55 protein-coding genes and 1 pseudogene (2 of these 56 only partly in view) are annotated in these 57,671 nt (G+C 52.6%); 45 read left to right on the top strand and 11 right to left on the bottom strand.

The annotated features are described in order from the left end of the window. Window positions 1-468: the 3' portion of a StfH/YfcO family fimbrial adhesin gene (locus HUZ68_RS15700; RefSeq protein ID WP_001362315.1), read on the top strand. 375 nt of this gene lie to the left of the window's left edge; only the last 468 of its 843 coding nucleotides appear in the window; its start codon lies off the left edge, out of view; the stop codon is at window positions 466-468. Between the two features lie 167 nt (window positions 469-635). Here the strand turns inward: HUZ68_RS15700 and smrB are convergent, their stop codons facing one another. Further along, on the bottom strand, window positions 636-1,187 hold the full coding sequence (smrB, locus tag HUZ68_RS15695; protein WP_000730806.1) for an endonuclease SmrB: 552 nt from the start codon (window positions 1,185-1,187) through the stop codon (window positions 636-638). A gap of 165 nt (window positions 1,188-1,352) precedes the next feature. Between smrB and prmB the strand changes: the two genes are divergently transcribed. Genes prmB through HUZ68_RS15665 form a run of 6 tightly spaced genes read left to right on the top strand, consistent with a single transcriptional unit; the run spans window position 1,353 to window position 5,902 of the window. Continuing rightward, window positions 1,353-2,285, top strand: coding sequence for a 50S ribosomal protein L3 N(5)-glutamine methyltransferase (gene prmB / locus HUZ68_RS15690; protein ID WP_001309606.1), 933 nt, complete (start codon window positions 1,353-1,355; stop codon window positions 2,283-2,285). 34 nt (window positions 2,286-2,319) lie between these two features. Then, window positions 2,320-3,405, top strand: a complete 1,086-nt coding sequence (aroC, locus tag HUZ68_RS15685; protein ID WP_001333535.1) for a chorismate synthase — start codon at window positions 2,320-2,322, stop codon at window positions 3,403-3,405. 3 nt (window positions 3,406-3,408) lie between these two features. Next, on the top strand, window positions 3,409-4,233 hold the full coding sequence (gene mepA / locus HUZ68_RS15680; RefSeq protein ID WP_112924913.1) for a penicillin-insensitive murein endopeptidase: 825 nt from the start codon (window positions 3,409-3,411) through the stop codon (window positions 4,231-4,233). Next, window positions 4,233-5,042, top strand: a complete 810-nt coding sequence (locus HUZ68_RS15675; RefSeq protein ID WP_000447356.1) for a sulfite exporter TauE/SafE family protein — start codon at window positions 4,233-4,235, stop codon at window positions 5,040-5,042. Before mepA ends, HUZ68_RS15675 begins: the two co-directional genes overlap by 1 nt. Continuing rightward, a complete protein-coding gene (epmC, locus tag HUZ68_RS15670) occupies window positions 5,042-5,590 on the top strand; it encodes an elongation factor P hydroxylase (RefSeq protein WP_021577755.1) in 549 nt (182 codons plus the stop codon). The genes HUZ68_RS15675 and epmC overlap by 1 nt, the downstream gene beginning before the upstream one ends. A gap of 33 nt (window positions 5,591-5,623) precedes the next feature. Then, window positions 5,624-5,902 carry a YfcL family protein gene (locus tag HUZ68_RS15665; protein WP_000559764.1) on the top strand — a complete coding sequence of 93 codons (279 nt, stop codon included), beginning with the start codon at window positions 5,624-5,626 and terminating at the stop codon, window positions 5,900-5,902. Between the two features lie 120 nt (window positions 5,903-6,022). Here HUZ68_RS15665 and mnmC read toward each other — a convergent pair whose 3' ends face one another. Then, a complete protein-coding gene (gene mnmC, locus HUZ68_RS15660) occupies window positions 6,023-8,029 on the bottom strand; it encodes a bifunctional tRNA (5-methylaminomethyl-2-thiouridine)(34)-methyltransferase MnmC2/FAD-dependent 5-carboxymethylaminomethyl-2-thiouridine(34) oxidoreductase MnmC1 (RefSeq protein ID WP_112924915.1) in 2,007 nt (668 codons plus the stop codon). Between the two features lie 158 nt (window positions 8,030-8,187). Here mnmC and fabB point away from each other — a divergent pair, with 158 nt between their 5' ends. Both fabB and HUZ68_RS15650 read left to right on the top strand, forming a co-directional pair. Further along, entirely contained in the window at window positions 8,188-9,408 is a 1,221-nt protein-coding gene (gene fabB, locus HUZ68_RS15655) for a beta-ketoacyl-ACP synthase I (protein ID WP_000817183.1), read from the top strand. Between the two features lie 274 nt (window positions 9,409-9,682). Beyond that, window positions 9,683-10,861, top strand: coding sequence for an MFS transporter (locus tag HUZ68_RS15650; protein ID WP_088129317.1), 1,179 nt, complete (start codon window positions 9,683-9,685; stop codon window positions 10,859-10,861). Here HUZ68_RS15650 and flk read toward each other — a convergent pair. Further along, window positions 10,858-11,853, bottom strand: a complete 996-nt coding sequence (gene flk / locus HUZ68_RS15645; protein WP_239593921.1) for a flagella biosynthesis regulator Flk — start codon at window positions 11,851-11,853, stop codon at window positions 10,858-10,860. The two genes, HUZ68_RS15650 and flk, sit on opposite strands and share 4 nt — an antisense overlap. 98 nt (window positions 11,854-11,951) lie before the next feature. On the opposite strand from flk, the gene pdxB reads away from it, so the two are divergent. The 16 genes from pdxB to rpnB all read left to right on the top strand — a co-directional run bounded on the left by pdxB (window position 11,952) and on the right by rpnB (window position 27,348). Continuing rightward, a complete protein-coding gene (gene pdxB, locus HUZ68_RS15640; RefSeq protein WP_112924918.1) occupies window positions 11,952-13,088 on the top strand; it encodes a 4-phosphoerythronate dehydrogenase PdxB in 1,137 nt (378 codons plus the stop codon). 65 nt (window positions 13,089-13,153) lie between these two features. Next, window positions 13,154-14,167 (top strand): aspartate-semialdehyde dehydrogenase, encoded by a 1,014-nt coding sequence (locus tag HUZ68_RS15635; protein ID WP_001289167.1) that lies wholly within the window; start codon window positions 13,154-13,156, stop codon window positions 14,165-14,167. Further along, the gene (gene truA / locus HUZ68_RS15630; RefSeq protein WP_001283590.1) at window positions 14,167-14,979 is read left to right on the top strand and encodes a tRNA pseudouridine(38-40) synthase TruA; all 813 of its coding nucleotides are present in this window, start codon (window positions 14,167-14,169) and stop codon (window positions 14,977-14,979) included. Before HUZ68_RS15635 ends, truA begins: the two co-directional genes overlap by 1 nt. Before the next feature lie 82 nt (window positions 14,980-15,061). Further along, window positions 15,062-15,721 carry a DedA family protein gene (locus HUZ68_RS15625; RefSeq protein WP_000364335.1) on the top strand — a complete coding sequence of 220 codons (660 nt, stop codon included), beginning with the start codon at window positions 15,062-15,064 and terminating at the stop codon, window positions 15,719-15,721. Between the two features lie 155 nt (window positions 15,722-15,876). Further along, window positions 15,877-16,791: an acetyl-CoA carboxylase, carboxyltransferase subunit beta gene (accD, locus tag HUZ68_RS15620; protein ID WP_000118404.1), complete on the top strand. Its 915-nt coding sequence runs from the start codon at window positions 15,877-15,879 to the stop codon at window positions 16,789-16,791. A gap of 69 nt (window positions 16,792-16,860) precedes the next feature. After that, a complete protein-coding gene (folC, locus tag HUZ68_RS15615) occupies window positions 16,861-18,129 on the top strand; it encodes a bifunctional tetrahydrofolate synthase/dihydrofolate synthase (protein WP_000584579.1) in 1,269 nt (422 codons plus the stop codon). After that, on the top strand, window positions 18,119-18,781 hold the full coding sequence (gene dedD / locus HUZ68_RS15610) for a cell division protein DedD (RefSeq protein WP_000157015.1): 663 nt from the start codon (window positions 18,119-18,121) through the stop codon (window positions 18,779-18,781). Before folC ends, dedD begins: the two co-directional genes overlap by 11 nt. Window positions 18,782-19,222: 441 nt before the next feature. Next, a complete protein-coding gene (gene cvpA, locus HUZ68_RS15605) occupies window positions 19,223-19,711 on the top strand; it encodes a colicin V production protein (RefSeq protein WP_000262113.1) in 489 nt (162 codons plus the stop codon). Between the two features lie 36 nt (window positions 19,712-19,747). Beyond that, window positions 19,748-21,265 carry an amidophosphoribosyltransferase gene (purF, locus tag HUZ68_RS15600; RefSeq protein WP_000334220.1) on the top strand — a complete coding sequence of 506 codons (1,518 nt, stop codon included), beginning with the start codon at window positions 19,748-19,750 and terminating at the stop codon, window positions 21,263-21,265. A gap of 94 nt (window positions 21,266-21,359) precedes the next feature. After that, window positions 21,360-21,929 carry a flavin prenyltransferase UbiX gene (ubiX, locus tag HUZ68_RS15595; RefSeq protein ID WP_112924920.1) on the top strand — a complete coding sequence of 190 codons (570 nt, stop codon included), beginning with the start codon at window positions 21,360-21,362 and terminating at the stop codon, window positions 21,927-21,929. Between the two features lie 264 nt (window positions 21,930-22,193). After that, window positions 22,194-22,976: a lysine/arginine/ornithine ABC transporter substrate-binding protein ArgT gene (gene argT / locus HUZ68_RS15590; RefSeq protein WP_000748264.1), complete on the top strand. Its 783-nt coding sequence runs from the start codon at window positions 22,194-22,196 to the stop codon at window positions 22,974-22,976. 220 nt (window positions 22,977-23,196) lie between these two features. After that, the gene (hisJ, locus tag HUZ68_RS15585; RefSeq protein WP_000737621.1) at window positions 23,197-23,979 is read left to right on the top strand and encodes a histidine ABC transporter substrate-binding protein HisJ; all 783 of its coding nucleotides are present in this window, start codon (window positions 23,197-23,199) and stop codon (window positions 23,977-23,979) included. An 89-nt stretch (window positions 23,980-24,068) separates the two neighbouring features. Then, window positions 24,069-24,755 (top strand): histidine ABC transporter permease HisQ, encoded by a 687-nt coding sequence (gene hisQ / locus HUZ68_RS15580; RefSeq protein ID WP_000965518.1) that lies wholly within the window; start codon window positions 24,069-24,071, stop codon window positions 24,753-24,755. After that, a complete protein-coding gene (locus tag HUZ68_RS15575) occupies window positions 24,752-25,468 on the top strand; it encodes an ABC transporter permease (protein ID WP_000569958.1) in 717 nt (238 codons plus the stop codon). Before hisQ ends, HUZ68_RS15575 begins: the two co-directional genes overlap by 4 nt. A gap of 7 nt (window positions 25,469-25,475) precedes the next feature. After that, window positions 25,476-26,249, top strand: a complete 774-nt coding sequence (gene hisP / locus HUZ68_RS15570) for a histidine ABC transporter ATP-binding protein HisP (RefSeq protein WP_001293612.1) — start codon at window positions 25,476-25,478, stop codon at window positions 26,247-26,249. 196 nt (window positions 26,250-26,445) lie between these two features. After that, window positions 26,446-27,348, top strand: coding sequence for a recombination-promoting nuclease RpnB (gene rpnB, locus HUZ68_RS15565; RefSeq protein WP_000156142.1), 903 nt, complete (start codon window positions 26,446-26,448; stop codon window positions 27,346-27,348). Window positions 27,349-27,395: 47 nt separating this feature from the next. Here the strand turns inward: rpnB and HUZ68_RS15560 are convergent, their stop codons facing one another. The 3 genes and pseudogenes from HUZ68_RS15560 to yfcG form a co-directional block, all read right to left on the bottom strand. Then, window positions 27,396-28,289, bottom strand: a complete 894-nt coding sequence (locus tag HUZ68_RS15560) for a TIGR01777 family oxidoreductase (RefSeq protein ID WP_001028312.1) — start codon at window positions 28,287-28,289, stop codon at window positions 27,396-27,398. A gap of 20 nt (window positions 28,290-28,309) precedes the next feature. Then, window positions 28,310-28,672, bottom strand: a complete 363-nt coding sequence (gene folX / locus HUZ68_RS15555; RefSeq protein ID WP_000068457.1) for a dihydroneopterin triphosphate 2'-epimerase — start codon at window positions 28,670-28,672, stop codon at window positions 28,310-28,312. Between the two features lie 56 nt (window positions 28,673-28,728). Beyond that, window positions 28,729-29,376: pseudogene (gene yfcG / locus HUZ68_RS15550) on the bottom strand (GSH-dependent disulfide bond oxidoreductase). 135 nt (window positions 29,377-29,511) lie between these two features. Here yfcG and yfcF point away from each other — a divergent pair. The 3 genes from yfcF to yfcD are packed head-to-tail and all read left to right on the top strand — an operon-like array spanning window position 29,512 to window position 31,363. Continuing rightward, the gene (gene yfcF / locus HUZ68_RS15545) at window positions 29,512-30,156 is read left to right on the top strand and encodes a glutathione transferase (protein ID WP_033815400.1); all 645 of its coding nucleotides are present in this window, start codon (window positions 29,512-29,514) and stop codon (window positions 30,154-30,156) included. Between the two features lie 55 nt (window positions 30,157-30,211). After that, window positions 30,212-30,763 (top strand): phosphodiesterase, encoded by a 552-nt coding sequence (yfcE, locus tag HUZ68_RS15540; protein WP_000772452.1) that lies wholly within the window; start codon window positions 30,212-30,214, stop codon window positions 30,761-30,763. Between the two features lie 57 nt (window positions 30,764-30,820). Then, window positions 30,821-31,363, top strand: a complete 543-nt coding sequence (gene yfcD / locus HUZ68_RS15535; protein ID WP_000437935.1) for an NUDIX hydrolase YfcD — start codon at window positions 30,821-30,823, stop codon at window positions 31,361-31,363. A 32-nt stretch (window positions 31,364-31,395) separates the two neighbouring features. Here the strand turns inward: yfcD and yfcC are convergent, their stop codons facing one another. The 3 genes from yfcC to ackA all read right to left on the bottom strand — a co-directional run bounded on the left by yfcC (window position 31,396) and on the right by ackA (window position 36,527). Then, on the bottom strand, window positions 31,396-32,916 hold the full coding sequence (gene yfcC, locus HUZ68_RS15530; protein WP_001274493.1) for a putative basic amino acid antiporter YfcC: 1,521 nt from the start codon (window positions 32,914-32,916) through the stop codon (window positions 31,396-31,398). Window positions 32,917-33,105: 189 nt separating this feature from the next. Then, window positions 33,106-35,250, bottom strand: a complete 2,145-nt coding sequence (gene pta, locus HUZ68_RS15525; protein WP_000086716.1) for a phosphate acetyltransferase — start codon at window positions 35,248-35,250, stop codon at window positions 33,106-33,108. Between the two features lie 74 nt (window positions 35,251-35,324). Beyond that, window positions 35,325-36,527, bottom strand: a complete 1,203-nt coding sequence (ackA, locus tag HUZ68_RS15520; protein ID WP_000095707.1) for an acetate kinase — start codon at window positions 36,525-36,527, stop codon at window positions 35,325-35,327. 337 nt (window positions 36,528-36,864) lie between these two features. Between ackA and yfbV the strand changes: the two genes are divergently transcribed. From yfbV to HUZ68_RS15500, 4 genes are all read left to right on the top strand, one after another. Beyond that, complete coding sequence (gene yfbV, locus HUZ68_RS15515) at window positions 36,865-37,320, top strand: terminus macrodomain insulation protein YfbV (RefSeq protein WP_000106627.1); 456 nt, start codon at window positions 36,865-36,867, stop codon at window positions 37,318-37,320. Window positions 37,321-37,402: 82 nt separating this feature from the next. Next, complete coding sequence (locus HUZ68_RS15510; protein ID WP_000426124.1) at window positions 37,403-37,897, top strand: YfbU family protein; 495 nt, start codon at window positions 37,403-37,405, stop codon at window positions 37,895-37,897. Window positions 37,898-37,907: 10 nt separating this feature from the next. Beyond that, entirely contained in the window at window positions 37,908-38,558 is a 651-nt protein-coding gene (gene hxpA, locus HUZ68_RS15505) for a hexitol phosphatase HxpA (RefSeq protein WP_001203399.1), read from the top strand. Window positions 38,559-38,644: 86 nt separating this feature from the next. Further along, entirely contained in the window at window positions 38,645-40,477 is a 1,833-nt protein-coding gene (locus HUZ68_RS15500; protein WP_021533053.1) for an SLC13 family permease, read from the top strand. 58 nt (window positions 40,478-40,535) lie between these two features. Here the strand turns inward: HUZ68_RS15500 and yfbR are convergent, their stop codons facing one another. Continuing rightward, window positions 40,536-41,135 (bottom strand): 5'-deoxynucleotidase, encoded by a 600-nt coding sequence (yfbR, locus tag HUZ68_RS15495; protein ID WP_033815401.1) that lies wholly within the window; start codon window positions 41,133-41,135, stop codon window positions 40,536-40,538. Between the two features lie 83 nt (window positions 41,136-41,218). Further along, a complete protein-coding gene (gene alaA / locus HUZ68_RS15490) occupies window positions 41,219-42,436 on the bottom strand; it encodes an alanine transaminase AlaA (protein ID WP_000074527.1) in 1,218 nt (405 codons plus the stop codon). 919 nt (window positions 42,437-43,355) lie between these two features. On the opposite strand from alaA, the gene lrhA reads away from it, so the two are divergent. The 13 genes from lrhA to nuoM all read left to right on the top strand — a co-directional run. After that, a complete protein-coding gene (gene lrhA / locus HUZ68_RS15485; RefSeq protein ID WP_000622286.1) occupies window positions 43,356-44,294 on the top strand; it encodes a transcriptional regulator LrhA in 939 nt (312 codons plus the stop codon). A 629-nt stretch (window positions 44,295-44,923) separates the two neighbouring features. Next, window positions 44,924-45,367 carry an NADH-quinone oxidoreductase subunit NuoA gene (gene nuoA, locus HUZ68_RS15480; RefSeq protein WP_000062997.1) on the top strand — a complete coding sequence of 148 codons (444 nt, stop codon included), beginning with the start codon at window positions 44,924-44,926 and terminating at the stop codon, window positions 45,365-45,367. A gap of 15 nt (window positions 45,368-45,382) precedes the next feature. Further along, on the top strand, window positions 45,383-46,045 hold the full coding sequence (nuoB, locus tag HUZ68_RS15475; protein WP_000386733.1) for an NADH-quinone oxidoreductase subunit NuoB: 663 nt from the start codon (window positions 45,383-45,385) through the stop codon (window positions 46,043-46,045). A gap of 93 nt (window positions 46,046-46,138) precedes the next feature. Continuing rightward, window positions 46,139-47,941 (top strand): NADH-quinone oxidoreductase subunit C/D, encoded by a 1,803-nt coding sequence (gene nuoC, locus HUZ68_RS15470; RefSeq protein ID WP_000247878.1) that lies wholly within the window; start codon window positions 46,139-46,141, stop codon window positions 47,939-47,941. Window positions 47,942-47,943: 2 nt separating this feature from the next. Continuing rightward, window positions 47,944-48,444, top strand: coding sequence for an NADH-quinone oxidoreductase subunit NuoE (nuoE, locus tag HUZ68_RS15465; protein ID WP_000545042.1), 501 nt, complete (start codon window positions 47,944-47,946; stop codon window positions 48,442-48,444). Then, window positions 48,441-49,778: an NADH-quinone oxidoreductase subunit NuoF gene (gene nuoF, locus HUZ68_RS15460; RefSeq protein ID WP_000789502.1), complete on the top strand. Its 1,338-nt coding sequence runs from the start codon at window positions 48,441-48,443 to the stop codon at window positions 49,776-49,778. Before nuoE ends, nuoF begins: the two co-directional genes overlap by 4 nt. Window positions 49,779-49,830: 52 nt before the next feature. Beyond that, window positions 49,831-52,557 (top strand): NADH-quinone oxidoreductase subunit NuoG, encoded by a 2,727-nt coding sequence (nuoG, locus tag HUZ68_RS15455; protein WP_001296257.1) that lies wholly within the window; start codon window positions 49,831-49,833, stop codon window positions 52,555-52,557. Further along, complete coding sequence (gene nuoH, locus HUZ68_RS15450; RefSeq protein WP_000118507.1) at window positions 52,554-53,531, top strand: NADH-quinone oxidoreductase subunit NuoH; 978 nt, start codon at window positions 52,554-52,556, stop codon at window positions 53,529-53,531. The genes nuoG and nuoH overlap by 4 nt, the downstream gene beginning before the upstream one ends. A gap of 14 nt (window positions 53,532-53,545) precedes the next feature. Next, a complete protein-coding gene (gene nuoI / locus HUZ68_RS15445) occupies window positions 53,546-54,088 on the top strand; it encodes an NADH-quinone oxidoreductase subunit NuoI (RefSeq protein ID WP_000172749.1) in 543 nt (180 codons plus the stop codon). 11 nt (window positions 54,089-54,099) lie between these two features. After that, entirely contained in the window at window positions 54,100-54,654 is a 555-nt protein-coding gene (nuoJ, locus tag HUZ68_RS15440; protein WP_000393511.1) for an NADH-quinone oxidoreductase subunit J, read from the top strand. Continuing rightward, window positions 54,651-54,953 carry an NADH-quinone oxidoreductase subunit NuoK gene (gene nuoK, locus HUZ68_RS15435; protein ID WP_000612644.1) on the top strand — a complete coding sequence of 101 codons (303 nt, stop codon included), beginning with the start codon at window positions 54,651-54,653 and terminating at the stop codon, window positions 54,951-54,953. Before nuoJ ends, nuoK begins: the two co-directional genes overlap by 4 nt. Further along, the gene (gene nuoL, locus HUZ68_RS15430; RefSeq protein WP_001056618.1) at window positions 54,950-56,791 is read left to right on the top strand and encodes an NADH-quinone oxidoreductase subunit L; all 1,842 of its coding nucleotides are present in this window, start codon (window positions 54,950-54,952) and stop codon (window positions 56,789-56,791) included. Before nuoK ends, nuoL begins: the two co-directional genes overlap by 4 nt. Window positions 56,792-56,954: 163 nt before the next feature. Next, a protein-coding gene (gene nuoM / locus HUZ68_RS15425) for an NADH-quinone oxidoreductase subunit M (protein WP_000926441.1) crosses the window boundary here: on the top strand, window positions 56,955-57,671 show its 5' portion. Its footprint extends 813 nt past the window's final position; 717 of the gene's 1,530 nt are visible here — the first part of the coding sequence; it begins with the start codon at window positions 56,955-56,957; its stop codon lies off the right edge, out of view.

Below are 57,671 nucleotides of genomic sequence, written 5' to 3'. Positions count from 1 at the left end.
GATGTGCAGGGGTGTCCGTGGTTAGTGTCAAGCCAGATTACTACCACGGACAAGGGGAATGTAGGGGCTACCTATGTCGGCCCTAAAGTCCATAACTCCGTCTGTCCGTCAATTCCGCTGACGACATATGATGTTTCCTGGGATGAGAATACGGTGAAGCATAAAAAAACATTAAATCTGCAATCCACAGGGGGGATCATTGAGGCAACCCTGTCGACCTATTTAATGGAAAGTCAGAAGTTGTGTGATGGTAGCCTGTTTGACGAGCGCGGGGCTAATTGCCGTTTTGTTTCGCAGATGATCACCTTTACCGCATCAGGCTGCGATGATGCCAAAGTGACGGTGACGCCGGTTCCGCATCCGATTACTGACAGGCAACTGCATGATATTGTGGTGCGCGTAGATACCAGCGCATTGCAGCCTATTGATTCAACGTGTCGCTTTCAGTATGTGTTGAATATGTTCTAGCACGCCGCATCCGGCGGTTGTGTGCTGATGCCTGATGCGACGCTGACGCGTCTTATCAGGCCTACAAATGAATGACAACGTATTGAATTTGCACACTTTGTAGGCCGGATAAGGCGTTCACGCCACATCCGGCATTCGGTGCCAGTGCCACATCCGGCACTTAATATTCACGGCAACTCTGGCGGCAACCACTCTTCCACTTCAATCAACACCAGCAACGCTGCATCTCCGCCGTACTCTTTCGGTGCCTGGTGAAATGCCATTACATGCGGATGTTGCGCCAGCCACAGCGGCGTTTGCTGTTTCAAAATATGCTTCCCGTGCCCGTGCATTACGCATGCGCAAAACACATGTTCACGACGGCAGGCGGCAATCAACGCGCCCAGTTCCTGCTTGGCCTGCAGCTGCGTCAGACCGTGTAAATCCAAAAACAATTCCGGCGAATAATCACCGCGTCGCAACTTCTTCGCCTCAAAATGACTCACATCCGGGCGAACATATTTAACCGGACCTTCGGTATTTAATAACGGCTGAAACTCATCGGAGAAATAATGGCTGGCATCAGCCTGCTCCTGGATCAAGCGTTTCACCGGCACTTCGCTGATTTTCTTACGCTGCGGTCGGTGGACAATCGTGTCCTGCTTAATCTTGCGAGTCCCCGCCATCAACTGGCGAAACAGAGCCTGGTCCTCCTCGCTAAGTGTTGTTTTCTTTTTCATTTATCTGTCTCTATTTCTAATTTTCCTACAGTTTACCCGACTCGTAGCGCAATCGATCGTTTTAAACGTATTTTTCCTCACTCACCGCGCGTGAATGCTGATTTATCGTCATCTTCATGGCAAACTAGCCGCCGAAATTATTGCGATCATGCCCTGGAGGAATACGTGGATAAAATTTTCGTTGATGAAGCAGTAAATGAGCTGCAAACCATTCAGGACATGTTGCGCTGGTCGGTAAGCCGCTTCAGCGCGGCAAATATCTGGTACGGTCACGGCACCGATAACCCGTGGGATGAAGCCGTGCAGCTGGTATTGCCGTCGCTCTACCTGCCGCTGGATATTCCGGAAGATATGCGCACCGCGCGTCTGACCTCCAGCGAAAAACACCGTATTGTTGAACGCGTGATCCGCCGCGTCAACGAACGCATTCCGGTTGCTTACCTGACCAACAAAGCGTGGTTCTGCGGCCATGAATTTTACGTCGATGAACGTGTGCTGGTGCCGCGCTCGCCGATTGGTGAACTGATCAACAATAAATTTGCCGGACTTATCAGCAAGCAACCGCAGCATATTTTAGATATGTGTACCGGTAGCGGCTGCATCGCCATTGCCTGTGCTTATGCCTTCCCGGATGCGGAAGTCGACGCGGTGGATATCTCTCCCGACGCGCTGGCGGTTGCCGAACAGAACATCGAAGAACACGGTCTGATCCACAACGTCATTCCGATTCGTTCCGATCTGTTCCGTGATTTGCCGAAAGTGCAGTACGACCTGATCGTCACTAACCCGCCGTATGTCGATGCGGAAGATATGTCCGACCTGCCAAACGAATACCGTCACGAGCCGGAACTGGGCCTGGCATCTGGCACTGACGGCCTGAAACTGACGCGTCGCATTCTCGGTAACGCGGCAGATTACCTTGCTGATGATGGTGTGCTGATTTGTGAAGTCGGCAACAGCATGGTACATCTTATGGAACAATATCCGGATGTTCCGTTCACCTGGCTGGAGTTTGATAACGGCGGCGATGGTGTGTTTATGCTCACCAAAGAGCAGCTGCTGGCGGCCCGTGAACATTTCGCGATTTATAAAGATTAAGTAAACACGCAAACACAACAATAACGGAGCCGTGATGGCTGGAAACACAATTGGACAACTCTTTCGCGTAACCACCTTCGGCGAATCGCACGGGCTGGCGCTCGGCTGCATCGTCGATGGTGTTCCGCCGGGCATTCCGCTGACGGAAGCGGACCTGCAACATGACCTTGATCGTCGTCGCCCTGGGACATCGCGCTATACCACCCAGCGTCGTGAGCCAGATCAGGTCAAAATTCTCTCCGGTGTTTTTGAAGGTGTTACTACCGGCACCAGCATTGGTTTGTTGATCGAAAATACCGATCAGCGTTCTCAGGATTATAGTGCGATTAAGGACGTTTTCCGTCCTGGCCATGCCGATTACACCTACGAACAAAAATACGGTCTGCGCGATTATCGCGGCGGTGGACGTTCTTCCGCCCGCGAAACCGCCATGCGCGTGGCGGCAGGGGCGATTGCCAAAAAATATCTCGCCGAGAAATTTGGTATTGAAATCCGCGGCTGCCTGACCCAGATGGGCGACATTCCGCTGGATATCAAAGACTGGTCGCAGGTCGAGCAAAATCCGTTTTTTTGCCCGGACCCCGACAAAATCGACGCGTTAGACGAGTTGATGCGTGCGCTGAAAAAAGAGGGCGATTCCATCGGCGCGAAAGTCACCGTTGTAGCCAGTGGTGTCCCCGCCGGACTTGGCGAGCCGGTCTTTGACCGCCTGGATGCCGACATCGCCCATGCGCTGATGAGCATCAACGCGGTGAAAGGCGTGGAAATTGGCGACGGTTTTGACGTAGTGGCGCTGCGCGGCAGCCAGAATCGCGACGAAATCACCAAAGACGGTTTCCAGAGCAACCATGCGGGCGGCATTCTTGGCGGTATCAGCAGCGGGCAGCAAATCATTGCCCATATGGCGCTGAAACCGACCTCCAGCATTACCGTGCCGGGGCGCACCATTAACCGCTTTGGCGAAGAAGTTGAGATGATCACCAAAGGCCGTCACGATCCTTGTGTCGGGATCCGCGCCGTGCCGATCGCAGAAGCGATGCTGGCGATCGTATTAATGGATCACCTGTTACGGCAGCGGGCGCAAAATGCCGATGTGAAGACTGATATTCCACGCTGGTAAAAAATGAACAAAACCGCGATTGCGCTGCTGGCCCTGCTTGCCAGTAGCGCCAGCCTGGCAGCGACGCCGTGGCAAAAAATAACCCAACCTGTGCCGGGTAGCGCACAATCGATAGGCAGTTTTTCTAATGGCTGTATCGTCGGCGCTGACACGCTGCCGATACAGTCCGAACATTATCAGGTCATGCGTACCGATCAGCGTCGCTATTTCGGTCACCCGGACCTGGTGGTGTTTATCCAGCGTCTGAGTAGCCAGGTGAGCAATCTGGGCATGGGTACGGTGCTGATTGGCGATATGGGGATGCCCGCTGGTGGGCGCTTCAACGGCGGTCATGCCAGCCACCAGACCGGACTGGATGTCGATATCTTTCTGCAACTGCCGAAAACTCGCTGGACCTCCGCGCAGCTCTTGCGCCCGCAAGCACTGGACTTAGTTTCCCGCGACGGTAAACACGTTGTCTCCACGCTGTGGAAGCCAGAAATTTTCAGCTTGATCAAACTCGCCGCCCAGGACAAAGACGTCACGCGCATTTTTGTTAATCCGGCGATTAAACAACAACTTTGCCTTGATGCGGGCACCGATCGCGACTGGTTGCGCAAAGTGCGACCCTGGTTCCAGCATCGCGCGCATATGCATGTACGATTACGTTGCCCTGCCGATAGTCTGGAGTGTGAAGATCAACCTTTACCGCCACCAGGCGATGGTTGCGGGGCAGAACTGCAAAGCTGGTTTGAACCTCCAAAACCGGGAACAACAAAGCCTGAGAAGAAGACACCGCCTCCGTTGCCGCCTTCCTGCCAGGCGCTACTGGATGAGCACGTGATCTGATGGAAACGTTTAATAGCCTGTTTATGGTTTCCCCGCTGTTGCTGGGAGTTCTCTTTTTTGTCGCCATGCTGGCGGGATTTATCGACTCGATTGCCGGTGGCGGTGGGTTACTCACCATTCCGGCATTGATGGCAGCGGGGATGTCTCCCGCTAATGCGCTGGCAACCAATAAACTGCAAGCCTGCGGCGGCTCTATTTCCGCCACTATCTACTTTATTCGCCGCAAAGTGGTTAGTTTAAGCGATCAGAAACTCAATATCGCCATGACCTTTATCGGCTCAATGAGCGGCGCACTGCTGGTGCAATACGTTCAGGCTGATGTCTTACGGCAGATTTTGCCCATTCTGGTGATTTGTATCGGCCTCTATTTCTTGCTGATGCCAAAGCTGGGTGAAGAAGATCGCCAGCGCCGGATGTACGGTTTACCCTTCGCGTTAATTGCCGGTGGCTGCGTCGGTTTTTACGACGGATTCTTTGGTCCGGCAGCCGGATCGTTTTACGCGCTGGCCTTTGTTACGCTGTGCGGATTCAACCTCGCCAAAGCCACGGCTCACGCCAAATTACTCAACGCAACGTCAAACATCGGCGGTTTACTGCTGTTTATTCTCGGCGGCAAAGTGATTTGGGCGACGGGCTTTGTGATGCTGGTGGGGCAGTTCCTCGGCGCGCGCATGGGTTCAAGACTGGTGTTGAGCAAAGGACAAAAACTGATCCGCCCGATGATCGTTATCGTCTCGGCGGTGATGAGTGCCAAATTACTTTATGATAGCCACGGACAGGAGATCCTCCACTGGTTGGGGATGAACTAATGAACAGTACACACCACTATGAGCAGTTGATTGAAATTTTTAATAGCTGCTTTGCCGATGATTTTAATACCCGTCTGATTAAAGGCGACGACGAACCGATCTATCTTCCTGCTGATGCGGAAGTACCGTATAACCGAATCGTCTTTGCTCATGGCTTTTATGCCAGCGCAATTCATGAGATTTCGCACTGGTGTATTGCCGGAAAAGCGCGCCGTGAGCTGGTTGATTTCGGCTACTGGTATTGCCCGGACGGACGCGATGCCCGAACGCAAAGCCAGTTTGAAGATGTTGAAGTGAAGCCGCAGGCGCTCGACTGGTTGTTCTGCGTGGCGGCTGGATATCCGTTTAACGTCAGTTGCGACAATCTGGAAGGCGACTTCGAACCGGACCGCGTGGTGTTTCAACGGCGAGTACATGCGCAGGTGATGGATTATCTAACAAATGGCATTCCGGAACGCCCGGCACGTTTCATTAAAGCACTACAAAATTATTATCACACGCCGGAAATTACGGCGGAACAGTTCCCGTGGCCGGAAGCGCTCAACTGAAGCCAGCGCCACGTTTTACAATGAGGAAAGAAGATGATCGCGGAGTTTGAATCACGCATTCTGGCATTAATCGACGGTATGGTTGACCATGCCAGTGATGATGAGTTGTTTGCCAGTGGGTATTTGCGTGGCCACCTGACATTAGCCATCGCAGAACTGGAAAGTGGTGATGACCACTCCGCTCAGGCGGTGCATACGACCGTTAGCCAGAGTCTGGAAAAAGCCATTGGTGCTGGTGAATTGTCGCCGCGTGACCAGGCGCTGGTGACCGATATGTGGGAAAACCTGTTTCAGCAGGCATCACAGCAGTAAGTTGCGGCGTCTGGAGCACCATGCCTGATGCGACGCTTATCGCGTCTTATCAGGCCTACACGTCACACGTAGGTCGGATAAGGCGTTCACGCCGCATCCGACAAACAATGCCAAAGCTGGTTACCCAGCCTTAACTGCTTTACCCTTCAACAATTTCCGCACCCATAACCGATTCGGATTTAACGCCGCCAGCGTACTGGCATCCATCGGAATCGGTTCGTCGCTCATCTGCGCCGCCAGAATCTCGGCACACAGCGGGGCAGAACACAAACCACGCGAACCCAAAGCAGCAAGCATAAAGAGATCGTCATAAACCGGCGCGCTTACCGCCTTATCTTTCTGCTCCGCCAGCGACGCATATTCCACGAGTGTTGCCTCATAATCGGGAACATTACCTACCATTGGCAGATGATCGCGGGTGGCACAACGCACACCGCAGCGCGCCTCTTTCTCACTGACATCAACCTCTTTTGCCCACTGTGCCTGCGGGAAACAATCAATCAACCGCTGGCGATTCTGCTGCTGATCTTCATCACTGTACGCCGTATCTTCGCTGCCGCGATGATAACTAGCACCAATACAATGATGCTGATTCGCCGGATTTTGTGGCGTGAGATAACCGTCATAGCACAGCACCTGCTTCAGTTTTGCCAGTTCCGGCGTTGTCGGAATGTGGCTGACCTGACCAGCAACTGAATACACCGGGAGAGTCGACGTTTGGCTGAAACGGCTGATTTGATGCCCGTTCGCCAGTACCACTACGCTGTGTGTTGCTTGCTGATCTCCTGCAAAATTCAACAACCAACAGTCATCCTTACGGGATAAATCCTGTAACTGATATTGATAATAAATCTGCAAACCCTGCTGTTGCGCCAGTTCCAGCACATTACGGGTCAGTTCTGCTGGGCACAGCCAACCACCTTGCGGATAAGTAATGCCGCTGCAATTTGTCGCAACGCCCGTAATTTGTTCAACCGCATTTGCCTCAACGGCTACAGCCAGTTCTTCGGGTAAATCCATTGACAGCATCTGTGCGATTTTATGCTGGCTTTTCTCATCCCAGCCTAACTGCGTGACGCCGCACCAGTCATGATCAAATTTAACGGGTAATTGGTCGTAAAACCGACGAGCAAAAGTAAACGCATTAGAGAAAAAGCGGTTTAGCGCCTCATCGTGTTTGCTTAATAACGGATACAACGCCCCCTGGCGATTGCCGGAAGCACCCAGCGCGGGGGCTTCATCCGCACAATAAAGCGTTACTTGCCAGCCGCGCCGTAATAACGCCAGCGACAACAAGGCGCTGGCAATACCACCGCCGATAATCGCTACTTCCCGTTTGCTGCTGCCCGTACGATTAAACCACGGCGTGGAGCAGGGGAGTGGTAATGTCTGTTCCATCACCCCACAAAGCATTTCCCGTTTGCGCCCAAAGCCCTTACGTTTTTGCATCGTGAATCCGGCGTCCTGCAAACCGCGGCGGACAAAACCGGCAGACGTAAATGTCGCCAGCGTGCCGCCTGGACGCGCCAACCTTGCCATGGCATTAAACAGATTTTGCGTCCACATATCCGGGTTTTTCGCTGGCGCAAAGCCGTCCAGAAACCAGGCATCTACTTTTTGATTTAGAGAATCGTCCAGTTGGCTGGTCAGTTCATTAATATCGCCAAACCATAAATCCAGCGTCACGCGGCCTTCATCGAGTAATAAACGATGGCAACCGGGCAAGGGCATTGGCCACTGCGCCTGAAGTTGTTCTGCCCACGGAGCCAGTTCCGGCCAGTGTTGATGCGCTAAGGCTAAATCCGCACGGGTGAGGGGAAATTTCTCAAAACTAATGAAATGTAAGCGTTGTAATTGCGCTTGCGGATGCGCTTCGCGAAACTGATCAAATGCCTGCCATAGCGTCAGGAAGTTTAATCCGGTGCCGAAGCCGCTCTCTGCTACCACAAACAGAGGATGTGGATGCTCAGGAAAGCGTGCCTCTAATTGGTTACCTCCGAGAAAAACATAACGCGTCTCTTCCAGCCCGTTATCGTTGGAAAAATAGACATCGTCAAAATCTCGGGAAACAGGTGTACCCTCAGCATTAAATTCGAGGTTGGCAGGTTGTATGGAGTAGTGTTTCACGTAAGTTACTCGTCTTACAGGCGGTGGCTCGATCTTAGCGATGTGTGTAAGGCTGCGCAAATTTCTCTATTAATTGGCTGATCGGACTTGTTCGGCGTACAAGTGTACGCTATTGTGCATTCGAAACTTACTCTATGTGCGACTTACAGAGGTATTGAATGAAACGTGCAGTGATTACTGGCCTGGGCATTGTTTCCAGCATCGGTAATAACCAGCAGGAAGTCCTGGCATCTCTGCGTGAAGGACGTTCAGGGATCACTTTCTCTCAGGAGCTGAAGGATTCCGGCATGCGTAGCCACGTCTGGGGCAACGTAAAACTGGATACCACTGGCCTCATTGACCGCAAAGTTGTGCGCTTTATGAGCGACGCATCCATTTATGCATTCCTTTCTATGGAGCAGGCAATCGCTGATGCGGGCCTCTCCCCGGAAGCTTACCAGAATAACCCGCGCGTTGGCCTGATTGCAGGTTCCGGCGGCGGCTCCCCGCGTTTCCAGGTGTTCGGCGCTGACGCAATGCGCGGTCCGCGCGGCCTGAAAGCGGTTGGCCCATATGTGGTCACCAAAGCGATGGCATCCGGCGTTTCTGCCTGTCTCGCCACGCCGTTTAAAATTCATGGCGTTAACTACTCCATCAGCTCCGCGTGTGCGACTTCCGCACACTGTATCGGTAACGCAGTAGAGCAGATCCAACTGGGCAAACAGGACATCGTGTTTGCTGGCGGCGGCGAAGAGCTGTGCTGGGAAATGGCTTGCGAATTCGACGCAATGGGTGCGCTGTCTACTAAATACAACGACACCCCGGAAAAAGCCTCCCGTACTTACGACGCTCACCGTGACGGTTTCGTTATCGCTGGCGGCGGCGGTATGGTGGTGGTTGAAGAGCTGGAACACGCGCTGGCGCGTGGTGCTCACATCTATGCTGAAATCGTTGGCTACGGCGCAACGTCTGATGGCGCAGACATGGTTGCTCCGTCTGGCGAAGGCGCAGTACGTTGTATGCAGATGGCGATGCATGGCGTTGATACCCCAATCGATTACCTGAACTCCCACGGCACTTCGACTCCGGTTGGCGACGTGAAAGAGCTGGCAGCTATCCGTGAAGTGTTCGGCGATAAGAGCCCGGCGATTTCTGCAACCAAAGCCATGACCGGTCACTCTCTGGGCGCTGCTGGCGTACAGGAAGCTATCTACTCTCTGTTGATGCTGGAACACGGCTTTATCGCCCCGAGCATCAACATTGAAGAGCTGGACGAGCAGGCTGCGGGTCTGAACATCGTGACCGAAACGACCGATCGCGAACTGACCACTGTTATGTCTAACAGCTTCGGCTTCGGCGGCACCAACGCCACGCTGGTAATGCGCAAGCTGAAAGATTAATTCGCAGTAGGCCGGAGTAGGTCGGATAAGACGCGCCAGCGTCGCATCCGACGTTACGCGCCAATGCGGCCTCCGGCACTAACGCCAAAGGGAACCTGATGGTTCCCTTTTTCACATCATTGACAATCGCCGCCTGTACCAGGCAAACTTCCCGCTTTGTCGATTTCCTTCTGAAAAGACGTACGCGTTAATTCCTGCCAACGCACCGTAACCCTGAAACCAGAGAGATGAGACGGGGATACTCCTCGCCTTGCGCTGCATTCTGGAGTAATGCATGACTGCTGTAAGCCAAACCGAAACACGATCTTCTGCCAATTTTTCGCTCTTCCGCATCGCTTTTGCGGTTTTTCTCACCTACATGACCGTAGGGTTGCCGTTGCCGGTTATCCCGCTGTTTGTTCATCATGAATTGGGCTATGGCAATACCATGGTCGGCATTGCCGTCGGGATTCAGTTTCTGGCTACGGTGCTGACGCGTGGTTACGCCGGGCGACTGGCCGATCAATATGGCGCAAAACGTTCGGCGCTTCAGGGGATGTTAGCTTGTGGTCTGGCTGGTGGCGCGTTGCTGCTGGCGGCGATTTTGCCTGTCTCCGCACCGTTCAAATTTGCCCTGTTGGTCATCGGGCGTTTGATTCTTGGGTTTGGTGAAAGCCAGTTACTGACAGGCGCTCTGACCTGGGGGTTAGGCATCGTAGGGCCAAAACACTCTGGCAAAGTGATGTCATGGAATGGAATGGCGATTTACGGTGCCCTCGCTGTTGGTGCTCCGCTTGGCCTGTTGATTCATAGCCATTACGGTTTTGCCGCACTGGCGATCACCACAATGGCATTACCCTTACTGGCGTGGGCCTGTAACGGCACAGTGCGCAAAGTACCGGCCCTGGCGGGAGAACGTCCATCTCTGTGGAGCGTTGTCGGGCTTATCTGGAAACCAGGGTTAGGGCTGGCACTACAAGGCGTTGGTTTTGCGGTTATCGGGACTTTCGTTTCGCTCTACTTTGCCAGCAAAGGATGGGCGATGGCGGGCTTTACTCTTACCGCGTTTGGCGGCGCATTTGTCGTGATGCGCGTCATGTTTGGCTGGATGCCGGACCGTTTTGGCGGCGTGAAAGTGGCGATTGTCTCTCTGCTTGTAGAAACGGTGGGCTTGTTGCTGCTCTGGCAAGCCCCGGGTGCGTGGGTCGCATTAGCGGGCGCGGCGTTAACCGGAGCCGGATGTTCGCTTATCTTTCCTGCGCTGGGCGTGGAGGTGGTTAAACGTGTCCCCTCACAAGTTCGCGGCACCGCACTGGGCGGTTACGCCGCGTTTCAGGATATCGCCCTCGGCGTCTCCGGGCCGCTGGCGGGAATGCTGGCGACCACGTTTGGTTACTCTTCGGTATTTCTTGCCGGGGCGATCTCTGCGGTGCTGGGAATTATTGTCACGATACTGTCATTTCGTCGGGGTTAACGAACCAGCCAGACCAGCATCAGGATAATCGCGACTAACAGTATCCACAGCGCGGGACGCGTTGCCATATTTTGCAACGTGTCCATCATCGGTGGAAAAGGATTAAGCAGCGGTTGCATATCACGCGGATCAATCCCTTTAACCCGCCGTTGATAAAGCTGATTAAGAATATCCTCGGCCTGGGCAGAAGAAAGCGATGATTGCGCAGAAAGGCCATATTTTTGCTGGATATATGCCGATAACGCCGCCAGTTCACTGGCATCTAAAGGTTGTTTTAGCGTCATCTGTAGTGATTCCAGCGTCGGCGTATTTTGCTGGCTTAGCGTCTGAAGCGCCTGCAGCCAGGTCACCAGATGGTTAAACAGTTTCGCTGGAATTAACTCGCCATCTTTCACCCCGGAAAGTTCCAGCATCGATTGCCAGATCTGTTTGCTGGGTTCCCCCGTTGCCGCCGCAAGTTTGGTCACCAGCTGTTTGAGCGCATTGTGCTCCGCCGGTAATAGAGGACGATCGGTCGCCTCGCGCTGCTGCGGTTGCGGAATAACCATCTTCCCTTCCTGCAACAGGGTTAGAATGGTTTTTAATTGCTCCGGTGAGAGCTGATTCAGCGGCGTCTGACCAAAGTTATGACGGATATAATCCGTGACCGCCTGACGATTATTCCCCAGACGTAAATACTCCCCTAATTGCGCTAAAAGCTGGCGGGCAGAATGGCTTTTTTGCGCGGCCAGCAGACGTTGCGCCAGATTATGCTCAGCGGCAGGGAAGTGACGCGAAAGCAGCGGTGAATCTCCCGACAGACCAATATCGTGCCTGATACCCGCCCACAGTTCTGCTCTTTGCTGTTGCGTCAGTGAGGTCACTTTCGTCATTAAGCTTTCCAGCGAAGTACGTTGCTGACTGGATAAAGGCTGATTGCCCGCGCCAGACGGCAGGTTATCTCCCTGACCTGGTGGTTGCCCAGGAGGAGGGCCGGAAATAGGTTGTATCATTACGTATCCTTATACCTGAAATCTTCGCAAGTATGCCTGGCCGCGAGATTATGGCACACTTGTCCGGTTAACTCTCGTCTCATACAGGTAACACAAACGTGAAAATCCTTGTTGATGAAAATATGCCTTATGCCCGCGACTTATTTAGCCGTTTGGGTGAGGTGACCGCGGTTCCCGGGCGTCCAATCCCCGTCGCTCAACTGGCAGACGCGGATGCGCTGATGGTGCGTTCGGTCACGAAAGTGAATGAATCTTTGCTGGCAGGAAAACCCATTAAATTTGTTGGCACTGCCACTGCGGGGACCGACCATGTCGATGAAGCATGGTTGAAGCAGGCGGGAATTGGTTTTTCCGCTGCACCTGGCTGTAATGCGATTGCGGTGGTGGAATATGTTTTCTCCTCCCTGCTGATGCTTGCCGAACGCGATGGATTTTCACTGCACGAGCGTACCGTGGGGATCGTGGGCGTTGGTAACGTTGGTCGGCGTTTACAGGCACGACTGGAAGCGTTAGGGATTAAAACCTTACTTTGCGATCCGCCTCGCGCCGACCGTGGGGATGAGGGTGATTTCCGCTCGCTGGATGAATTAGTTCAGCATGCGGATATTCTGACTTTCCATACGCCACTCTTCAAAGACGGGCAGTACAAAACGCTGCATCTGGCGGATGAAAAACTGATCCGTAGCCTGAAACCGGGAGCGATTCTGATTAACGCCTGCCGTGGCGCAGTCGTCGATAATACCGCGCTGCTGACCTGCCTGAATGAAGGCCAGAAGTTAAGCGTGGTGCTGGATGTCTGGGAAGGCGAGCCGGAACTTAATGTGGAATTGCTGACAAAAGTGGATATCGGCACGCCGCATATTGCAGGCTATACCCTGGAAGGTAAAGCACGCGGTACTACGCAAGTGTTTGAAGCCTATAGCAAGTTTATTGGGCATGAACAGCACGTTGCGCTGGATACATTACTGCCCACGCCAGAGTTTGGTCGCATTACGCTGCATGGCCCGCTCGATCAACCGACGCTGAAAAGGCTGGTGCATTTGGTGTATGATGTGCGCCGCGATGACGCACCGCTGCGTAAAGTCGCCGGGATACCGGGTGAGTTCGATAAACTGCGCAAAAACTATCTTGAGCGCCGTGAATGGTCATCTCTGTATGTAATTTGTGATGACGCCAGTGCGGCATCATTGCTGTGTAAACTGGGTTTTAACGCCGTTCATCATCCGGCACGTTAATCTCTTCTTCATGCTCTCTGCTGTAACATTGGCAGGGAGCTTTGCTATTTCTGGAGTAAACCACCATGTCTGAAGGCTGGAACATTGCCGTCCTGGGCGCAACTGGCGCTGTGGGCGAAGCCCTGCTTGAAACGCTGGCTGAACGTCAGTTCCCGGTTGGGGAAATTTATGCACTGGCACGTAACGAAAGCGCAGGCGAACAACTGCGCTTTGGTGGTAAGACAATCACCGTGCAGGATGCCGCTGAATTCGACTGGACGCAGGCGCAGCTGGCATTTTTTGTCGCAGGCAAAGAAGCTACCGCTGCCTGGGTTGAAGAAGCGACCAACTCAGGTTGCCTGGTGATCGACAGCAGCGGATTGTTTGCTCTCGAACCCGACGTACCGCTGGTGGTGCCGGAAGTAAACCCGTTTGTACTGACCGATTACCGCAACCGGAATGTCATCGCCGTACCGGACAGTCTGACCAGCCAGTTGCTGGCGGCACTGAAACCGTTAATCGATCAGGGCGGTTTATCACGTATCAGCGTTACCAGCCTGATTTCAGCCTCCGCCCAGGGCAAAAAAGCGGTCGATGCGTTAGCGGGGCAGAGTGCTAAATTGCTCAACGGCATTCCGATTGACGAAGAAGATTTCTTCGGGCGTCAGCTGGCGTTCAACATGCTGCCGTTACTGCCGGATAGCGAAGGTAGCGTGCGTGAAGAACGTCGTATCGTTGACGAAGTACGCAAAATCCTGCAGGACGAAGGACTGATGATTTCGGCAAGCGTCGTCCAGGCACCGGTATTCTACGGTCATGCCCAGATGGTCAACTTTGAAGCTCTGCGTCCACTGGCAGCAGAAGAAGCGCGTGATGCGTTTGTTCAAGGGGAAGATATTGTGCTCTCTGAAGAGAACGAATTCCCAACTCAGGTAGGTGATGCTTCTGGTACGCCGCATCTTTCTGTTGGCTGCGTGCGTAATGACTACGGTATGCCGGAGCAAGTCCAGTTCTGGTCGGTGGCCGATAACGTTCGCTTTGGCGGCGCGCTGATGGCAGTAAAAATCGCCGAGAAACTGGTGCAGGAGTATCTGTACTAATGTCCGACCAGCAACAACCGCCAGTTTATAAAATTGCGCTGGGCATTGAGTACGACGGCAGTAAGTATTACGGCTGGCAACGGCAGAACGAAGTTCGCAGTGTGCAGGAGAAGCTGGAAAAGGCGCTCTCCCAGGTGGCGAACGAACCCATCACCGTCTTCTGCGCCGGGCGTACTGACGCAGGGGTACACGGTACCGGGCAGGTTGTGCATTTCGAAACAACCGCGCAGCGCAAAGACGCTGCGTGGACGTTGGGCGTAAATGCGAATTTACCTGGTGACATCGCCGTGCGTTGGGTTAAAGCTGTACCTGATGATTTTCATGCCCGATTTAGCGCCACGGCTCGCCGTTATCGCTACATCATCTACAATCATCGGCTGCGCCCGGCGGTACTGAGTAAAGGGGTAACCCATTTTTACGAACCGCTGGACGCTGAACGGATGCATCGGGCTGCGCAATGCTTGCTGGGCGAGAATGATTTCACCTCGTTCCGTGCGGTGCAGTGCCAGTCCCGAACCCCGTGGCGCAACGTTATGCATATTAATGTCACGCGTCACGGTCCTTATGTGGTGGTAGATATCAAAGCGAATGCCTTTGTACATCATATGGTCAGGAATATTGTCGGCAGCCTGATGGAAGTCGGTGCCCACAACCAGCCGGAGAGCTGGATAGCAGAGTTGCTGGCGGCAAAGGACAGAACGCTGGCGGCAGCAACGGCAAAAGCGGAAGGGCTGTATCTGGTCGCGGTGGATTACCCTGACCGGTATGATCTTCCAAAACCGCCAATGGGCCCGCTATTTCTGGCGGACTAACGAGAATAATGCTCGGAACATTTCAGGCTGTAGCCAACGTAGTTACAGCCTGAAAGATGACGAGTACAAGGCATAGGCAAATATGGACCTGATTTATTTCCTCATCGATTTTATCCTGCACATTGACGTGCATCTGGCAGAGCTGGTCGCGGAGTACGGCGTCTGGGTTTATGCCATTTTGTTCTTAATTTTGTTCTGTGAAACCGGTCTGGTGGTAACGCCGTTTTTACCGGGTGATTCATTGCTGTTTGTTGCCGGAGCGTTGGCATCACTGGAAACCAACGATCTCAACGTCCATATGATGGTGGTGCTGATGCTGATCGCCGCGATTGTGGGTGACGCGGTCAATTACACTATCGGGCGGTTGTTCGGTGAAAAGTTATTCAGTAATCCCAATTCGAAAATTTTCCGTCGCAGTTATCTCGACAAAACCCATCAGTTTTATGAGAAACATGGCGGCAAAACGATTATTCTCGCCCGTTTTGTGCCGATCGTCAGAACGTTCGCCCCGTTTGTTGCGGGAATGGGCCACATGTCGTACCGTCATTTCGCTGCTTATAACGTGATCGGCGCACTGTTGTGGGTACTGCTTTTTACCTACGCAGGCTATTTCTTCGGTACAATCCCGATGGTTCAGGATAACCTTAAGCTGCTGATCGTCGGGATTATTGTGGTTTCTATTTTGCCGGGCGTCATCGAAATAATCCGTCACAAACGCGCTGCGGCACGCGCCGCAAAATAAAAAGTAACTCCGCGGTTCGACCACTTTTTTATCCAAAGTTTCGGGCTGTTATGTTTTAATGTGCAACATTCATGGTCTGTTGGGGGCAAAAATGGCATTATGCGTCCCCAAAGATAAAACTGGCATCGAACCAGGTTCAGACAGAAAGGTCCCTAATGAGCTGGATTGAACGAATTAAAAGCAACATTACTCCCACCCGCAAGGCGAGCATTCCTGAAGGGGTGTGGACTAAGTGTGATAGCTGCGGTCAGGTTTTATACCGCGCTGAGCTGGAACGTAATCTTGAGGTCTGTCCGAAGTGTGACCATCACATGCGTATGACAGCGCGTAATCGCCTGCATAGCCTGTTAGATGAAGGAAGCCTTGTGGAGCTGGGTAGCGAGCTTGAGCCGAAAGATGTGCTGAAGTTTCGTGACTCCAAGAAGTATAAAGACCGTCTGGCATCTGCGCAGAAAGAAACTGGCGAAAAAGATGCGCTGGTGGTGATGAAAGGCACTCTGTATGGAATGCCGGTTGTCGCTGCGGCATTCGAGTTCGCCTTTATGGGCGGTTCAATGGGGTCTGTTGTGGGTGCGCGTTTCGTGCGTGCCGTTGAGCAGGCGCTGGAAGATAACTGCCCGCTGATCTGCTTCTCCGCCTCTGGTGGCGCACGTATGCAGGAAGCACTGATGTCGCTGATGCAGATGGCGAAAACCTCTGCGGCACTGGCAAAAATGCAGGAGCGCGGCTTGCCGTACATCTCCGTGCTGACCGACCCGACGATGGGCGGTGTTTCTGCAAGTTTCGCCATGCTGGGCGATCTCAACATCGCTGAACCGAAAGCGTTAATCGGCTTTGCCGGTCCGCGTGTTATCGAACAGACCGTTCGCGAAAAACTGCCGCCAGGATTCCAGCGCAGTGAATTCCTGATCGAGAAAGGCGCGATCGACATGATCGTCCGTCGTCCGGAAATGCGCCTGAAACTGGCGAGCATTCTGGCGAAGTTGATGAATCTGCCAGCGCCGAATCCTGAAGCGCCGCGTGAAGGCGTAGTGGTACCCCCGGTACCGGATCAGGAACCTGAGGCCTGATAACTGATAAGGGCAGGGCCACTGGCTCTGCCCTTTTGCTATTCTCACCGTAACGAATCAGCGGATACCATGATTATCAAACGCACTCCTCAAGCCGCGTCGCCTCTGGCTTCGTGGCTTTCTTATCTGGAAAACCTGCACAGTAAAACTATCGATCTCGGCCTTGAGCGCGTGAGCCAGGTCGCGGCGCGTCTTGGCGTTCTGAAACCAGCGCCATTTGTGTTTACCGTTGCGGGTACGAATGGCAAAGGCACCACCTGCCGTACGCTGGAGTCGATTCTGATGGCGGCAGGGTACAAAGTGGGCGTCTACAGTTCGCCTCATCTGGTGCGTTATACCGAGCGCGTACGTGTGCAGGGTCAGGAATTGCCGGAATCGGCCCACACCGCCTCTTTTGCGGAGATTGAATCGGCACGCGGTGATATTTCCCTGACCTATTTCGAGTACGGTACGCTGTCGGCGTTGTGGCTGTTCAAACAGGCACAACTTGACGTGGTGATTCTGGAAGTAGGGCTGGGCGGTCGTCTGGACGCAACCAATATTGTCGACGCCGATGTCGCGGTAGTAACCAGTATTGCGCTGGATCATACCGACTGGCTGGGGCCAGATCGCGAAAGTATTGGTCGCGAGAAAGCAGGCATCTTCCGCAGCGAAAAACCGGCAATTGTCGGTGAGCCGGAAATGCCTTCTACCATTGCTGATGTGGCGCAGGAAAAAGGTGCACTGTTACAACGTCGGGGCGTTGAGTGGAACTATTCCGTCACCGATCATGACTGGACGTTTAGCGATGCTCACGGCACGCTGGAAAACCTGCCGTTGCCGCTTATCCCGCAACCGAATGCCGCAACGGCGCTGGCGGCACTGCGTGCCAGCGGGCTGGAGGTCAGTGAAAATGCCATTCGCGACGGGATTGCCAGCGCAATTTTGCCGGGACGTTTCCAGATTGTGAGCGAGTCGCCACGCGTTATTTTTGATGTCGCGCATAATCCACATGCGGCGGAATATCTCACCGGGCGTATGAAAGCGCTACCGAAAAACGGGCGCGTGCTGGCGGTTATCGGTATGCTACATGATAAAGATATTGCCGGAACTCTGGCCTGGTTGAAAAGCGTGGTTGATGACTGGTATTGTGCGCCACTGGAAGGGCCGCGCGGTGCCACGGCAGAACAACTGCTTGAGCATTTGGGTAACGGCAAATCATTTGATAGCGTTGCGCAGGCATGGGATGCCGCAATGGCGGACGCTAAAGCGGAAGACACCGTGCTGGTGTGTGGTTCTTTCCACACGGTCGCACATGTCATGGAAGTGATTGACGCGAGGAGAAGCGGTGGCAAGTAAGTTTCAGAATCGGTTAGTGGGCACGATCGTGCTGGTGGCGCTGGGGGTGATTGTACTTCCAGGGCTGCTGGACGGGCAGAAAAAACATTATCAGGATGAGTTTGCGGCTATCCCGCTGGTTCCAAAAGCGGGCGATCGCGATGAGCCTGATATGATGCCAGCCGCCACCCAGGCGTTGCCGACGCAGCCGCCGGAAGGCGCAGCGGAAGAGGTGCGGGCTGGTGATGCCGCAGCACCGTCGCTCGATCCGACCACTATTGCAGCCAATAACACCGAGTTTGAACCGGAACCTGCACCGGTCGCCCCACCGAAGCCGAAACCGGTGGAGCCGCCGAAACCGAAGGTTGAAGCACCACCTGCGCCGAAGCCAGAACCGAAGCCGGTCGTGGAAGAAAAAGCTGCACCGACGGGTAAAGCCTATGTTGTGCAACTGGGGGCGCTGAAAAATGCCGATAAAGTGAATGAGATTGTCGGTAAGCTGCGCGGTGCCGGTTATCGGGTTTATACGTCGCCATCCACGCCAGTGCAGGGTAAAATTACCCGTATTCTGGTTGGGCCAGATGCCTCGAAAGATAAGCTGAAAGGATCGCTGGGTGAGTTGAAGCAACTTTCTGGCTTAAGTGGCGTGGTAATGGGCTATACGCCGAATTAATACGGTCTTGCCTGATGCGACGCTGGCGCGTCTTATCAGGCCTACGCAGGGGTAGAACCGTAGGTCGGATAAGGCGTTTACGCCGCATCCGACAGCCGTTGCCTGATGCGACGCCTGGCGCGTCTTATCAGGCCTACGCAGGGGTAGAACCGTAGGTCGGATAAGGCATTCACGCCGCATCCGACAGCCGTTGCCTGATGCGACGCTGGTGCGTCTTATCAGGCCTACGCAGGGGTAGAACCGTAGGTCGGATAAGGCGTTTACGCCGCATCCGACACGCATTGCACGATGCCGCAAAGGCATAAAAAGTCGATGGCGTTGAATATTTTTTCAGCGCCATTTTTATTGATGCGCGGGAAGGAAATCCCTACGCAAACGTTTTCTTTTTCTGTTAGAATGCGCCCCGAACAGGATGACAGGGCGTAAAATCGTGGGACACATATGGTCTGGATTGATTACGCCATAATCGCGGTGATTGCTTTTTCCTCTCTGGTTAGCCTGATCCGCGGCTTTGTTCGTGAAGCGTTATCGCTGGTGACATGGGGGTGTGCTTTCTTTGTTGCCAGTCATTACTACACTTACCTGTCAGTCTGGTTTACGGGCTTTGAAGACGAACTGGTTCGAAATGGGATTGCCATCGCGGTACTGTTTATCGCTACCCTGATCGTTGGTGCTATCGTGAACTTCGTGATAGGCCAGCTGGTGGAGAAAACGGGGTTGTCAGGCACCGATCGGGTGCTGGGCGTCTGTTTCGGTGCGTTGCGCGGTGTGTTGATTGTTGCTGCCATTCTCTTCTTTCTCGACTCCTTTACCGGGGTGTCGAAAAGCGAAGACTGGAGCAAATCACAGCTGATCCCGCAGTTCAGTTTTATCATCAGATGGTTTTTTGATTATCTGCAAAGCTCGTCAAGTTTCTTGCCCAGAGCGTAAGTGCTCTGAGATGTGGCTTAACGAGGAAAAAGACGTATGTGCGGTATTGTCGGTATCGCCGGTGTTATGCCGGTTAACCAGTCGATTTATGATGCCTTAACGGTGCTTCAGCATCGCGGTCAGGATGCCGCTGGCATCATCACCATAGATGCCAATAACTGCTTCCGTTTGCGTAAAGCGAACGGGCTGGTGAGCGATGTATTTGAAGCTCGCCATATGCAGCGTTTGCAGGGCAATATGGGCATTGGTCATGTGCGTTACCCTACGGCTGGCAGCTCCAGCGCCTCTGAAGCGCAGCCGTTTTACGTTAACTCTCCGTATGGCATTACGCTTGCCCACAACGGCAATCTGACCAACGCTCACGAGTTGCGTAAAAAACTGTTTGAAGAAAAACGCCGCCACATCAACACCACTTCCGACTCGGAAATTCTGCTTAATATCTTCGCCAGCGAGCTGGACAACTTCCGCCACTACCCGCTGGAAGCCGACAACATTTTCGCCGCCATCGCTGCTACAAACCGCTTAATCCGCGGCGCGTATGCCTGTGTGGCGATGATTATCGGCCACGGTATGGTTGCTTTCCGCGATCCAAACGGTATTCGTCCGCTGGTTCTGGGAAAACGTGATATTGACGAGAACCGCACAGAATATATGGTCGCTTCCGAAAGCGTTGCGCTCGATACACTGGGCTTTGATTTCCTGCGTGACGTCGCGCCTGGCGAAGCGATTTACATCACTGAAGAAGGGCAGTTGTTTACCCGTCAATGTGCTGACAATCCGGTCAGCAATCCGTGCCTGTTTGAGTATGTATACTTTGCTCGCCCGGACTCGTTCATCGACAAAATTTCCGTTTACAGCGCGCGTGTGAATATGGGCACGAAACTGGGCGAGAAAATTGCCCGCGAATGGGAAGATCTGGATATCGACGTGGTGATCCCGATCCCGGAAACCTCGTGTGATATCGCGCTGGAAATTGCTCGTATTCTGGGCAAACCGTACCGTCAGGGCTTCGTTAAAAACCGCTATGTTGGCCGTACCTTCATCATGCCGGGTCAGCAGCTGCGTCGTAAGTCCGTGCGCCGTAAACTGAACGCCAACCGCGCCGAGTTCCGCGATAAAAACGTCCTGCTGGTCGACGACTCCATCGTCCGTGGCACCACTTCTGAGCAGATTATCGAGATGGCACGCGAAGCCGGAGCGAAGAAAGTGTACCTCGCTTCTGCGGCACCGGAAATTCGCTTCCCGAACGTTTACGGTATCGATATGCCGAGCGCTACGGAACTGATCGCTCACGGTCGCGAAGTAGATGAAATTCGCCAGATCATCGGTGCTGACGGGTTGATTTTCCAGGATCTGAACGATCTGATCGACGCCGTTCGCGCTGAAAACCCGGATATCCAGCAGTTTGAATGCTCGGTGTTCAACGGCGTCTACGTCACCAAAGATGTTGATCAGGGCTACCTCGATTTCCTCGATACTTTACGTAATGACGACGCCAAAGCAGTGCAACGTCAGAACGAAGTGGAAAATCTCGAAATGCATAACGAAGGATGATGCCTTCGCTCAGGGTGCCGGTCTGGCACCCTGACTTGCAACTCCCGCCGAAATCCTGCAAAGTCTGCCTGCAAGTCTGACAGGGTAACTATTTATGAAACGACTTATTGTGGGCATCAGCGGTGCCAGCGGCGCGATTTATGGCGTGCGCTTATTACAGGTTCTGCGCGATGTCACAGATATCGAAACGCATCTGGTAATGAGCCAGGCGGCGCGCCAGACCTTATCCCTCGAAACGGATTTTTCCCTGCGCGAAGTGCAGGTGTTAGCCGATGTCACGCACGATGCGCGCGATATTGCCGCCAGCATCTCTTCCGGTTCTTTCCAGACGCTGGGGATGGTGATTTTACCCTGTTCAATCAAAACCCTTTCCGGCATTGTCCATAGCTATACTGATGGCTTACTGACCCGTGCGGCAGATGTGGTGCTGAAAGAGCGTCGCCCGTTGGTGCTCTGCGTGCGTGAAACACCATTGCACTTAGGTCATCTGCGTTTAATGACTCAGGCAGCAGAAATCGGTGCGGTGATTATGCCTCCCGTTCCGGCGTTTTATCATCGCCCGCAATCCCTTGATGATGTGATAAATCAGACGGTTAATCGTGTTCTTGACCAGTTTGCAATAACCCTTCCTGAAGATCTCTTTGCCCGCTGGCAGGGCGCATAACTCCGCTGTTGCCCTGTTTCAGGGCAATTTTGCAACCGCGATCAAATCCTCGACATTTTGTTTCTGCCATTCAATCGAAACGCTGCGATTCAACCGCTATACCTGCTATCTTCAACTTTAGGACAATAATGCAACGTCTTATTAACATATTTAACGTTGAATGTTACTGTTGTCGTCAAGATGGCATAAGACCTGCATGAAAGAGCCTGCAAACACACAACACAATACACAACATAAAAAGCCATTTTCACTTGAGGGTTATGTATGAAGAAGTCGATTCTCGCTCTGTCTTTGTTAGTCGGTCTCTCCGCAGCGGCTTCCAGCTATGCGGCGCTACCGGAGACGGTACGTATCGGAACCGATACCACCTATGCGCCGTTCTCGTCGAAAGATGCTAAAGGTGATTTTGTTGGCTTTGATATCGATCTCGGTAACGAGATGTGCAAACGGATGCAGGTGAAATGTACCTGGGTTGCCAGTGACTTTGACGCGCTGATCCCCTCACTGAAAGCGAAAAAAATCGACGCCATTATTTCGTCGCTCTCCATTACCGATAAACGTCAGCAGGAGATTGCTTTCTCCGACAAGTTGTACGCCGCAGATTCTCGTTTGATTGCCGCCAAAGGTTCGCCGATTCAGCCAACGCTGGATTCACTGAAAGGTAAACATGTGGGTGTGCTGCAGGGATCAACCCAGGAAGCTTACGCTAACGAGACCTGGCGTAGCAAAGGTGTGGATGTGGTGGCCTATGCCAACCAGGATTTGGTCTATTCCGATCTGGCTGCAGGACGTCTGGATGCCGCACTGCAGGATGAAGTGGCGGCCAGCGAAGGTTTCCTCAAGCAACCCGCCGGTAAAGAGTTCGCTTTTGCTGGCTCATCAGTGAAAGACAAAAAATACTTCGGTGATGGCACCGGTGTAGGGCTACGTAAAGATGATACTGAACTGACGGCTGCGTTTAATAAGGCGCTTGGAGAGCTGCGTCAGGACGGCACTTACGACAAGATGGCGAAAAAGTATTTTGACTTTAATGTCTACGGTGACTGATACGTCGCTGGGAAGCTGTACCTGATGGAATGATCATCATGGTGCACGCCAGGTTTGTTGCACTATAGTGGTGCATTGAAATGCATACTTAAGCATTTTTAATGAAAAATAATACGTCTAACGGGGCGGGATATTTTGCCTTGATGGTCAATTTTATGGCACGATAAGTGTAACAAACCTGTAAATATTCCCTATAAAAAGACTGTCAGTTGAGGACATTATGAAAAAACTGGTGCTATCGCTCTCTCTGGTTCTGGCCTTCTCCAGCGCAACTGCGGCATTTGCTGCGATTCCGCAAAACATCCGCATCGGTACCGACCCGACCTATGCGCCATTTGAATCAAAAAATTCACAAGGCGAACTGGTTGGCTTCGATATCGATCTGGCAAAGGAATTATGCAAACGCATCAATACGCAATGTACGTTTGTCGAAAATCCGCTGGATGCGTTAATCCCGTCCTTAAAAGCGAAGAAGATTGACGCCATCATGTCATCGCTTTCCATTACGGAAAAACGTCAGCAAGAAATAGCCTTCACCGACAAACTGTACGCTGCCGATTCTCGTTTGGTGGTGGCGAAAAATTCTGACATTCAGCCGACAGTCGAGTCGCTGAAAGGCAAACGGGTAGGCGTATTGCAGGGCACCACCCAGGAGACGTTCGGTAATGAACATTGGGCACCAAAAGGCATTGAAATCGTCTCGTATCAGGGGCAGGACAACATTTATTCTGACCTGACTGCCGGACGTATTGATGCCGCGTTCCAGGATGAGGTCGCTGCCAGCGAAGGTTTCCTCAAACAACCTGTCGGTAAAGATTACAAATTCGGTGGCCCGTCTGTTAAAGATGAAAAACTGTTTGGCGTAGGGACCGGCATGGGCCTGCGTAAAGAAGATAACGAACTGCGCGAAGCACTGAACAAAGCCTTTGCCGAAATGCGCGCTGACGGTACTTACGAGAAATTAGCGAAAAAGTACTTCGATTTTGATGTTTATGGTGGCTAATCGCCATCGGTGAAAGAAAGCCCGCTCCCTTCGGGTAACCGGAGGGAGACAAGAGGCGGTAATTCACCACACACGACAGGACAGGCAGCATGTTGTATGGGTTTTCAGGTGTTATTTTACAGGGTGCGCTCGTCACGCTGGAGCTGGCTATCAGCTCTGTAGTGCTCGCTGTAATCATCGGTTTAATTGGCGCTGGCGGTAAGCTCTCGCAAAATCGGCTTTCGGGGCTGATTTTCGAAGGCTACACCACGCTGATTCGTGGCGTGCCGGACTTGGTGTTGATGCTGCTGATTTTCTACGGTTTGCAGATTGCACTAAACACGGTGACGGAGGCGATGGGCGTCGGGCAGATTGATATCGATCCGATGGTCGCTGGTATTATCACTCTCGGTTTTATCTACGGTGCTTACTTCACCGAAACGTTCCGTGGCGCGTTTATGGCAGTGCCGAAAGGACACATAGAGGCGGCGACGGCGTTCGGTTTTACTCGTGGGCAAGTGTTTCGGCGGATCATGTTTCCGGCGATGATGCGTTACGCCCTGCCAGGCATTGGCAACAACTGGCAGGTGATCCTCAAATCTACCGCACTGGTTTCGTTACTCGGCCTGGAAGATGTGGTCAAAGCCACGCAGCTGGCAGGCAAAAGTACCTGGGAACCGTTCTATTTCGCCATCGTCTGTGGCGTGATTTACCTGGTTTTCACCACCGTTTCCAATGGTGTGCTGCTGTTCCTTGAGCGCCGCTACTCCGTGGGTGTGAAGAGGGCTGACCTGTGATCGAAATCTTACATGAATACTGGAAACCGCTGCTGTGGACCGACGGTTATCGCTTTACTGGTGTGGCGATCACTCTGTGGCTGCTTATTTTGTCGGTAGTGATAGGCGGAGTCCTGGCGCTGTTTCTGGCGATTGGTCGTGTCTCCAGTAATAAATACATCCAGTTTCCAATCTGGTTATTTACCTATATTTTTCGCGGTACGCCGCTGTATGTTCAGTTGCTGGTGTTCTATTCCGGCATGTATACGCTGGAGATTGTTAAGGGGACCGAGTTTCTTAACGCCTTTTTCCGCAGTGGCCTGAACTGTACCGTGCTGGCGCTGACGCTTAACACCTGCGCTTACACTACCGAGATTTTTGCTGGGGCAATCCGTTCGGTTCCGCATGGGGAAATTGAAGCCGCCAGAGCCTATGGCTTCTCGACTTTTAAAATGTATCGCTGCATTATTTTGCCTTCTGCGCTGCGTATTGCGTTACCGGCATACAGCAACGAAGTGATCCTGATGCTGCACTCTACTGCGTTGGCATTTACTGCCACGGTGCCGGATCTGCTGAAAATAGCCCGCGATATTAACGCCGCCACGTATCAACCTTTTACCGCCTTCGGCATTGCCGCGGTGCTCTATTTAATCATCTCTTATGTCCTGATCAGCCTCTTTCGCAGAGCGGAAAAACGCTGGTTGCAGCATGTGAAACCTTCTTCAACGCACTGAGAATACGATGTCCGAGAATAAATTAAACGTTATCGATTTGCACAAACGCTATGGCGAACACGAAGTGCTGAAAGGGGTGTCACTGCAAGCGAATGCCGGAGATGTAATAAGCATCATCGGATCGTCGGGATCGGGGAAAAGTACCTTTCTGCGCTGCATTAACTTCCTCGAAAAACCGAGTGAAGGGTCGATCGTGGTCAATGGCCAGACGATCAATCTGGTGCGCGACAAAGACGGTCAACTCAAAGTCGCCGATAAAAATCAACTGCGCTTACTGCGCACACGCCTGACGATGGTATTCCAGCACTTCAATCTCTGGAGCCATATGACGGTGCTGGAAAACGTCATGGAAGCGCCGATTCAGGTGTTGGGCCTGAGCAAGCAGGAAGCGCGCGAGCGGGCGGTGAAGTATCTGGCAAAAGTCGGGATAGACGAACGTGCACAGGGGAAATATCCGGTGCATCTTTCCGGCGGTCAGCAACAGCGTGTTTCTATCGCGCGGGCGCTGGCGATGGAACCGGAAGTTTTACTGTTTGATGAACCTACCTCGGCGCTCGATCCTGAACTGGTAGGCGAAGTGTTGCGCATTATGCAGCAACTGGCAGAAGAGGGGAAAACCATGGTGGTAGTGACTCACGAAATGGGCTTTGCTCGTCATGTTTCTACTCACGTCATTTTCCTCCATCAGGGGAAAATAGAGGAAGAAGGCGCGCCGGAGCAGTTATTTGGCAACCCGCAAAGCCCTCGTCTGCAACAGTTCCTTAAAGGTTCGCTGAAATAATTGCCTCTCCGGTGGCTAACGCTGCCGGAGTATTTTCAAGGGGAATTTGCGAGTCAGCTTCCGCTGAAATGTAAAAGTTGCAGTCCGCTAAAAATACTTCTGAATTCGCTGTCCAAAGATAAAAACTGCCTGCTGCATTGGGTGTTAATCGTGGTTATTGTCGCGTCATCTTAAATTTGAGGGGTGACGGAACGCCATGACAATATCGACAACTTCCACGCCGCATGATGCGGTATTTAAATCTTTTTTACGCCATCCAGACACCGCGCGGGATTTTATTGATATTCATCTTCCCGCGCCGCTGCGCAAACTGTGTGATTTAACGACGCTTAAACTGGAACCAAACAGTTTTATTGATGAAGACCTGCGGCAATATTATTCCGACCTCTTGTGGTCTGTGAAAACGCAGGAGGGAGTGGGTTATATTTATGTAGTGATAGAGCACCAAAGTAAGCCGGAAGAATTAATGGCTTTTCGCATGATGCGTTATTCCATTGCGGCAATGCAAAACCATCTTGATGCGGGCTATAAAGAGCTTCCATTGGTGATCCCGATGCTGTTTTATCATGGTTGCAGAAGTCCTTATCCTTATTCACTCTGCTGGCTTGATGAATTTGCCGAGCCTGCGATTGCCCGTAAAATATATTCATCGGCTTTTCCGTTGGTGGATATTACCGTGGTGCCGGATGACGAGATTATGCAACATCGCAAAATGGCGCTGTTGGAGTTAATTCAGAAACATATTCGTCAGCGCGATCTGTTGGGATTAGTCGACCAAATTGTTTCGCTGCTAGTTACAGGGAACACTAATGACAGACAGCTAAAAGCCCTGTTTAATTATGTATTACAAACGGGAGATGCCCAGCGTTTCCGTGCATTTATTGGTGAGATAGCAGAACGCGCACCACAGGAAAAGGAGAAACTGATGACCATTGCTGACAGATTACGTGAAGAAGGGCGGAATGATGGATTAATTCTTGGCAAACGCGAAGAAGCCCTGCGTATTGCTCAGGAGATGCTGGATAGAGGTTTAGACCGAGAGTTAGTTATGATGGTGACCCGACTTTCACCAGACGATCTTATCGCGCAAAGCCACTAACCCTGTAACACCGGGAGTTAACTGGCGGATGTTTGCAGTAAACCACATCAGCGAACGACATCCGCCAGCGCCTCTTCTAAATCGTACCAGCGAAACGCAAAACCCGCTTCTTCCAGCCGTTTAGGCAGCGCGCGTTGTCCACCTAATACCAGTACTGAAGATTCGCCCATTAACAGTCGAATGGCGGTCGCGGGGACGCGCAAAATGGCCGGGCGATGCAGCGCATGACCGAGCGCATGGGCAAATTGTTCATTGCGTACCGGGTAGGGCGAAACCATATTAAATGGCCCGCGCAGCTCGTTATCCAGCAGCCAGAGAATACCGTTGACCATATCATCAATATGAATCCAGGCCAGATACTGCCGACCAGAGCCAATCGGTCCGCCCAGGCCAAGACGAAACGGCGGCAGCATTTTACCGAGAATACCGCCATCCGGTGCCAGCACTACACCGGTACGCAGCAGGCACACTCGCGTTTTGTCACTTTGCGCCCGGCAGGCAATTTCTTCCCAGCGGGCGCAGAGTTTATGGGTAAATTCGTTATGCGGCGGTTCCTCTTCGGTAACCACCACTTCACCTAAGTCGCCATAATAGCCCGTTGCCGAGCCGGAAATGAGTACCGACGGTGGCGTGTCGCTGGCATTAATCAAATCGACCAGTTTTTGCGTGATATTCCAGCGGCTTTGGCAGAGACGCTCTTTTTGCTCGTGAGTCCAGCGTTTATCAGCAATCGGTTCTCCGGCGAGGTTGATTACCGCATCAACGCCGTTGAGGTTGCTTTGATCGGCAAGCCCTTGCCATAGCGTCACCTGCGGCCCGAGCACGGAACTGGCTTTCTGCGGGTTACGCGTCATTACCGTGATTTGATGGCCCAGCTCCAGCAAACGTGGAATCAAATGGCGACCAATTAATCCCGTCCCTCCGGTGATCACTATGTTCATGCAGCCTCCCGATATGGCGGTTAACGCTGCCAGCTTAAGGTCATGGATACCGAATCGGCGTAGCGCAGCGCGTGCAGTTTATCGATCTCCACTTCAGCATACGTCACCCAGTGATGTTCACGTGCGATATCGAGCACATCCTGAGTTAATTTTTCCAGCAAAGAGAAACGGTTATTCTCTACATGCTGAATAATGTTTTTCGTTACGGTGCGATAATTCAGCGCATCGTTGATATCTTCGCTAGTGCGCGCTTTATCGGCGGGGTAGTGGATCGTCACATTGATAACAATATCCTGACGGTTGTTAATTTCTTCTTCCTTAATTCCGATAAATGTACGTAAACGAAGGTTCTTTATACGAATAATAGCGGCAGGTTGTGCCATTGCAGGTTCTCCGTTGTTTTACTTAGGATGAAATAATACACGAGAACCTGTTTCTGTTAACTATCCGAACGCTCATCACCGAGTTGTGCTTTTAGCAGTGCCTGCCCGGTGGCAGGGCGCGAACGGATCCGCTCATGCCAGTTCTTGACTGCCGGATACATTGCGAGGTCAATTCGCTGGCGAGTCCAGGCATTAACCCACGGCCAGCAGGCAATATCCGCAATGCTGTAGTTCTCGCCTCCCAGCCAGGGCGAGTTTTCCAGCCGCTTGTTCAGTACATGGTACAGACGCTGAGTTTCAACCTGATAACGTTCAATAGCGTAAGGAATGGTTTGGGGGGCTGCGTGATTAAAATGATGATTTTGCCCAAGCATCGGCCCCAGTCCGCCTACCTGCCAGAATAATCACTGTAATGTGGCGGCGCGTTCACGCGTTTCATGACTCAAAAAGAGCCCCGTTTTCTCAGCCAGATACAACAAAATGGCACCAGATTCAAAGAGGCTTAGCGGTTCGCCGCCATCGGCTGGAGAATGATCAACAATTGCCGGAATTTTGTTGTTAGGCGAAATGCGCAAAAATTCCGGGCGAAACTGACCGCCTTTCCCCAGGTCTACCTTTATCAAGCGATAATCCAGCCCTGCTTCTTCGAGAAACAGCGTAATTTTGTGGCCATTGGGTGTCGGGGCGAAATAGAGATCGATCATTGCAGCTCCGGTTGTCTAATCATCTGAACACCACAAGTATAGAAAGCACGGCGACTTACGTGAGTATTCGTCACGTGACAGTGACAAAAAGGCTCTATAGTTTGATAGCCAGCCCCCTTTATTGCCGAGGACATAATGAGTAAACCCGCTATCACGCTTTGGTCAGATGCCCACTGTTTCTCCCCTTATGTGTTATCCGCCTGGGTGGCGTTGCAGGAAAAAGGCCTGTCGTTTCATATCAAGACCATCGACCTCGACAGCGGTGAACATTTGCAACCGACGTGGCAAGGTTACGGTCAGACACGCCGTGTGCCGTTATTACAAATCGATGATTTTGAGTTGAGTGAATCTTCTGCCATTGCGGAGTATCTGGAAGATCGATTTGCGCCACCGACCTGGGAACGTATTTATCCGCTTGATTTAGAAAATCGTGCACGTGCACGACAGATTCAGGCCTGGCTGCGCAGCGATCTGATGCCCATCCGCGAAGAGCGTCCGACGGATGTTGTCTTTGCGGGGGCGAAAAAAGCGCCACTAACGGCCGAGGGAAAAGCCAGTGCAGAGAAACTGTTCGCGATGGCAGAACATTTGTTAGTACTGGGTCAGCCGAATTTATTTGGTGAATGGTGCATTGCTGATACTGATCTGGCGCTAATGATTAACCGCCTGGTACTACATGGCGATGAGGTGCCAGAATGCCTGGTGGATTATGCGACATTCCAGTGGCAGCGAGCGTCTGTCCAGCGTTTTATTGCACTTTCGGCGAAGCAATCTGGCTGATAGCAACGACAGAATCCAGTATCATAGCTTACGTTTTTTCGACGAGGAGTGAGTGATGAAACTGATGTTTGCATCGGACATTCATGGGTCGTTACCGGCGACGGAACGTGTTCTGGAGTTGTTTGCCCAAAGCGGTGCCCAGTGGCTGGTGATCCTTGGCGACGTGTTGAATCACGGCCCGCGTAATGCTTTACCGGAGGGTTACGCGCCAGCCAAAGTCGCTGAACGGCTTAATGAAGTGGCACATAAGGTTATCGCTGTGCGCGGCAACTGCGACAGCGAAGTGGATCAAATGCTGCTGCATTTCCCGATAACCGCGCCGTGGCAACAGGTATTACTGGAAAAACAACGTCTGTTTTTGACGCATGGTCATCTTTTTGGCCCGGAAAATCTGCCTGCTTTAAACCAGAACGATGTGCTGGTGTACGGCCATACCCATCTGCCAGTGGCAGAACAGCGGGGGGAGATTTTCCACTTCAACCCCGGCTCGGTGAGTATTCCGAAAGGCGGTAATCCGGCGAGTTATGGCATGCTGGATAATGACGTACTTAGTGTAATCGCACTCAATGATCAAAGTATCATTGCGCAGGTCGCGATTAATCCGTAATTTACCCACAACTCATAATGCGCCGTAAGAGCGCCAGAAAAAGAAGGTTTCCTGATAATGGAACAGCGTCGTTTGGCAAGTACTGAATGGGTGGATATTGTCAATGAAGAGAACGAAGTCATTGCACAAGCCAGCCGGGAACAAATGCGGGCACAGTGTCTGCGTCATCGTGCAACTTACATCGTCGTGCATGATGGCATGGGCAAAATTCTGGTCCAGCGTCGTACCGAGACAAAAGACTTTTTACCCGGCATGTTAGATGCGACCGCAGGCGGTGTGGTTCAGGCCGATGAGCAACTGCTGGAATCCGCGCGTCGCGAAGCGGAAGAAGAGTTGGGCATTGCCGGTGTCCCCTTTGCCGAGCACGGGCAGTTCTATTTCGAAGATAAAAATTGCCGTGTCTGGGGCGCATTGTTCAGCTGCGTCTCTCACGGTCCCTTCGCCCTACAGGAAGATGAAGTCAGTGAAGTTTGCTGGCTGACGCCGGAAGAAATCACCGCACGCTGCGATGAGTTCACTCCAGACTCGCTGAAAGCGCTGGCGTTGTGGATGAAGCGCAATGCCAAAAATGAAGCCGTAGAGACTGAAACGGCAGAATGAAAAAAGAGCCGCAATTGCGGCTCTTAACATTTTTAGTGGTAGCCCATCAACTGAGCGCCGATCACCACGACGCTGGACATAATAAACAGCAGTCCAAGTAGGGTCGCGCCCACCTTCAGCCAGTTACGGAAGTCCACCCGGCAAACACCGAGCGTTGCCATTAACGAAGCTGAGGTTGGGTAAATGATGTGACTGAAGCCATCACCAAACTGGAACGCCAGCACGGTAACCTGACGGTTAACACCGACCAGATCGCCAAGCGGTGCCAGTAACGGCATGGTTAACGCCGCCTGACCAGAACCGGACGTCACGAAGAAATTAAATACCGCCTGGAAGAGCAACATAAACCAGGCCGCGACCGCGTTGTCCAGACCGCTAATGGCATTGGCAATGCTGTTGAGGATAGTATTTAACACGCTGGCATCACCTGCTTCACCATTACCAACCAGCAGCAAAATCCCTTTGGCGAAACCCACCAGCAGGGCAGGGGCGATCATCATTCTCGCCCCTTCGGTAAAGGATGAAGCCATGGTATTAACCGTCATGCCGTTAAGGCGGAAAACAACGCCGATGATGCCAATCACCAGACCCATGGTGAAGAACTGGCTGGCAATTTCTGGAATAAACCAGGCATTAACGATCACGCCCCAAATCACCCAGACCATTACGGCGGTCAGGACAATCAATACCAGCCAGTCACCAAAGGTAAACGGACGTTGTTCAACATCCGCCTGCTTTTCACGAAAGAAGCGGTCGGACTCATGCACGCGTGACAGAAGAGGATTCTTTTTCACTCGTGAGGCGTACACCATGGTAAAGATCAGGCCAATCAGAGTGGCGATAACCCACACCACGATGCGCAACCCGGAGCCAGAAAGCACCGGAACGCCGGCAATCCCCTGAGCAACGACCACACAAAACGGGTTCATCCACGAACTGGCAAAACCGATTTGCGTGGCAATATAGGTCACCAGGACGGTGGTAATACTGTCATAGCCCAGCCGGACCATTAGCGGTGCGATGATAATGGCAAAGGCGACGGCCTCTTCTCCCATACCAAATACCGCGCCGCCAAGTGAAAACAGAATAAACAGCGCAGGAATAAAGAGAATTTCATTCCCGCGGGTATGGCGAATAAGCGCCAGGATACCGTTATCAATGGTTCCTGTACGCATCACAATGCCAAACGCGCCGCCAATCACCAGCATAAACATGATGATGCCAACGGCTGTCCCGTATTTCGATCCTGAGGTTAACCCTTCAAACGGGAAGTTCATCAGGCCCGGGCGTTCATCGCCCGTCGTGAACAGCTGTACGCGGTGATACTCAGGTTCGCCTGCTTCGTTAGTCAGAATGCGAAATGAGTGTGGATCTACGACTTTGCGTGTTTTTGTTTGACCATCAACCTGATACTGCACTTCCTGACTGTCAAACATCCCCACCGGAACTACCCAGGTGGCAAGGCTGGTTAAAATAGCAACAAAAAAGATAATCACCAACGTATCGGGCATTGCCCATCTTCTTGTTGGTTTGGATTCAGTGATTGCGGACATAGCGCAAATATTCCCTTGCACAAAACAAAGTGGTAAGTATGCAAAGTGAAATGGCGCAATTCATTGATGCAGCGCAGTTAAGCAAGATAATCAGAAAGGATTAATGCAAATTAAGAGAATAAAAAACCGGAAATAGTGACTATTTCCGGTTCAGATATCCGCAGCGCAAAGCTGCGGATGATGACGAGATTACTGCTGCTGTGCAGACTGAATCGCAGTCAGCGCGATGGTGTAGACGATATCGTCAACCAGTGCGCCACGGGACAGGTCGTTAACCGGCTTGCGCATACCCTGCAGCATCGGCCCGATGGAGATCAGGTCGGCAGAACGCTGTACCGCTTTGTAGGTGGTGTTACCGGTGTTCAGATCCGGGAAGATGAACACGGTAGCGCGACCTGCAACCGGAGAGTTCGGCGCTTTAGATTTCGCAACGTCAGCCATTACCGCAGCGTCGTACTGCAGCGGACCGTCGATCATCAGGTCAGGACGTTTTTCCTGCGCCAGACGAGTTGCTTCGCGAACTTTTTCTACGTCGCTACCTGCACCAGAAGTACCGGTGGAGTAGGAGAGCATAGCAACGCGCGGTTCGATACCGAAGGCTGCAGCGGAATCAGCGGACTGAATCGCGATTTCTGCCAGCTGTTCTGCGGTCGGATCCGGGTTGATCGCACAGTCACCGTAAACGTAAACCTGTTCCGGCAGCAGCATGAAGAACACAGAAGATACCAGGGAGCTGCCCGGTGCAGTTTTGATCAGCTGCAGCGGCGGACGGATGGTGTTTGCGGTAGTGTGAACAGCACCGGAAACCAGACCATCAACTTCATCCTGTTCCAGCATCAGCGTACCGAGCACCACGTTGTCTTCCAGCTGTTCGCGGGCAACGGTTTCGGTCATGCCTTTGTTCTTACGCAGCTCGACCAGACGACCAACATAGCTTTCGCGAACCACTTCTGGATCAACGATTTCAATGCCTGCACCCAGTTCTACACCCTGAGACGCTGCAACACGGTTGATCTCTGCCGGATTACCCAGCAGTACGCAAGTTGCGATACCACGTTCAGCACAGATAGCGGCTGCTTTAACGGTACGCGGTTCGTCACCTTCCGGCAGTACGATACGTTTGCCCGCTTTGCGCGCAAGTTCAGTCAGCTGATAACGGAACGCTGGCGGAGACAGACGACGGCTGCGCTCAGAAGTGGCAGTCAGAGAATCGATCCAGTCAGCGTTGATGTAGTTAGCAACGTATTCCTGAACTTTCTCGATACGCTCGTGATCGTCAACTGGAACTTCCAGGTTGAAGCTCTGCAGGCTCAGAGAAGTCTGCCAGGTGTTGGTGTTCACCATAAATACCGGCAGGCCGGTAGCGAAAGCACGTTCGCACAGTTTAGAAATGCGCGCGTCCATTTCGTAGCCGCCAGTCAGCAGCAGGGCACCGATTTCTACGCCGTTCATGGCAGCCAGGCAAGCGGCAACCAGCACGTCAGGACGGTCTGCGGAAGTCACCAGCAGAGAACCGGCACGGAAGTGCTCCAGCATGTGCGGAATGCTGCGTGCGCAGAAAGTGACGGATTTAACGCGGCGAGTATTGATGTCGCCTTCGTTGATGATGGTCGCATTCAGGTGGCGAGCCATATCGATCGCACGAGTCGCGATCAGGTCAAAGCTCCACGGCACAGCGCCGAGAACCGGCAGCGGGCTGGATTCTTGCAGCTTCGCCGGATCAACATTGTTTACTTTAGCTTTGGAAGAGTCGTCGAAAATCTCGGACAGATCCGGGCGAGTACGACCCTGTTCATCAACCGGTGCGTTCAGTTTGTTAACGATAACGCCGGTGATGTTGGTGTTTTTGGCACCGCCGAAGCTGTTGCGGGTCAGTTCGATACGCTCTTTCAGCTGTTCTGGGGTGTCGGTGCCCTGAGACATAACGAAGACGATTTCCGCATTCAGCGTTTTAGCGATTTCGTAGTTCAGAGACTGGGCAAACTGGTGCTTACGTGTCGGGACCAGACCTTCAACCAGAACGACTTCAGCGTCTTTGGTGTTAGCGTGGTAGTTTGCGACGATCTCTTCCATCAGCACATCTTTCTGATTGCTGGAAAGCAGACCTTCAACGTAGCTCATTTTCAGCGGTTCAGCGGCCGTCGTGGTGGAAGAGTTCGCACGCACGATAGTCGTAGTCTGATCGGGCGCATCGCCACCGGTACGCGGCTGAGCGATAGGTTTGAAAACGCTCAGACGAACGCCTTTGCGTTCCATTGCACGGATCACGCCAAGGCTGACGCTGGTCAGACCGACGCTGGTTCCGGTAGGGATCAGCATAATAATACGGGACACGGTTTATCCTCTTTCGTTACCGCCGATTTGGCGGGTTACAAAACAGCACCGCCAGCTGAGCTGGCGGTGTGAAATCAGGCAGTCAGGCGGCTCGCGTCTTGCGCGATAACCAGTTCTTCGTTGGTTGGGATAACCACCGCAGGACGGGTACCTTCTTTGTTGATGAAACCAGATTTGCCGAAACGTGCAGCCAGGTTGCGTTCATGATCAACTTCAAAGCCCAGCACGCCCAGTTTGCCCAGAGACAGTTCACGAACCATCGCGGCATTTTCACCGATACCACCGGTGAATACAACAGCGTCCAGACGACCATCCATCAGCGCAGTGTAGGCACCGATGTATTTCGCCAGGCGGTGGCAGTAAACGTCCATTGCGCGCTTCGCGTCTTCTTTCGTCGCGTAGTTGTCTTCAACATAGCGGCAGTCGCTGGTCACTTCGGTCAGACCCAGCAGGCCAGACTCTTTGGTCAGCAGTTTGTTGATTGCGTCAACGCTCATGCCCAGGGTGTCGTGCAGGTGGAAGATGATCGCCGGATCGATATCACCAGAACGGGTACCCATGACCAGACCTTCCAGCGGGGTCAGGCCCATAGAGGTGTCAACGCATTTACCGTTGCGGATAGCAGAAACGGAACCACCGTTGCCCAGGTGGCAGGTGATGATGTTCAGTTCTTCTACCGGTTTGTTCAGCATTTTTGCCGCTTCCTGGGTTACATAGAAGTGGCTGGTGCCGTGCGCGCCGTAACGACGGATGCCGTGCTCTTTGTACAGGTTGTACGGCAGGGCGTAGAGGTAAGACTCTTCCGGCATAGTCTGGTGGAACGCGGTGTCAAATACAGCAACGTTTTTGTCTTTCAGCTGTGGGAAAGATTTCAGAGCTTCTTCGATACCGATCAGGTGAGCCGGGTTGTGCAGCGGTGCAAAAGAAGCTGCATCTTTGATACCCTGAATAACAGACTCATCGATCACTACGGAGCTGGTATACTTTTCGCCGCCGTGTACGATACGGTGACCGATAGCAGTCAGCTGCGCAGACAGTTCTGGTTTTTGTGCCAGAATAGTATTAACGATAAAGTTGAGCGCTTCGCTGTGAGCGGCGCCTGCACCTAAAGCCGCTTCCTGTTTATTGCCGTCCATTTTCCATTTGATACGTGCTTCGGGCAGGTGGAAACATTCGGCTAAACCAGAAAGGTACTCTTCACCATTTACTGCATCGATGATGGCAAATTTCAGTGAAGAACTACCGCAGTTCAGAACCAGTACTAACTTACTCGACATGGAAGTACCTATAATTGATACGTGGCTAAAAAAACGTCAGGGAGCCATAGAGCGTAGCGCATGATGACACCGACATTTATGATTAACATCATGCACTGCAAATTTTTTTTGCATGATGGAAGAAATATCTTGAGTCTATGCCATTTTGCGTAATTTTCAGCCAATGGCATAATGTATATGAATTTGACGACTCAATGAATATGTACTACTTAGGCCTTCAGGCTGCTAAAGGATACCTGATAGTGGGTATGGAAGACAAAATGTTTTGAACGTTGTCCCGCTGAGTTGTGAATTTGCACAAATTTTTGAATCTTTATATGTGAAGTTGAGGTGAAGCATGTCAACGCCGGATAATCGTTCTGTTAATTTTTTTAGCTTGTTTCGCCGGGGACAGCATTACTCAAAGACGTGGCCGCTGGAAAAACGCCTTGCCCCGGTCTTTGTCGAAAATCGCGTTATCAAGATGACGCGTTATGCGATCCGTTTTATGCCGCCGATCGCCGTATTTACTCTCTGCTGGCAGATTGCCCTGGGCGGTCAGCTTGGGCCGGCAGTTGCCACTGCGCTGTTCGCCTTAAGTTTACCCATGCAGGGATTGTGGTGGCTGGGCAAGCGTTCTGTAACGCCATTACCCCCTGCTATCCTCAACTGGTTTTATGAAGTTCGCGGTAAATTGCAGGAGTCTGGACAGGTGTTGGCACCCGTTGAAGGCAAGCCTGATTACCAGGCATTAGCTGACACGCTTAAGCGCGCCTTCAAACAACTGGATAAAACTTTCCTTGATGATTTGTAATTGACCCCTGATTACGCATATAAAAGAAGGCATACTCAGCCTTCTTTTTTTTCACCGTAATAGAGTGATACAGGAGTCAACAATGGAAATGACCAACGCGCAACGTCTTATTTTGTCTAATCAGTACAAGATGATGACTATGCTCGATCCGGCAAATGCTGAACGTTACCGTCGCCTGCAAACAATCATTGAGCGTGGTTATGGATTACAGATGCGTGAACTGGATCGCGAGTTTGGCGAGCTGAAAGAAGAAACCTGCCGCACTATCATCGACATTATGGAGATGTATCATGCGTTGCATGTTTCCTGGTCTAATTTGCAGGACCAGCAATCCATCGATGAACGTCGTGTCACCTTCCTTGGCTTTGACGCCGCCACTGAAGCACGTTACCTCGGTTATGTCCGCTTTATGGTTAATGTGGAAGGGCGCTATACCCATTTTGACGCCGGAACTCACGGTTTTAACGCCCAGACGCCAATGTGGGAAAAATATCAGCGCATGCTTAATGTGTGGCATGCCTGCCCGCGTCAGTACCATTTGAGCGCCAACGAAATTAATCAAATTATCAACGCCTGAGGAGGCCCGCGTGCGGTGCAAAGGTTTTCTGTTTGATCTTGATGGAACGCTGGTGGATTCCCTGCCTGCGGTAGAACGGGCGTGGAGCAACTGGGCCAGACGTCATGGGTTAGCGCCGGAAGAGGTGCTGGCTTTCATTCACGGTAAACAGGCGATCACCTCTCTGCGCCATTTTATGGCGGGCAAATCCGAGGCTGATATTGCCGCCGAGTTTACGCGTCTGGAGCAAATCGAGGCCACGGAAACCGAAGGTATTACCGCGCTTCCGGGGGCAATCGCCTTACTCAATCATTTGAATAAAGCAGGTATTCCGTGGGCCATTGTGACTTCTGGCTCCATGCCGGTAGCGCGAGCGCGCCATAAAATAGCGGGGCTTCCCGCACCAGAGGTGTTTGTAACCGCTGAGCGAGTGAAGCGCGGAAAACCAGAACCTGATGCGTATCTGTTAGGCGCGCAGCTGCTGGGGCTTGCGCCGCAGGAGTGTGTGGTGGTGGAAGATGCTCCCGCTGGCGTGCTTTCTGGCCTGGCGGCGGGTTGCCATGTCATTGCGGTTAACGCTCCGGCAGATACCCCGCGCCTGAATGAGGTCGATTTGGTCCTCCACAGTCTGGAGCAAATTACTGTGACCAAACAGCCAAATGGCGATGTTATTATTCAGTGAAACACCTGATCATGATTTAGCCCCGTCTCGTCGGGGCTTTTTTATGGCAGAATCAAGTCATCCCCCTCAATTAACAAGGATAAGTTGTGAACGGTGAATTGATTTGGGTTCTTTCATTACTGGCCGTTGCCATCGTCTTGTTTGCGACGGGCAGAGTGCGTATGGATGCGGTCGCTTTGTTTGTTATTGTCGCGTTTGCATTAAGCGGAACGCTGACAGTCCCAGAAGTATTTTCCGGCTTTTCTGATCCTAACGTTGTCCTGATTGCCGCCTTGTTTATTATTGGCGATGGTTTGGTCCGTACCGGTGTTGCCACCGTAATGGGAACATGGCTGGTCAAAGTTGCGGGCAACAGTGAAATCAAAATGTTGGTTTTGTTGATGCTGACCGTCGCGGGGCTTGGCGCGTTTATGAGTTCAACCGGCGTTGTCGCTATCTTTATTCCCGTGGTGTTAAGCGTTGCCATGCGTATGCAAACTTCGCCGTCACGTCTGATGATGCCGTTAAGTTTTGCCGGGCTGATTAGCGGCATGATGACGCTGGTGGCGACGCCGCCGAACCTGGTAGTCAACAGTGAATTGCTGCGTGAAGGCTATCACGGCTTCAGTTTCTTTAGCGTAACACCTATTGGCCTGGTCGTGCTGGTGCTGGGTATTTTGTATATGTTAGTGATGCGTTTCATGCTGAAAGGGGATACCCAGATCCCGCAGCGCGAAGGCTGGACGCGTCGAACCTTTCGCGATCTTATCCGTGAATATCGACTGACCGGGCGTGCGCGACGTCTGGCTATCCGCCCCGGATCGCCAATGATTGGTCAACGGCTGGACGATCTCAAATTACGTGAGCGTTATGGCGCTAACGTCATCGGTGTTGAACGCTGGCGGCGTTTTCGTCGCGTTATCGTGAACGTTAATGGGGTTTCTGAATTTCGCGCGCGTGACGTTTTGCTTATTGATATGTCTGCGGCTGATGTCGATCTCCGGCAATTTTGTAGTGAGCAATTGCTGGAGCCGATGGTACTGCGCGGCGAGTATTTTTCTGACCAGGCCCTTGATGTGGGCATGGCAGAGATTTCATTAATTCCTGAGTCAGAACTGATTGGTAAATCGGTGCGCGAAATTGGTTTTCGTACCCGCTACGGACTGAATGTGGTGGGGCTAAAGCGCAATGGCGTGGCGCTGGAAGGTTCGCTGGCGGATGAGCCTCTGCTGCTGGGCGATATCATCCTGGTTGTGGGTAACTGGAAACTGATCGGTATGCTGGCCAAACAGGGCCGCGACTTCGTAGCGCTGAACTTACCGGAAGAGGTGAGTGAAGCATCGCCCGCGCACAGCCAGGCACCCCATGCCATTTTCTGTCTGGTGCTAATGGTGGCGTTAATGCTGACAGATGAAATTCCTAATCCTGTTGCCGCTATCATCGCCTGCCTGCTGATGGGGAAATTCCGCTGTATAGATGCTGAAAGCGCCTATAAATCCATTCACTGGCCGAGCATTATTTTGATCGTTGGGATGATGCCGTTTGCTGTGGCATTACAGAAAACGGGAGGTGTCGCGCTGGCGGTGAAAGGGCTGATGGACATTGGCGGTGGTTACGGGCCACATATGATGCTGGGTTGTTTGTTTGTCTTGTCGGCGGTTATTGGGCTATTTATCTCTAATACCGCGACGGCGGTGTTGATGGCTCCGATTGCGCTGGCTGCTGCCAAAACGATGGGTGTGTCGCCTTATCCATTCGCGATGGTCGTGGCGATGGCAGCATCCGCCGCCTTTATGACACCGGTTTCTTCACCTGTTAACACACTGGTTTTAGGTCCGGGAAATTACAGCTTCAGTGACTTTGTGAAGTTGGGGGTACCGTTCACCATTATCGTGATGGCGGTTTGTGTGGTGATGATCCCGATGCTGTTTCCGTTTTGACAAGAGCCTGATGTCGCATCCGGCGCTTATTGCCTGATGCGACGCAGACTCCGGCTGCTTACAGCGGTGAATCCTGGCTAATCTCATCGAGCGAAAGATGGAAGCTGGGAACAAATACTTCCATGAAGTAGTCCATCTCCTGGCTGCGACGCGCTGCAAGCGTCGCTTCCAGTCGCGTTTTTGCCAGCAAGAATTCATTATTTCCGGCCGCGAGTTCTTCCAGACATTTCAGATATGCACACAGTGCATCTGCCTGTTTCACCAACGATTTTTCTTCATCGCTATATGCATGCTCGTCAATTAACGGCGCAAAGATATCCTGCAGCTCTTCCGGAACCATATCGACCAGTTTTTGCTGAGCGATTTTTTCAATAGCCTTGTATTCCTGAGCGATTTGCGAATTGAAGTATTTCACCGGAGTAGGGAGATCGCCGGTGAGCACTTCTGAGGCATCGTGGTACATCGCCAGTAAAGCGATACGTTCGGCGTTGACATTACCGCCAAATTTCCGATTTTTGATAGCTGCCAGCGCATGGGCGACCATCGCTACCTGCAAACTGTGTTCGGACACATTTTCCGTCCGCACATTGCGCATGAGCGGCCAGCGGTTAATGAGTTTCAGGCGGGAGAGATGGGCAAAAAAATGGCTCTGTTTCATAGTGACCTTACGTATGATGACATCATCAGGTCATTGTGGCGGGATAACACTGCCGGATGCAATCTCCGGCAGTGAAATTAAGATTACAGCTGATGATAACCAGAAAGGAAACGCGCGAACTTGCTCAAAGACAGCTCGATATCATCGACACGCGGTAGCGTGACAATGCGGAAGTGATCCGGCCACGGCCAGTTGAATGCCGTCCCTTGCACCAACAGAACTTTTTCCTGCAACAGGAAATCCAGCACCATTTTCTGATCGTCGTGAATGTTAAAGCGTTTGGCGTCGATTTTCGGGAACATGTACAGCGCACCACGAGGTTTCACGCAGGAAACGCCCGGAATATCGTTGATCAATTCCCACGCGCGGTTACGCTGCTCATAAAGACGACCGCCAGGGGTAATAAATTCACTGATGCTCTGATAACCACCCAGCGCGGTCTGAATGGCGTGTTGCGCAGGAACGTTAGCACACAGGCGCATTGAAGCCAGCATTTCCAGACCTTCGATGTAGCCTTTGGCGTGTTTTTTCGGCCCGTTCAACACCATCCACCCCTGACGGAAGCCTGCAACGCGGTACGTTTTCGACAGTCCATTAAAGGTAATGGTCAGCAGGTCAGGTGCCAGCGGCGCAATTGAGTGATGCTCAGCGTCGTCGTAGAGAATTTTGTCATAAATTTCATCGGCGAAGATAATGAGATTATGCTGACGTGCAATCTCCACAATCTCCATTAAAAGCTCTTTGGAATATACCGCGCCGGTTGGGTTATTTGGGTTGATAATAACGATCCCACGCGTACGAGGCGTAATTTTAGCGCGAATATCATCGAGGTCCGGGAACCAGTCAGAGGATTCATCGCAAAGATAATGCACCGCTTTACCGCTGGAAAGCGAAACCGCCGCGGTCCATAGTGGGTAATCTGGTGCAGGAACCAACATTTCGTCCCCGCTGTTCAGCAATGCCTGCATTGCCTGAACGATAAGCTCCGATACACCATTGCCGATGTAAATATCTTCCACGGTAACATCACGCATGCCACGAGCCTGGTAGTGCTGCATGATGGCTTTACGCGCGGAGTAAAGACCTTTGGAATCGCAATACCCTTGAGCTGTAGGCAGGTTGCGTATCACGTCAACGAGGATTTCATCTGGCGCGTCAAAACCGAACGGGGCTGGGTTGCCGATGTTCAGTTTCAGTACCTTGTTACCTTCTTCTTCCAGGCGTTTTGCTTCTTTCAGCACCGGACCACGGATGTCATAACAGACATTCTCTAATTTGCTGGATTTTTCAATGGGGGACATGAATCTTGACCTTTTTTGCTGTTATCGCCACTCCCTGCCGTGGAAGTCAGCTTAGAACAATGTACTCCCCCAGGACGGTGTTTTGAAGGTCTGCAGAATAAGATTTTGCCAGAGGGGAAGGTTCGATTGTGCTGTTAATAACTTAATAATGACAAAATAATGAGGTGTATATGCTTTACATGCAATGTTATATAGTGAATTGTTCTGATTCTTGATTGTAAGTCTGGTTTTTTTATCTGTAAGATAATTGTGTGAAAATGCCTCATTTAAGAATTCACTAATGAAACGCGATGATGATATTTCCGCATTACGGAGAGTTTAACAGCGTGATGATTTCCGAGGTGTCGCAATGGGGGCAAGGTGTGAAACTATTGTTAAGCGGAATTAATGAATGAGGATGATGCTAATTAATTATTATTTAATATTCAAAAAGGTTTTGATGTGCTTATTAATAATAGAAGATTACTTTGCCTAACATAACATAACTTTGCATCAGATAATTCGCAATGACCCTTATAAATAAAAGGTTTTTGGGGTAAAATGCTCGCATAAATGACGGATCCCTGCTCTTGATGCCGCCTCACCATTGCTGTTTGTACGTGTTCGCGTATGACCAGCGATGCTGCACGAGAGTGGAACAAGGACTCACATTTACATTTATACAAACACGCGCATGTCATAAATAGAAAAGAGTGAGTAACTTAATAGATATGCGATCCCTGAAGATATATTCTGTGATCTACTTCAGGCATTATAACGGAACAATGTGAGTCGCTTTTTTAGTGCAACTCATATGCATTTTTACTTTCGTCCGGGTTCCGGATGAAACTGCCAGGGAGGCACATTACAAATGGAATTGCTTGTTTGTGTGTGCACAGCATTAACCAGCTCAGTATGAGCCGCCAGTAAGTGATAATATATGATAAGTGCAAATCGTCCGATAATTAACCTCGACCTCGATCTGCTGAGAACATTTGTTGCTGTTGCCGATCTGAACACTTTTGCTGCCGCAGCTGCCGCTGTGTGTCGTACTCAGTCCGCCGTAAGTCAGCAAATGCAGCGTCTGGAACAACTCGTTGGGAAAGAACTGTTCGCTCGTCACGGTCGCAACAAACTGTTAACTGAACATGGCATTCAACTTCTTGGTTACGCCAGGAAAATCCTGCGTTTTAATGATGAGGCCTGCTCATCATTAATGTTCAGTAATCTTCAGGGCGTGTTAACTATCGGTGCTTCAGATGAATCTGCCGATACGATCTTACCTTTCCTGTTAAATCGCGTGAGTTCGGTTTATCCGAAATTAGCGCTGGATGTCCGCGTTAAACGTAATGCCTATATGGCAGAAATGCTGGAATCCCAGGAAGTGGATTTGATGGTAACCACCCATCGTCCTTCAGCGTTTAAGGCATTGAACCTGCGTACCTCGCCAACACACTGGTACTGCGCAGCGGAATACGTATTGCAAAAAGGTGAGCCGATCCCTCTTGTATTGCTGGATGATCCAAGTCCGTTTCGCGATATGGTGCTGGCGACGCTTAATAAAGCAGATATTCCCTGGCGACTGGCTTATGTCGCCTCGACGCTTCCGGCCGTTCGTGCGGCAGTGAAAGCCGGTCTTGGCGTGACGGCAAGGCCGGTCGAGATGATGAGTCCGGACTTGCGTGTGCTGAGTGGAGTAGATGGCTTACCGCCGCTACCTGATACCGAATATTTGCTGTGCTATGACCCGTCCAGTAATAATGAGCTGGCCCAGGTGATCTATCAGGCGATGGAGAGCTACCATAATCCGTGGCAATACAGCCCAATGTCTGCTCCGGAAGGAGATGACTCATTGTTAATTGAAAGGGATATCGAGTAATCGACGGACCATAGATAATTCCTGGAACAATAGTGTAAAAACGAGCCGCTGGGGGTGTTTTAAACCCCAGCGGCTTTTTTTTAGTAAAGAACCTTCTTCACATCGTGCAGAATGTACAAAACTGGTCATTTTTTAATCACCAGAGATTCACGCCCCGTACGCACAAATAATCGCCTGAAAAAAATCACCTGCTACAATGATGTTAAAAAATACGTAAATTTGTTGCTGCGTTTTTGTTATGGAATGACAAAAGCGTGTCACAGATCAAGAAAATACTCTCTTTTGGGGGGAGGAATCGACACAAATTCCTGTCAAAATAGACCCGTATTTTTTCCATTGCTTCACAACGGACACGATTCAACAACATCTAATTATCCTGGAGTCGTCAAGGATCTGGGGTGAAAGGGCATTAAATGCTAATGGTGTTGATATTATGTAAACTAATGTGAAGAAACTTTTGTTAAAGTTGACAAAAGGTTATAGAAAGGAGTAAAAGACCACATCAATTAGCTGTATAAAAGAATTTCTACAGTGATTGTAAGGTTTTTTTTATTCCTCCCCATGAATCGATGTGGCGTCCATCTGCCGTGAAGAGCAGTGAATCTGGCGCTACTTTTGATGAGTAAGCAATGAGTATGTCAACATCCACTGAAGTCATCGCTCATCACTGGGCATTCGCTATCTTTCTTATCGTTGCCATTGGCCTGTGTTGCCTGATGCTGGTAGGCGGTTGGTTTTTAGGCGGTCGCGCACGCGCGAGGTCGAAAAACGTGCCGTTTGAATCCGGTATCGACTCGGTCGGCTCCGCCCGCTTACGCCTGTCCGCCAAGTTTTATCTGGTGGCCATGTTCTTCGTTATCTTCGACGTTGAAGCGCTGTATCTGTTCGCATGGTCAACCTCTATCCGCGAAAGCGGCTGGGTAGGCTTTGTGGAAGCTGCAATTTTTATTTTTGTGTTACTGGCAGGTCTGGTTTATCTGGTGCGTATTGGCGCGCTGGACTGGACGCCCGCGCGTTCACGCCGCGAGCGTATGAACCCGGAAACGAACAGTATCGCTAATCGTCAACGCTAACCGCGAGGCATTAAGATGGATTATACGCTCACCCGCATAGATCCCAACGGTGAGAACGACCGTTACCCCCTGCAAAAGCAGGAGATCGTAACCGACCCTCTGGAGCAAGAAGTTAACAAAAACGTGTTTATGGGCAAGCTCAATGACATGGTTAACTGGGGTCGTAAAAACTCAATTTGGCCGTATAACTTCGGTCTTTCCTGCTGTTACGTTGAGATGGTGACTTCGTTTACCGCGGTGCATGACGTGGCGCGTTTTGGCGCAGAAGTATTGCGTGCTTCGCCGCGTCAGGCTGACCTGATGGTGGTTGCAGGAACCTGCTTTACCAAAATGGCACCGGTTATTCAGCGTCTGTATGACCAGATGCTGGAACCAAAATGGGTTATCTCAATGGGTGCCTGTGCCAACTCTGGTGGTATGTACGATATTTATTCCGTTGTGCAGGGCGTCGATAAATTCATCCCGGTTGATGTGTATATCCCGGGCTGCCCGCCGCGTCCTGAAGCGTACATGCAGGCACTGATGCTGTTGCAGGAATCTATCGGCAAAGAACGTCGTCCGCTCTCCTGGGTGGTTGGCGATCAGGGCGTTTATCGCGCCAATATGCAATCAGAGCGCGAACGCAAGCGCGGTGAACGCATTGCCGTAACCAACCTGCGTACACCTGACGAGATTTAATTTGCGCCTGTCGGCAAAGGGATTTTTCTTCGCTTATTCCTAAATCTATTTCGCGAAGCTTACTGCGCCGACAGTCACCACGGACCATTTGCAATGGTGAACAATATGACCGACTTAACCGCGCAAGAACCCGCCTGGCAGACCCGCGATCATCTTGATGATCCGGTAATTGGCGAACTGCGCAACCGTTTTGGGCCGGATGCCTTTACTGTTCAGGCGACTCGCACCGGGGTTCCCGTTGTGTGGATCAAGCGTGAACAATTACTGGAAGTTGGCGATTTCTTAAAGAAACTGCCGAAACCTTACGTCATGCTGTTTGACTTACACGGCATGGACGAACGTCTGCGCACACACCGCGAAGGGTTACCTGCCGCGGATTTTTCCGTTTTCTACCATCTGATTTCTATTGATCGTAACCGCGACATCATGCTGAAGGTGGCGCTGGCAGAAAACGACCTGCACGTACCGACCTTCACCAAACTGTTCCCGAACGCTAACTGGTATGAGCGTGAAACCTGGGATCTGTTTGGCATTACATTCGACGGTCACCCGAACCTGCGCCGCATCATGATGCCGCAAACCTGGAAAGGTCACCCGCTGCGTAAAGATTACCCGGCGCGCGCTACCGAATTCTCGCCGTTTGAGCTGACCAAAGCCAAACAGGATCTGGAGATGGAAGCCCTGACCTTCAAACCGGAAGAGTGGGGGATGAAGCGCGGCACCGAAAACGAGGACTTCATGTTCCTCAACCTCGGTCCGAACCACCCGTCGGCGCACGGTGCTTTCCGTATCGTTTTGCAGCTCGATGGCGAAGAGATTGTCGACTGCGTACCAGACATCGGCTACCACCACCGTGGTGCGGAGAAAATGGGCGAACGCCAGTCCTGGCACAGCTACATTCCGTATACCGACCGTATCGAATACCTCGGCGGCTGCGTTAACGAAATGCCTTACGTGCTGGCGGTAGAGAAACTGGCCGGGATCACCGTGCCGGATCGCGTTAACGTCATTCGCGTTATGCTCTCCGAACTGTTCCGTATCAACAGCCACCTGCTGTACATCTCGACCTTTATTCAGGACGTCGGCGCAATGACGCCCGTGTTCTTCGCCTTTACCGATCGTCAGAAAATTTACGATCTGGTGGAAGCGATCACGGGTTTCCGTATGCACCCGGCGTGGTTCCGTATTGGCGGCGTAGCGCACGACCTGCCGCGCGGCTGGGATCGCCTGCTGCGTGAGTTCCTCGACTGGATGCCGAAACGTCTGGCGTCTTACGAGAAAGCGGCGCTGCAAAATACCATTCTGAAAGGTCGTTCCCAGGGCGTTGCCGCCTATGGCGCGAAAGAGGCGCTGGAGTGGGGCACCACTGGCGCGGGCCTGCGTGCTACCGGGATCGACTTCGACGTGCGTAAGGCGCGTCCTTATTCTGGCTATGAAAACTTCGACTTTGAAATCCCGGTTGGTGGTGGTGTTTCTGACTGCTACACCCGCGTAATGCTGAAAGTGGAAGAGCTGCGCCAGAGTCTGCGCATTCTTGAGCAGTGCCTCAACAACATGCCGGAAGGCCCGTTCAAAGCGGATCACCCGCTGACCACGCCGCCGCCGAAAGAGCGCACGCTGCAACATATCGAAACCCTGATCACCCACTTCCTGCAAGTGTCGTGGGGGCCGGTGATGCCTGCCAATGAATCCTTCCAGATGATTGAGGCGACCAAAGGGATCAACAGTTACTACCTGACCAGCGACGGTAGCACCATGAGTTATCGCACTCGTATCCGCACGCCGAGTTATGCGCATTTGCAGCAAATTCCGGCGGCGATCCGCGGCAGCCTGGTGTCTGACCTGATTGTTTATCTGGGCAGTATCGATTTTGTTATGTCAGATGTGGACCGCTAATTATGCACGAGAATCAACAACCACAAACCGAGGCTTTTGAGCTGAGTGCGGCAGAGCGTGAAGCGATCGAGCACGAGATGCACCACTACGAAGACCCGCGTGCGGCGTCCATTGAAGCGCTGAAAATCGTTCAGAAGCAGCGTGGCTGGGTGCCGGATGGTGCGATCCACGCGATCGCCGATGTGCTGGGTATTCCGGCAAGCGACGTCGAAGGTGTGGCAACGTTCTACAGTCAGATCTTCCGCCAGCCGGTTGGTCGCCATGTGATCCGTTATTGCGACAGCGTGGTCTGTCATATCAACGGGTATCAGGGTATTCAGGCGGCGCTCGAGAAAAAGCTGAACATCAAACCAGGGCAAACGACATTTGATGGCCGCTTTACGCTGCTGCCAACTTGCTGCCTGGGGAACTGTGATAAAGGGCCAAACATGATGATCGATGAGGACACTCACGCGCATCTGACCCCGGAAGCGATCCCTGAACTGCTGGAGCGGTATAAATGAAAAACATTATCCGTACTCCCGAAACGCATCCGCTGACCTGGCGTCTGCGCGATGACAAACAGCCAGTGTGGCTGGACGAATACCGCAGCAAAAACGGTTACGAAGGGGCGCGTAAGGCGCTGACCGGGCTGTCTCCGGACGAAATCGTTAATCAGGTAAAAGACGCTGGTCTGAAAGGGCGCGGTGGCGCGGGCTTTTCTACCGGCCTGAAATGGAGCCTGATGCCGAAAGACGAATCCATGAACATCCGTTACCTGCTGTGTAACGCCGATGAAATGGAGCCAGGCACCTATAAAGACCGCCTGTTGATGGAGCAACTGCCGCACCTGCTGGTGGAAGGTATGCTCATCTCCGCGTTTGCGCTGAAAGCTTACCGTGGCTACATCTTCCTGCGTGGCGAATATATCGAAGCGGCAGTAAATCTGCGCCGCGCCATTGCCGAAGCCACTGAAGCGGGCTTGCTTGGCAAAAACATTATGGGAACAGGTTTCGACTTCGAACTGTTCGTCCATACCGGGGCAGGGCGCTACATCTGCGGGGAAGAAACAGCGTTAATCAACTCCCTGGAAGGGCGTCGTGCTAACCCACGCTCGAAACCCCCCTTCCCGGCAACCTCCGGCGTATGGGGCAAACCGACCTGTGTCAACAACGTCGAAACCCTGTGTAACGTTCCGGCGATCCTCGCTAACGGCGTGGAGTGGTATCAGAACATCTCGAAAAGTAAAGATGCTGGCACCAAGCTGATGGGCTTCTCTGGTCGGGTGAAAAATCCGGGACTGTGGGAACTGCCGTTCGGCACCACCGCACGCGAGATCCTCGAAGATTACGCCGGTGGTATGCGTGATGGTCTGAAATTTAAAGCCTGGCAGCCAGGCGGCGCGGGGACTGACTTCCTGACCGAAGCGCACCTTGATCTGCCGATGGAATTCGAAAGTATCGGTAAAGCGGGAAGCCGTCTGGGTACGGCGCTGGCGATGGCGGTTGACCATGAGATCAACATGGTGTCGCTGGTGCGTAACCTGGAAGAGTTTTTCGCCCGTGAGTCCTGCGGCTGGTGTACGCCGTGCCGCGACGGTCTGCCGTGGAGCGTGAAAATTCTGCGTGCGCTGGAGCGTGGCGAAGGTCAGCCGGGCGATATCGAAACACTTGAGCAACTGTGTCGATTCTTAGGCCCGGGTAAAACTTTCTGTGCCCACGCACCTGGTGCCGTGGAGCCGTTACAGAGCGCCATCAAATATTTCCGCGAAGAATTTGAGGCGGGGATCAAACAGCCGTTCAGCAATACCCATTTGATTAATGGGATTCAGCCGAACCTGCTGAAAGAGCGCTGGTAACCGAATTTCGATTAACGCTCAGTCTCTGACTGAGAAAACTGGAAGCATGCTAATGGCTACAATTCATGTAGACGGCAAAGAATACGAGGTCAACGGAGCGGACAACCTGCTGGAAGCTTGTCTGTCTCTGGGCCTTGATATTCCTTACTTTTGCTGGCATCCGGCGCTGGGAAGCGTCGGTGCTTGCCGCCAGTGTGCGGTGAAGCAATACCAAAACGCGGAAGACACGCGTGGTCGCCTGGTGATGTCCTGTATGACACCGGCTTCCGATGGCACCTTTATTTCCATTGACGACGAAGAAGCGAAACAGTTCCGTGAAAGTGTGGTCGAGTGGTTAATGACCAACCACCCGCACGACTGTCCGGTATGTGAAGAAGGCGGTAACTGCCATCTTCAGGATATGACCGTGATGACCGGACACAGCTTCCGTCGCTACCGTTTCACCAAACGTACCCACCGTAATCAGGATTTGGGGCCGTTCATCTCTCACGAAATGAACCGCTGCATCGCCTGCTACCGCTGCGTGCGTTACTACAAAGATTACGCTGACGGTACAGATCTGGGCGTTTATGGCGCGCACGACAACGTCTACTTCGGTCGCCCGGAAGACGGCACGCTGGAAAGCGAATTTTCCGGTAACCTGGTCGAAATTTGCCCGACCGGCGTATTTACCGACAAAACGCACTCCGAGCGTTACAACCGTAAATGGGATATGCAGTTTGCGCCGAGCATCTGCCAGCAATGTTCCATCGGCTGTAACATCAGCCCCGGCGAGCGTTATGGCGAACTGCGTCGTATCGAAAACCGTTACAACGGTACGGTAAACCACTACTTCCTCTGCGACCGTGGTCGTTTCGGTTACGGTTACGTCAACCTGAAAGATCGTCCGCGTCAGCCAGTACAGCGTCGTGGCGATGATTTCATTACCCTCAACGCCGAACAGGCAATGCAGGGCGCAGCAGATATTCTGCGTCAGTCGAAGAAAGTGATCGGCATTGGTTCTCCGCGCGCCAGCGTGGAAAGTAACTTTGCGCTGCGTGAGCTGGTGGGCGAAGAAAACTTCTACACCGGTATCGCTCACGGTGAGCAGGAACGTCTGCAACTGGCGCTGAAAGTACTGCGTGAAGGCGGCATTTATACTCCTGCTCTGCGCGAAATCGAATCTTACGATGCGGTACTGGTGCTGGGCGAAGACGTTACCCAGACCGGCGCGCGCGTCGCGCTGGCAGTGCGTCAGGCGGTGAAAGGTAAAGCGCGCGAAATGGCGGCAGCACAGAAAGTGGCTGACTGGCAGATTGCGGCAATCCTCAACATCGGTCAACGTGCGAAGCATCCGCTGTTTGTTACCAACGTTGATGACACCCGTCTGGATGATATCGCGGCGTGGACTTACCGCGCACCGGTTGAAGATCAGGCGCGTTTAGGTTTTGCCATCGCCCATGCGCTGGATAACTCCGCGCCAGCGGTTGACGGTATTGAACCTGAACTGCAAAGCAAAATCGACGTCATCGTGCAGGCACTGGCGGGTGCGAAGAAACCGTTGATTATCTCCGGGACGAACGCCGGTAGCGCTGAAGTAATTCAGGCTGCGGCTAACGTCGCGAAAGCCCTGAAAGGTCGCGGCGCTGACGTCGGTATCACCATGATTGCCCGTTCCGTCAACAGCATGGGGCTGGGCATTATGGGCGGTGGATCGCTTGAAGAAGCGTTAACCGAACTGGAAACCGGACGCGCCGACGCGGTGGTGGTGCTGGAAAACGATCTGCATCGTCACGCTTCTGCTACCCGCGTGAATGCTGCGCTGGCTAAAGCGCCGCTGGTGATGGTGGTTGACCATCAACGCACAGCGATCATGGAAAACGCCCATCTGGTACTTTCCGCTGCCAGCTTTGCTGAAAGCGACGGTACGGTAATTAATAATGAAGGTCGCGCCCAACGTTTCTTCCAGGTTTACGATCCGGCTTATTACGACAGCAAAACTGTCATGCTGGAAAGCTGGCGCTGGTTACACTCGCTGCACAGTACCCTGTTGAGCCGTGAAGTGGACTGGACGCAGCTCGACCATGTGATTGACGCTGTTGTGGCGAAAATCCCGGAACTGGCAGGTATCAAAGATGCTGCGCCGGATGCGACATTCCGTATTCGTGGGCAGAAACTGGCCCGTGAACCGCACCGTTACAGCGGTCGTACCGCCATGCGCGCCAATATTAGCGTTCATGAGCCACGTCAGCCGCAGGATATTGACACCATGTTTACCTTCTCGATGGAAGGTAACAACCAGCCGACTGCGCACCGTTCGCAAGTGCCGTTTGCCTGGGCGCCAGGCTGGAACTCCCCGCAGGCGTGGAACAAATTCCAGGACGAAGTGGGCGGCAAACTGCGCTTTGGCGATCCGGGCGTGCGTCTGTTTGAAACCAGCGAAAATGGTCTGGATTACTTCACCAGCGTACCGGCACGCTTCCAGCCGCAGGACGGGAAATGGCGTATCGCGCCGTACTACCACCTGTTTGGCAGCGATGAATTGTCACAGCGTGCTCCGGTCTTCCAGAGTCGTATGCCGCAGCCGTACATCAAACTCAACCCAGCGGATGCCGCGAAGTTGGGTGTGAACGCAGGTACACGCGTCTCCTTTAGTTACGATGGCAACACGGTCACGCTGCCGGTTGAAATCGCCGAAGGGCTGACGGCAGGGCAGGTGGGCTTGCCGATGGGTATGTCCGGCATTGCTCCGGTGCTGGCTGGCGCGCATCTTGAGGATCTCAAGGAGGCACAACAATGAGTTGGATATCACCGGAACTGATTGAGATCCTGCTGACCATCCTCAAAGCGGTGGTGATCCTGCTGGTGGTTGTCACCTGCGGGGCATTCATGAGCTTTGGCGAACGTCGCCTGCTGGGTCTGTTCCAGAACCGTTACGGACCTAACCGTGTTGGCTGGGGTGGTTCGCTCCAGCTGGTTGCGGACATGATCAAAATGTTCTTTAAAGAAGACTGGATCCCGAAATTCTCGGATCGCGTCATCTTTACCCTAGCACCGATGATTGCCTTTACCTCGCTGCTGCTGGCCTTTGCAATTGTGCCAGTCAGTCCGGGTTGGGTGGTTGCCGACCTGAACATCGGGATTTTGTTCTTCCTGATGATGGCAGGTCTGGCGGTTTACGCGGTGCTGTTTGCGGGCTGGTCAAGTAACAACAAATACTCGCTGCTGGGTGCGATGCGTGCTTCTGCGCAGACCCTGAGCTACGAAGTGTTCCTCGGGCTTTCCCTGATGGGCGTGGTGGCGCAAGCCGGTTCATTCAACATGACCGACATCGTTAACAGCCAGGCGCATGTGTGGAACGTCATCCCGCAATTCTTTGGTTTTATTACCTTTGCCATCGCGGGCGTGGCGGTGTGTCACCGTCACCCGTTTGACCAGCCGGAAGCCGAGCAGGAACTGGCGGATGGTTACCACATTGAATATTCCGGTATGAAGTTCGGTCTGTTCTTCGTGGGTGAGTACATCGGGATTGTGACCATCTCTGCATTGATGGTGACGCTGTTCTTCGGTGGCTGGCAAGGCCCGTTGTTACCACCATTCATCTGGTTCGCGCTGAAAACCGCGTTCTTTATGATGATGTTCATTTTGATTCGTGCGTCGTTACCGCGTCCGCGTTATGACCAGGTAATGTCCTTCGGCTGGAAAATCTGCCTGCCGCTGACGCTGATCAACTTGCTGGTAACGGCGGCTGTCATTCTCTGGCAGGCGCAATAAGGGGCAATAAGACCATGACCTTAAAAGAATTGTTAGTAGGTTTCGGCACCCAGGTTCGTAGTATCTGGATGATCGGCCTGCACGCGTTCGCCAAACGCGAAACGCGAATGTACCCGGAAGAGCCGGTCTATCTGCCGCCCCGTTATCGTGGTCGTATCGTTCTGACCCGCGACCCGGACGGCGAAGAGCGTTGCGTAGCCTGTAACCTCTGCGCGGTAGCCTGCCCGGTCGGCTGTATCTCGCTGCAAAAAGCAGAAACCAAAGACGGTCGCTGGTATCCGGAATTTTTCCGCATCAACTTCTCACGCTGCATTTTCTGTGGTTTGTGCGAAGAAGCCTGTCCGACCACGGCGATTCAGTTAACCCCGGATTTCGAAATGGGGGAATACAAGCGCCAGGATCTGGTTTACGAGAAAGAGGATCTGCTGATCTCCGGTCCGGGCAAATACCCGGAGTATAACTTCTACCGGATGGCAGGTATGGCAATCGACGGCAAAGATAAGGGCGAAGCAGAGAACGAAGCCAAGCCTATCGACGTCAAGAGCCTGTTACCGTAAGGAGAGGGGCAATGGAGTTCGCTTTTTATATCTGTGGCCTGATAGCCATACTTGCGACCTTGCGAGTGATCACCCATACCAATCCGGTACACGCACTGCTGTACCTGATTATTTCGCTGCTGGCGATTTCCGGGGTGTTCTTCTCACTAGGCGCTTACTTCGCCGGTGCGCTGGAAATTATCGTCTACGCGGGTGCCATTATGGTGCTGTTCGTGTTCGTGGTGATGATGCTCAACCTGGGCGGTTCAGAAATCGAACAAGAACGCCAGTGGCTGAAACCGCAGGTGTGGATTGGTCCGGCAATTTTGTCAGCCATCATGTTGGTGGTGATTGTTTACGCCATTCTCGGTGTTAACGATCAAGGTATCGACGGTACGCCAATCAGTGCTAAAGCAGTGGGTATTACGCTGTTCGGGCCTTACGTACTGGCGGTGGAACTGGCTTCTATGCTGCTGCTCGCGGGTCTGGTTGTGGCCTTCCACGTCGGTCGTGAAGAGCGTGCGGGTGAAGTGCTGAGCAATCGTAAAGACGACAGCGCGAAAAGAAAAACGGAGGAGCACGCATGATCCCCTTACAACATGGACTGATCCTCGCGGCAATCTTATTCGTTCTTGGCTTAACCGGTCTGGTTATCCGTCGCAATCTGCTGTTTATGCTGATTGGTCTGGAAATCATGATTAACGCCTCCGCGCTGGCCTTTGTGGTCGCCGGAAGCTACTGGGGCCAGACCGACGGTCAGGTGATGTACATTCTCGCCATCAGCCTCGCGGCGGCAGAAGCGAGTATCGGCCTTGCGCTGCTGCTGCAACTTCACCGTCGTCGCCAGAACCTGAACATCGATTCAGTAAGTGAGATGCGCGGATGAACATGCTTGCCTTAACCATTATTTTGCCATTGATTGGCTTCGTCCTGCTGGCGTTCTCCCGTGGGCGCTGGTCTGAAAACGTCTCGGCGATCGTCGGCGTAGGCTCTGTGGGCCTGGCGGCGCTGGTAACCGCCTTTATTGGCGTCGACTTCTTCGCTAACGGCGAGCAGGCTTACAGCCAGCCGCTGTGGACGTGGATGTCGGTAGGCGACTTTAACATCGGTTTTAACCTGGTGTTGGATGGCCTGTCGCTGACCATGCTCTCGGTGGTCACTGGTGTGGGTTTCCTGATCCACATGTACGCCTCCTGGTACATGCGCGGTGAAGAGGGCTACTCTCGCTTCTTCGCCTACACCAACCTGTTCATCGCCAGCATGGTAGTTCTGGTGCTTGCCGACAACCTGCTGCTGATGTACCTCGGCTGGGAAGGCGTGGGCCTATGCTCCTATCTGCTGATCGGTTTCTATTACACCGATCCGAAGAATGGCGCAGCGGCAATGAAAGCGTTCGTCGTGACCCGTGTGGGTGACGTGTTCCTCGCTTTCGCGCTGTTCATTCTTTACAACGAACTGGGCACCCTGAACTTCCGCGAAATGGTGGAACTGGCACCAGCGCACTTTGCTGACGGCAATAATATGCTGATGTGGGCGACGCTGATGCTGCTGGGCGGTGCGGTCGGTAAATCTGCGCAGTTGCCGTTGCAGACATGGCTTGCCGACGCGATGGCGGGCCCGACGCCTGTCTCCGCGCTGATCCACGCCGCAACGATGGTAACCGCGGGTGTCTACCTGATCGCCCGTACCCACGGCCTGTTCCTGATGACGCCGGAAGTTCTGCATCTGGTGGGCATTGTTGGGGCGGTTACGCTGCTGCTGGCCGGTTTTGCCGCGCTGGTACAGACCGACATCAAACGTGTTCTCGCTTACTCTACCATGAGCCAGATTGGCTACATGTTCCTCGCGCTTGGCGTGCAGGCATGGGATGCGGCGATTTTTCACTTGATGACCCACGCGTTCTTTAAAGCGCTGCTGTTCCTGGCATCCGGTTCTGTCATTCTGGCCTGCCATCACGAACAGAACATCTTCAAGATGGGCGGTCTGCGTAAATCTATTCCGCTGGTTTATCTCTGCTTCCTGGTGGGCGGCGCAGCACTGTCGGCACTGCCGCTGGTCACTGCGGGCTTCTTCAGTAAGGATGAGATCCTCGCGGGTGCGATGGCGAATGGTCATATCAATCTGATGGTGGCAGGTCTGGTCGGTGCGTTTATGACCTCGCTCTACACCTTCCGTATGATTTTCATCGTCTTCCACGGAAAAGAACAAATTCACGCTCACGCCGTGAAAGGGGTAACTCACAGCCTGCCGCTGATTGTGCTGCTGATCCTTTCCACCTTCGTTGGCGCACTGATTGTACCGCCGCTGCAGGGCGTGCTTCCGCAAACGACGGAACTGGCGCACGGCAGCATGTTGACCCTGGAAATTACCTCTGGTGTGGTCGCGGTGGTCGGCATTCTGCTGGCAGCCTGGCTGTGGCTGGGTAAACGTACTCTGGTGACCTCCATCGCCAACAGTGCGCCGGGCCGTCTGCTGGGCACCTGGTGGTACAACGCCTGGGGCTTTGACTGGCTGTACGACAAAGTGTTCGTCAAGCCGTTCCTGGGTATTGCCTGGTTGCTGAAACGCGATCCGCTGAACTCAATGATGAACATTCCGGCGGTTCTTTCCCGCTTTGCAGGTAAAGGTCTGCTGTTAAGCGAGAACGGCTATCTGCGCTGGTATGTGGCATCCATGAGCATCGGTGCGGTCGTGGTGCTGGCACTGTTGATGGTACTGCGTTGAGTTAAGGATTGTGGGATTGCCCCTGGGCATATAAGAACGTAGGTCGGATAAGCCTCCTTCGCGGTGCATCCGACACTACCCCCAGTCCGAAGAGAATTTTCTGTCGTGAGAATTCGTTGAAAATCCGGTCCTGACGGGACTTTTACAAGGAATAAAGATCGCCATGTTACTACCCTGGCTAATATTAATTCCCTTTATCGGCGGCTTCCTGTGCTGGCAGACCGAACGCTTTGGCGTCAAGGTGCCGCGCTGGATCGCGCTGATCACCATGGGATTGACGCTGGCGCTGTCGCTGCAACTGTGGTTGCAGGGCGGTTATTCACTGACGCAATCCGCCGGAATTCCGCAGTGGCAGTCTGAATTCGACATGCCGTGGATCCCGCGTTTTGGTATCTCTATCCATCTCGCCATTGACGGGCTGTCGCTGCTGATGGTCGTGCTGACCGGTCTGCTCGGTGTGCTGGCGGTACTCTGTTCGTGGAAAGAGATCGAAAAATATCAGGGCTTCTTCCACCTCAACCTGATGTGGATCCTGGGCGGCGTTATCGGCGTGTTCCTTGCCATCGACATGTTCCTGTTCTTCTTCTTCTGGGAAATGATGCTGGTGCCGATGTACTTCCTGATCGCATTGTGGGGGCATAAAGCCTCTGACGGTAAAACGCGTATCACGGCGGCAACCAAGTTCTTCATATACACCCAGGCGAGTGGTCTGGTGATGTTGATCGCCATCCTGGCGCTGGTTTTTGTTCACTACAATGCGACCGGCGTCTGGACCTTCAACTATGAAGAGCTGTTGAATACGCCAATGTCCAGTGGTGTGGAATATCTGTTGATGCTGGGCTTCTTCATCGCGTTTGCGGTGAAAATGCCGGTGGTTCCG

This window comes from Shigella dysenteriae (assembly GCF_022354085.1).
Lineage (GTDB): Bacteria > Pseudomonadota > Gammaproteobacteria > Enterobacterales > Enterobacteriaceae > Escherichia > Escherichia coli.
This window is presented reverse-complemented; position numbering and strand designations above follow the sequence as displayed.

What these genes read in the sequence shown, in the direction of transcription:
- nuoH (WP_000118507.1), top strand. Translation starts at nt 52,554, where the DNA reads ATGAGTTGGATATCACCGGAACTGATTGAGATCCTGCTGACCATCCTC.
- HUZ68_RS15665 (WP_000559764.1), top strand. Translation starts at nt 5,624, where the DNA reads ATGATCGCGGAGTTTGAATCACGCATTCTGGCATTAATCGACGGTATG.
- yfcC (WP_001274493.1), bottom strand. Translation starts at nt 32,916, where the DNA reads ATGTCCGCAATCACTGAATCCAAACCAACAAGAAGATGGGCAATGCCC.
- nuoB (WP_000386733.1), top strand. Translation starts at nt 45,383, where the DNA reads ATGGATTATACGCTCACCCGCATAGATCCCAACGGTGAGAACGACCGT.
- folX (WP_000068457.1), bottom strand. Translation starts at nt 28,672, where the DNA reads ATGGCACAACCTGCCGCTATTATTCGTATAAAGAACCTTCGTTTACGT.
- yfcE (WP_000772452.1), top strand. Translation starts at nt 30,212, where the DNA reads ATGAAACTGATGTTTGCATCGGACATTCATGGGTCGTTACCGGCGACG.
- nuoK (WP_000612644.1), top strand. Translation starts at nt 54,651, where the DNA reads ATGATCCCCTTACAACATGGACTGATCCTCGCGGCAATCTTATTCGTT.
- lrhA (WP_000622286.1), top strand. Translation starts at nt 43,356, where the DNA reads ATGATAAGTGCAAATCGTCCGATAATTAACCTCGACCTCGATCTGCTG.
- nuoJ (WP_000393511.1), top strand. Translation starts at nt 54,100, where the DNA reads ATGGAGTTCGCTTTTTATATCTGTGGCCTGATAGCCATACTTGCGACC.
- fabB (WP_000817183.1), top strand. Translation starts at nt 8,188, where the DNA reads ATGAAACGTGCAGTGATTACTGGCCTGGGCATTGTTTCCAGCATCGGT.
- nuoA (WP_000062997.1), top strand. Translation starts at nt 44,924, where the DNA reads ATGAGTATGTCAACATCCACTGAAGTCATCGCTCATCACTGGGCATTC.
- ubiX (WP_112924920.1), top strand. Translation starts at nt 21,360, where the DNA reads ATGAAACGACTTATTGTGGGCATCAGCGGTGCCAGCGGCGCGATTTAT.
- mepA (WP_112924913.1), top strand. Translation starts at nt 3,409, where the DNA reads ATGAACAAAACCGCGATTGCGCTGCTGGCCCTGCTTGCCAGTAGCGCC.
- yfbR (WP_033815401.1), bottom strand. Translation starts at nt 41,135, where the DNA reads ATGAAACAGAGCCATTTTTTTGCCCATCTCTCCCGCCTGAAACTCATT.
- rpnB (WP_000156142.1), top strand. Translation starts at nt 26,446, where the DNA reads ATGACAATATCGACAACTTCCACGCCGCATGATGCGGTATTTAAATCT.
- flk (WP_239593921.1), bottom strand. Translation starts at nt 11,853, where the DNA reads ATGATACAACCTATTTCCGGCCCTCCTCCTGGGCAACCACCAGGTCAG.
- HUZ68_RS15560 (WP_001028312.1), bottom strand. Translation starts at nt 28,289, where the DNA reads ATGAACATAGTGATCACCGGAGGGACGGGATTAATTGGTCGCCATTTG.
- purF (WP_000334220.1), top strand. Translation starts at nt 19,748, where the DNA reads ATGTGCGGTATTGTCGGTATCGCCGGTGTTATGCCGGTTAACCAGTCG.
- folC (WP_000584579.1), top strand. Translation starts at nt 16,861, where the DNA reads ATGATTATCAAACGCACTCCTCAAGCCGCGTCGCCTCTGGCTTCGTGG.
- nuoF (WP_000789502.1), top strand. Translation starts at nt 48,441, where the DNA reads ATGAAAAACATTATCCGTACTCCCGAAACGCATCCGCTGACCTGGCGT.
- argT (WP_000748264.1), top strand. Translation starts at nt 22,194, where the DNA reads ATGAAGAAGTCGATTCTCGCTCTGTCTTTGTTAGTCGGTCTCTCCGCA.
- truA (WP_001283590.1), top strand. Translation starts at nt 14,167, where the DNA reads ATGTCCGACCAGCAACAACCGCCAGTTTATAAAATTGCGCTGGGCATT.
- nuoG (WP_001296257.1), top strand. Translation starts at nt 49,831, where the DNA reads ATGGCTACAATTCATGTAGACGGCAAAGAATACGAGGTCAACGGAGCG.
- HUZ68_RS15510 (WP_000426124.1), top strand. Translation starts at nt 37,403, where the DNA reads ATGGAAATGACCAACGCGCAACGTCTTATTTTGTCTAATCAGTACAAG.
- ackA (WP_000095707.1), bottom strand. Translation starts at nt 36,527, where the DNA reads ATGTCGAGTAAGTTAGTACTGGTTCTGAACTGCGGTAGTTCTTCACTG.
- cvpA (WP_000262113.1), top strand. Translation starts at nt 19,223, where the DNA reads ATGGTCTGGATTGATTACGCCATAATCGCGGTGATTGCTTTTTCCTCT.
- smrB (WP_000730806.1), bottom strand. Translation starts at nt 1,187, where the DNA reads ATGAAAAAGAAAACAACACTTAGCGAGGAGGACCAGGCTCTGTTTCGC.
- aroC (WP_001333535.1), top strand. Translation starts at nt 2,320, where the DNA reads ATGGCTGGAAACACAATTGGACAACTCTTTCGCGTAACCACCTTCGGC.
- alaA (WP_000074527.1), bottom strand. Translation starts at nt 42,436, where the DNA reads ATGTCCCCCATTGAAAAATCCAGCAAATTAGAGAATGTCTGTTATGAC.
- HUZ68_RS15635 (WP_001289167.1), top strand. Translation starts at nt 13,154, where the DNA reads ATGTCTGAAGGCTGGAACATTGCCGTCCTGGGCGCAACTGGCGCTGTG.
- yfcD (WP_000437935.1), top strand. Translation starts at nt 30,821, where the DNA reads ATGGAACAGCGTCGTTTGGCAAGTACTGAATGGGTGGATATTGTCAAT.
- accD (WP_000118404.1), top strand. Translation starts at nt 15,877, where the DNA reads ATGAGCTGGATTGAACGAATTAAAAGCAACATTACTCCCACCCGCAAG.
- yfcF (WP_033815400.1), top strand. Translation starts at nt 29,512, where the DNA reads ATGAGTAAACCCGCTATCACGCTTTGGTCAGATGCCCACTGTTTCTCC.
- nuoI (WP_000172749.1), top strand. Translation starts at nt 53,546, where the DNA reads ATGACCTTAAAAGAATTGTTAGTAGGTTTCGGCACCCAGGTTCGTAGT.
- yfbV (WP_000106627.1), top strand. Translation starts at nt 36,865, where the DNA reads ATGTCAACGCCGGATAATCGTTCTGTTAATTTTTTTAGCTTGTTTCGC.
- HUZ68_RS15650 (WP_088129317.1), top strand. Translation starts at nt 9,683, where the DNA reads ATGACTGCTGTAAGCCAAACCGAAACACGATCTTCTGCCAATTTTTCG.
- hisQ (WP_000965518.1), top strand. Translation starts at nt 24,069, where the DNA reads ATGTTGTATGGGTTTTCAGGTGTTATTTTACAGGGTGCGCTCGTCACG.
- hisP (WP_001293612.1), top strand. Translation starts at nt 25,476, where the DNA reads ATGTCCGAGAATAAATTAAACGTTATCGATTTGCACAAACGCTATGGC.
- hisJ (WP_000737621.1), top strand. Translation starts at nt 23,197, where the DNA reads ATGAAAAAACTGGTGCTATCGCTCTCTCTGGTTCTGGCCTTCTCCAGC.
- HUZ68_RS15625 (WP_000364335.1), top strand. Translation starts at nt 15,062, where the DNA reads ATGGACCTGATTTATTTCCTCATCGATTTTATCCTGCACATTGACGTG.
- HUZ68_RS15675 (WP_000447356.1), top strand. Translation starts at nt 4,233, where the DNA reads ATGGAAACGTTTAATAGCCTGTTTATGGTTTCCCCGCTGTTGCTGGGA.
- epmC (WP_021577755.1), top strand. Translation starts at nt 5,042, where the DNA reads ATGAACAGTACACACCACTATGAGCAGTTGATTGAAATTTTTAATAGC.
- nuoE (WP_000545042.1), top strand. Translation starts at nt 47,944, where the DNA reads ATGCACGAGAATCAACAACCACAAACCGAGGCTTTTGAGCTGAGTGCG.
- nuoL (WP_001056618.1), top strand. Translation starts at nt 54,950, where the DNA reads ATGAACATGCTTGCCTTAACCATTATTTTGCCATTGATTGGCTTCGTC.
- nuoC (WP_000247878.1), top strand. Translation starts at nt 46,139, where the DNA reads ATGGTGAACAATATGACCGACTTAACCGCGCAAGAACCCGCCTGGCAG.